We start from the raw sequence: 57,671 nt of genomic DNA on the forward strand, positions 1-57,671 counted from the left end.
CTCGTGCTGTTCATCGATCAGTTCGAGGAGCTCTTCACGCTCGGCGCCCCGGCCGTCGAGCGCGCGGCGTTCCTCGCGTGCCTCGCGGGGGTCGCCGACGACGCCTCGTCACGGCTCCGGGTGGTCCTGGCGGTGCGAGCCGATTTCCTCGAGCGGATGGCCGAGCACGAGCATTTCATGGCGGCGATGATCCGCGGCCTCGTGTTCCTCCGGCCGATGGGGCGCGAGGGGCTGCGCGAAGCCTTGATGAGGCCGATCGAGGCGGCGCGGCACGAGATCGACGATCCCGCGATGATCGAGGGCATCCTCGACGCGCTGGCGACGACGCGCGGCGCGCTGCCGCTGCTGCAGTTCACCGCGGCCCGGCTGTGGGAGATGCGCGATCGGGGGCGCAAGCTGCTCACGCGGGCGAGCTACGAGGCGCTCGGGGGCGTGGCGGGCGCGCTGGCGAGCCACGCCGATACGGTGCTGGCCGGGATGAGCGAGCGCCGGGCGAAGCTCGCGCGGGCGGTGCTGGAGCGGCTGGTGACGCCGGAGCGGACGCGGGCGGTGGCGAGCCTGGGCGAGCTCTGCGAGCTGCCCGGGGATCGAGGCGAGATCGAGCGGGTGGTGGAGCTGCTCGCCGAGGCGCGGCTCCTGGCGATCGAGACGGGGAGCGACCGCGCGGGCAGCACGGTGGAGATCGTGCACGAGTCGCTGATCGAGCGGTGGCCGACGCTCCGGCGCTGGCTCGACGAGAACCAGGAAGACGCCGCGTTCCTGGACCGGCTGCGCGCGGCGGCGAGGCTCTGGGACGCGAGCGGCCGCGCCGCGGACACGCTCTGGCGCGGCAAGGTCGCCGAGGAGGCGCGCGGCTTTCGCGGGCGCTACCGCGGGGAGCTGCCGGAGCGGGAGAGGCTCTATCTGGAGGAGGTGCTCCGCTTCGCCGATCAGCAGCAACGCGGGAGGCGCCGCCTCGCGTCCGGGATCATCGCGGCGCTGTCGCTGCTGGCCTTCGCCGCGGGGGGCGGATACGTGAAGGTGACCCGCCAGTACCAGGTGATCATGAAACAGTTCGAGGAGATCCGGACCGCGGAGCTCACCTTGAAGGAGGCGCTCGCGCGCGAGGAGGCGGCCCGGAGCGCGGCGGAGAGGGCGCGACAGGAGAGCGAGGCGGCGCGGCAGGACAGCGAGGCGCAGCGGCGGCGGGCCGAGCGGCTGCAGCGCGACGCCGAGGAGGCCCGGGACCGGGCGGAGGCAGAGGCCGAGAGGGCCCGCGTCGCGGCCAACCAGGCGCGGATGGCGCGGGGGGAGACGCAGAAGGCCGAGGCCGAGGCGCGAAAGGCCGAGGTCAAGGCCACCGAGGAGGAGCAGAAGACCAGGGCCGTCGAGGCGGAGCTGCGGAGCAAGAGCGAGCTGGAGCTGCTCATCGAGCGCGCCGTGGGGAAGATCGACGCGACGTTGAAGTAGCCTGTCGCTACCACGGTGACACGGAGACGCTCTCGGAGATGGCCACGCCGTTGTCGCCGACGATATGGAATTTCAGGGCGTCGCCCCAGATGGCATTGAGCGAAGCGTCCGCTGGGAGGCGGCGACTCCAGCCGAGGCTGTCGTGCCGCAAGAGCATGCCATCGTCTCCGACGACGTAGACGACATATTGGCTAAGGTCCCACCTGGTCCCCCATACGAAATTCAACGTTTTCTGTGCTGTCGGCGCCGATGTGATGGCCGTCCAGCCTGTGCCGTCGAAGTGCAGGATGGTGCCGCCCTCGCCGACGACAAATACGTCCTGCGGCCCGCTCCCCCATACGGAATTCAATGATTTTGGCGGGATTGACTCGTGGTTCACGGCTTCCCAGCGCTCGCCCTCGAAGTGCAGGATGGTGCCGTTTTCGCCGACGGCGAATATGTCTTGCGGCCCGCTTCCCCACACGGCGTTCAATGATGCTCGCGGAGCCGACTCGTGTGTCGTGGCCTTCCACTGCCCGTCTTTGAAGCGCAGGATGGTGCCTTCGTCGCCGACGGCGAGCACGTCTCGCGGCCCGTTTCCCCACACTGAATTCAATGTTATTTGTGGGATCGACTCGTGTTTTATGATTTCCCAGCGTTCGCCGTCGAAGTGAAGGATGGTGCCTTCTTCGCCCACCACGAACACGTCTTTGGGCCCGCTCCCCCACACGGCGTTCAGCGAATTCCGTGGGATCGATCCGAGCGGTATGAATTTCCAGTTGCTGCCGTCGTAGTGGAGGATCGTGCCCCCCTTGCCAACGGCGAATATGTTGTTTGGCCCGCTCCCCCACACGCTCTTCAGGTCTTCCTGTAAGCAGGTATTGCCGTCTGGCGTAAGCGGGACGTCGCAGCGCTTGCCCGTGGCTCGCGCAAAGCACGTCGGGTTGCCTTCGCGGTCGGGGTCGCACACATAGCCGGCCGGGCAGAAGCTCGCGCCGCACGCGGCTCCGGTGTCGAAGCACGCGCCGAGGGTGGTCATCGGCGCGATCGCGGACGCCAGCGCAGCCGCGTAGCAAAGCGCTCTGCCGCCGTGCCGGCGACCCGCGGCGTCCTCGTTCCGCTCGACGCCCCATCTCCGGATGAATGCGCGCATCCTCTGCTCGTCCCTCAGCTCGTCGTACCAACCCACCGTTCGCCCAGGTCGCCGCGGCGCGCCGGGCGCCTGCGGCGCGAGCGTACGGCGGGGCGCCTCCTCTTGGGAAGGCCCCGCGCCGGGTCTCCGGTCCCGGAGGGAAGGCCGGGGCGAGGCACCGTCCGGCGGCGCGTCTCAGAGCACGAAGCGGGCCCACAGCATCGCAGCGTCGAGCGACGCGGCGGGGAGGATCTCGAGCTTCACGCCGCCGCGATCGTCGGTGCGGTACGATTGTGGCCTGTTCATGAGGAGCAGGACCGTGCCTGTGATCGCGCTCGCTCCGCCGGCGATGAGGGCGCCGATCGCGAGCCGGTCCTCGAGGACGCTGCCCTCGTACTCGTCGCCGGCGGATGGCATGCACGACGGCGTGCAGCTGGTCTGGAAGCGCTTATCCGCCTCGTCGTGAGCTGCTCCAGCGTGCCATTTCAGCAGGGCACCGGCCGAGCCCAGGGCGGCGCCGGCCCCGAGCGTGGCCCAGGGGATCCATGCGGGCCACCTCTGGCTGGTGACGACGGTATCGGGGCTCAACGCGAGCTGGCCCGAAACCTCTTTGCCGGCGAGCACGACGACGGGCTTGACGACCGTGAAGTAACCCGTCTTTCTCGCCGTGACGACGTGCTCTCCCGGCGTCACGATCCGGCGCCGGGTGCCGGGGCCGACGAACCAGGGCTTGCCGTCGACCAGCAGGGCGGCGCCCGGCTCGTCGCAGCGAACCTCGATGACCGCGAGCTCGTGCTCCACGAGCGCGCGCATCGCCGCGCGCGCCTCCTGCTCCGCCTCGGGATCGAGCGCCCCCGGACCCCATTGCAGCGACATGCGCAGGTTCTCATAGGCCAGCAGCGGCAGACCGATGCTCGCGAGCGCCCGCCCCAGGTAGAGACGGAGTTCGGGGTGCTCCCAGGAAGCCAGCGCCTGTTCGTACTTCGCCCGCGCTTCCGCGAGCATCATGCGCCGGTGCAGCTCCCGCGCCTCCTCGAACAGCGCCTGGGCCTTCTGCTTCCGATCCTCGGAGACTCCCCGGTGCCATGGTGGCGGCGCTGACGGCTCCGCCGCTGGCGAAGGCGCTGGCGCCGGCGGCGATGGGGGCAACTCCGCCGTTGGCGGCGCTGGAGCGCTCGGCGGCGGCGCTGACGACTCCACCGTTGGCGGCGCTGACGACTCCGCCGTTGGCGGCGCTGACGACTCCGCCGTTGGCGGCGCTGCCTGCGCTCCCGCAGGCGAGGCGTACAGGGCCACGAGAGCGATGGGCACGAGGCGCTTCACACAGGAGAGGCCGACCTGAGCGGGTCGCTTGCGGGTCGTCGTGATGACAGCCAAGTGCCTCTCCTCCGGAGCGCCGCGGAACCTCGAGCGCGCGCTGGCCGCCCTGGGCGCGACGAGCAGACGTCGTGGTTCAGGCTACACCCGTGCTGGTCCTCCTGTGAAGTGGCCGGGGCCAGGGGTGCTGTTGGAACTACCCGGGGCGCCCGGCGGCCACGAGGAGGTCGCGGTGCAGGGGGCGGGCCGGAGCCGCGGCGCGCAAACGCTGTGCTGGTGAACTCGGACACGGCTATGCTTTCACGGCGGTGCGGTGCCCCACGATCACGATGACGAGAAGCCTCCTGCGATGAGCGGCAGTTCGCCAGAGGATGCGGGCTACGCAATCACGGTGATCGCCGGCGCAGCGCCCCCCGCGGCCGCGCTGTCCGGCATGGAGACCGCCAGGGCCGACGGCGTGGTCGCGGGCGCCCGCGAGCCGCAGCGCCACGGGATGACCGCGCCGGCCGAACCGCCGCCCTCGCTGCTGGCGCAGGCCAGGTCGGCGCCTTCGGCCGGCGCCCGCATCGGCCATTACGAGCTCCTGCGCGAGCTCGGTCGGGGCGGCATGGGCGTGGTCTTCCTCGCGCGCGACACCCGCCTCGCTCGCCTCGTCGCGATCAAGCTCCTCACCATGCTGAGCAGCGCCGGGGTCCAGCGCTTCCTGGTCGAAGCGCAGGCCACCGCGCGCTGCAAGCACGAGCACATCGTGACGATCCACGAGGTGAACGAGCACGACGGATCCCCGTACATGGTGCTCGAGTACATCGAGGGGCAAAGCCTCCGCGCCTGGATGAACCAGCGCAGGCCCGCGGACGCGGGCGAGGCGGTGTCCACGGCGCCGGTGCCGCCCGGCCTGGCCGTCGACATGGTGGTCCCCATCGTGCGCGCGCTCGCGAGCGCGCACGCGTCCGGCATCGTCCACCGCGACCTCAAGCCGGAGAACGTCATGCTGGACGCGGCGGGCGCGATCAAGGTGGTCGATTTCGGCATCGCCAAGCTGCTCGAGGAAGAGGTGATCCTCTCGGGCGATCGCGCCGTCGCCGGGGACACGGGGCTCACGCGCGACGGCGCGATCATCGGCACGCTGGCGTACATGTCCCCCGAGCAGTGGAGAGGGATCGACATCGGCCCGTGGAGCGATGTCTGGGCCGTGGGCATCATGCTCCACGAGCTCCTGCTCGGCGCGCACCCGCTCGCCCCGTGCGGCCGGATGGACCTCCTCGCGGTGCCGGCGCTCGACGAGCCGATGCCCACCGTCGGCGCGCGCCGTCCGGAGATCGGCGCGCTCGGCGCGATCATCGATCGCTGCCTGCGCAAGCGGAAGTCCGAGCGGTTCGCCTCTGCGCAGGAGCTCCTTGTCGAGCTCCTGCCGCTGCTGCCCGGGCGCCGTGAGATCCTCCTCGGCGCCGACGAGAGCCCGTTCGCGGGGCTCTCCTCGTTCCAGGAGGCCGACGCCGACCGCTTCTTCGGCCGCGCGCAGGATCTCGCGGGCGTGGTCGCGCGCCTCCGGAGCCAGCCGCTGCTCGCGATCGCTGGGGCCTCTGGCGTGGGGAAGTCGTCGCTCGTGAGGGCGGGGGTGATCCCGGCGCTCAAGCGCTCCGGCGAGGGCTGGGAGGCGCTCGTCGTGCGGCCCGGGCGCGAGCCGATGGCGGTGCTGGCGGACCTGTTCGACCACCCCGGCGTGACCCTCAACACCGACGTGAGGGCGCTCTCCCCGCAGGGCGGCGCGGCGATGCGCGGGGCCCTGATCCAGCGGCTGCGCGCCGAGCCCGGCCTGCTCGGGGCCGCGCTGCGCGGGGGGGCGGGCCGCGCGCAGAAGCGCCTCGTGCTGTTCATCGATCAGTTCGAGGAGCTCTTCACGCTCGGCGCCCCGGCCGTCGAGCGGGAGGCGTTCCTCGCGTGCCTGGCGGGGATCGCCGACGACGCCTCCTCGCCGCTCCGGGTCGTCCTGTCCGTGCGGTCCGATTTCCTCGAGCGGATGGCCGAGCACGAGCATTTCATGGCGATCATGACGCGAGGCCTCGTGTTCCTCCGGCCGATGGGGCGCGAGGGGCTGCGCGAAGCCTTGATGAGCCCGGTCGAGGCGGCGCGGCACGAGATCGAGGATGCGGCGATGATCGAGGGCATCCTCGACGCGCTGCAGACGACGCGCGGCGCGCTGCCGCTGCTTCAGTTCACCGCGGCCCGGTTGTGGGAGATGCGCGATCGGGGGCGCAAGCTGCTCACGCGGGCGAGCTACGAGGCGCTCGGGGGCGTGGCGGGCGCGCTGGCGAGCCACGCCGACACGGTGCTGGCCGGGATGAGCGGGCACCGGGCGAAGCTCGCGCGGGCGGTGCTGGAGCGGCTGGTGACGCCGGAGCGGACGCGGGCGGTGGCCAGTCTGGGCGAGCTCTGCGAGCTGCCCGGGGATCGAGGCGAGATCGAGCGGGTGGTGGAGCTGCTCGCCGAGGCGCGGCTCCTGGCGATCGAGACGGGGAGCGACCGCGCGGGCAGCACGGTGGAGATCGTGCACGAGTCGCTGATCGAGCGGTGGCCGACGCTCCGGCGCTGGCTCGACGAGAACCAGGAAGACGCCGCATTCCTGGACCGGCTGCGCGCGGCGGCGAGGCTCTGGGACGCGAGCGGTCGCGCCGCGGACACGCTCTGGCGCGGCAAGGTCGCCGAGGAGGCGCGCGGCTTTCGCGAGCGCTACCGCGGGGAGCTGCCGGAGCGGGAGAGGCTCTATCTGGAGGAGGTGCTCCGCTTCGCCGATCAGCAGCAACGCGGGAGGCGCCGCCTCGTGTCCGGGATCATCGCGGCGCTGTCGCTGCTGGTGGTCGCGGCGGGGGCGGGGATCGTGAAGCTGACCCGCCAGAACACGGTGATCACGGAGCAGCTCGAGGAGATCCGGAGGACGGAGGACACGCTCAAGAAGGCGCTGGCGAGCGAGGAGGCGCAGCGGAGCGCGGCCGAGAGGGCGCAGCAGGAGAGCGAGGCGCAGCGGAGGCGGGCCGAGAAGATGCAGCGCGAGGCGGAGGAGGCCCGCGTGCGCGCGGAGGCCGAGGCCGGGCGGGCCCGCGTGGCGGCGGGCGAGGCGAGGACGGCGCGGGACACGGCGCAGCGGTCCGAGGCCGAGGTGCGCGATGCGCAGGTCAAGGCCACCGAGGAGGAGCGGAAGGCGAGGGAAGCGGCCGAGACGGCGCTGCGGAGCAAGCGCGAGCAGGAGCAGCTGATCGAGCGCACGGCGGGGAAGATCAAGCCGACGCTGAAGTAGCGGGCGCGCCGCGGGCGAGGCTGCGCTGCTACCGCGCTGGCGGCGGACCGATGTGACGGTAGATCGCGGCGTCCTGGCCGACGACGAAGGAGATCCGGCCCTGGCCCCACACGGCGTCGAGCGTGGAGTTCGTCGTGGAGTTGAGCGTCAGCCAGGAGATGCCGTCGTAGCGCAAGAGCGCGCCGCCCGTGCCGACCGCGAAGACATCGGTCGGCCCGCTCCCCCACACGCCGTAGAGCGATGCCAGCGTCGGCGCTTCCATCCTGCGCCAGCTCTCGCCGTCGTAGTGCAAGATCGCGCTCTCCAGCCCGACGGCGAAGACATCGGTCGGCCCGCTTCCCCAGACGGCCTGGAGATATTCCCCTGAGTCCGAGTGCGTCACCTGCCAGCTCTCGCCGTCGTAGTGCGCGATCGTGCCCTCGTCACCGATGGCGAAGACATCGTCTGGCCCGCTCCCCCAGACGGCATTGAGGTATTCCCCTGAGTCCAGGAGCGTCGCCTGCCAGCTGTCACCATCGTAGTGCGCGATCGTGCCGGCCTGACCGACGGCGAAGACATCGTCCGGACCGCTCCCCCACACGCCATCGAGATAATCCAGGGTGCCCGAATCCATCGTCTGCCATCTCTGGCCATCGTAGCGCAGGATGGTGCCGGCCTGGCCGACGGCGAAGGCATCGTCCGGTCCGCTCGCCCAGACGCCGCCGAGACGAGCCGACGTCGGCGAATCCATCGTCCGCCAGACCTGGCCATCGTGGTGCAGGATCGCGCCGGCCTGGGCGCCGGCCTGACCGACGGCGAAGACGTCGTCCGGACTGCTGCCCCACACGGCGTGCAGCTCCAGCTCGTCCGGCACCGGTGATTCCATCTTCTGCCAGCTCTGGCCGTCGTGGCGCGCGATCGTACCGAGCTGACCGACGGCAAAGACGTCGTCCGGACCGCTGCCCCACACGCCGATGAAGTCGGCCGTCGTTTGCGCATCGAGCTGGTGCCAGCGCTGGCCGTCGTAGTGGACGATCGTGCCGGCATCACCGACGGCGAAGACATCGCCCGGTCCGCTGCCCCAGACGCCAGCCAAGGAGAGCTCGGCCGACAGGTGGTGTTCCATCTCGTGCCAGCTCTCGCCGTCGTAATGCAGGATGACGCCTGCCAGGCCGACAGCAAAGACGTCGTCCGGTCCGCTTCCCCACACGCCGAGCAAGCTGGTCGTCGTCGGTGAATCCATCTCGTGCCAGCTCTCGCCGTCGTAGTGCATGATGGCGCCTGCCAGGCCGACAGCAAAGACGTCATCCGGTCCGCTCCCCCACACGCGACGCCAGTTCGCTGAGATCTCCGCATCGATCTTGTGCCAGCTCTGGCCGTCGTAGCGGACGATCGCGCCGTTGTCACCGACGGCAACGACATCGTTCGATTCGCTCCCCCACACGCAGAAGAGATTCTCCCCTGTTGGCGAGTCCATCATCTGCCAGCTCTGGCCATCGTAGTGCAGGATCGTGCCGTCCTGACCGGCGACGAAGACGTCATCCGGTCCAGTACCCCATATGCCAAAGACAAATTCTGTCGTCGGCGAGTCCATCATCTGCCAGCTCTGGCCGTCGTAGTGCGCGGTCGTGTTTCCCAGGACGGCGAACACGTCCTCCTTCCCGCTCCCCCACACGCTCATGAAGGACAACACCGTGCCGATGGATTCGAACCGCCAGTTCCAGTCGCCGCATGGAGCTGTGGAGAGAGCGTCGCAGGTGCTCGTGCACCCGGGGCGACCGAAATCATAGCGCAGGTTCACGCAGGAGCCGGCGACCGGCGCGCCGGTGTCGCACTGCTCGTGCTCTGCGACCGCGCCGTCGCCGCAATGTGCCTTGCAGTCCTTCCGGCAATAACCGTCGGAATCCGCGTTCTGTCGACCGCGACATCGAGCGTCCGTGGGACCGAACTCGCCAGCGCCGCAGTCGCACTCTTCCTCGCGTATCGTATCGACGATACCGTTGCCGCAGCGCTCGTCGGAGCTGCAGTCGAAGCTGCACCCGTCGCCGCTCTCGCCGTTGCCGTCATCGCAGGCCTCGCCGTCCTCGACGACGCGGTTGCCGCAGGTATTGACCTCGGTCGGGACGATGCATGCCGGGTTGCCGTCCCTGTCCACGGCGCATGTATGGCCGATCGGGCACGAGCCCTCGCCGCAGCGGAGCCCTCCTTCGAGGCACGCGCCGGCGACGGCGAGCAGCGCCGTCACGAAGGCCATCGCCGTCGCAGTGTGAAGCGCGCCGCCCCGCCGGCGGCCCGCGGCGCTCCTGCTCGATTTCACGCCCGATCTCCGCGTCAATGCGTGCATCGTCCCCTCGCTTCGCCCTCGACCGACCGCCCCGCAGCTTGCCTGTCGCTCGAGCGTACGGCGGGGCCCGAAAGGTCTGAGAACGTTTACGTTTACGTAATCGTGGTCGTGGTCGTGGTCGTCAACGGCAGGTCGTGAACGACCACGACCACGACCACGACCACGTAAACGTAAACGTAAACGTAAACGTTTACGTTCGTGAGCGATGGTGGGGTGGGGGCGACGGCTTCGTGCCCTGAACGTGACCGAACGAGCTTCGGTTAGCGCTGCTGCGCCCCGAACCGCGCCTTCGCCGCGTCCACCGCGGCCTTCGTCCACTTGTCGACCTCGTCGTCCGTCAGCGTCCGCTCGGCCGACCGGAACCACAGCGCGAACCCCAGCGAGTGCGTCCCCGCCGGCAGCTCTTCGCCGCGGTACCGATCGAACATCTCGACCTTCTCGCAGCGCTCCCCCGCGGTCGTCCGCAGCACCTCGAGCACCTCTCCCGCCGGCACGTCGAGCGGCAAGAGCAGCGCCACGTCGTGCCGCATCGCCGGGAACCGGCTCGGCTTCGCGGCCACCGGCGCGCGGTACGCCGCCGCGACCGCCGCGAGATCCAGCTCCGCCACGACGGCCCCGCTCGTGATCTCCAGCGCCTCGCGCACGTCCGGGTGCAGCTCCGCCACGTACCCGACCTCGCGGCCGTCGAGCAGGACGCGGGCGCCCTTCTTCGGGTGCGCCCACGGCGGCGCCTCGCCCGAGAGGTCGAACGCCGGCGTCACGTTGCCCGCGAGCTCCGCGACCACCGCCTCGACCGCGCCCTTGCCGTCGTAGAAATCGACGTCCTCGGGCCGCGTCAGGTAACTGTCGCGCGGACCCGCCAGGAAGATCGTGAGCCGCGTCGGCTCGTTCACCGGCGGCCGCTCGACCCGCGCCAGCTGGCTCGCGCCGCTCGCCTCGTCCTGCCACGGCAGGAACACCTGGCTCACCTCGAACAGCCGCACCCGCGGCACGTTGTACCGCTGCGAGCGCTGCACCACCGTGAGCAGCCCAGGGACCAGCGACGGCCGCATCACCGACTTCTCCTCGGAGAGCGGGTTGAGCAGCCGCAGGAGCGACCCGTCGTCGTAGCGCGCCGCCTTCAGCTCCTGGGGCGACAGGAACGAGTACGTCACCGCCTCGTGCAGCCCGATCCCCGTGCAGATCTGCCGCACCCTGCGCCGCAGACGGTAATCGCCCCTGGCGCCCGCGGGCGCGGCCCCCACGCGCGGCAGCCGGCTCGGGATCTGGTCGTAACCAGCGATGCGCGCGACCTCCTCGATGAGGTCGATCTCCTCCGCGATGTCGGGCCGGTGCTCCGGCACCTCGACGAGGAGCCGGTCCGCCTTCTGCTCCAGCACCGAGAGCCCCAGCGTCTCCAGGATCTCGCGCGCCCGCGCCGGGGCCTCGGCCCCGATGATCCGCTGGTACCGCGGGAGCCGGAGCGTCAGGCGGCGCGGCGCGCGCGGCGCCACGTACACGTCGATCGGCTCGCCCGCCGCCTCGCCGCCCGCGAGCTCGCAGATGAGCGCGCTCCCGCGGTCGCGCGACAGGGGGACCCCCGAGAGGTCCACCTCCCGCTCGAAGCGGTGCGACGCCTCCGTGTGGAAGCCGTACCGGCGCGCCGACCTGCGGATCCCGCGCGGCTCGAAGTACGCCGACTCCAGGAACACCCGCCGCGTCGTCGCGGTGACGCCGCTGTCCGCGCCGCCGATGACGCCCGCCAGGGCCACCACGCGGTCCGCGTCGGCGATGACGAGGTCGTCCTCGTCGAGGGACAGCTTCTGCCCGTCGAGCGCAACGAACGCCTCGCCCGGCTGAGCCCGCCGGATCTCGATCGGCAGCCGCAGCGTGTCGAGATCGAACGCGTGGAGCGGCTGCCCCCGCTCGAGCATCACCAGGTTGGTCGCGTCGACGACATTGGCGATCGGCCGCACGCCGAGGCGGCCGAGCCGCACCCGCGCCCAGAGCGGCGAGGGGCCCACGCCGACGCCCTCGATCACCTGCCCGTCATACCGGGGGCAGCGGTCCCCGTCGCGCACCTCCACGGCGGCGCGTGTCTGCACGGCCGCGGGCGCTCCGGCGCCGTTCGCCCGCGGCGCGGCGACGGCGGGCGGCCGGAACGGTAGGCCGAGCACCGCGGCCACGTCCCGCGCCACGCCCAGGTGCCCCAGCGCGTCGGGCCGGTTCGGGGTGACGCTGAGCTCGATGATCCAGTCCTCGAGGCGAGGCTCCCAGTCGAGCAGCGATTGCCCCGGACGCCCGCCCTCCACGGTCAGGAGCCCCTCGTGGCTCGACCCGAGCCCGAGCTCGTCCTCGGCGCAGAGCATACCGGGCGACGCGAAGCCGGCGACCGCCTTCTCGGTCAACGTCACGAGCGCGCCGTTGCGGTCGAGCACCTGCGCCCCGACGGGCGCATAACAGACGAGCGCCGGAGCCGCCGGGATGACCGGCGCGCCGCACGCGACCTCCACGCCTTCTCCGCCTCCGCCCGCGTCCACGCGGACCACCGTGAGGCCCTTCTTGCCCGCCGGGTGCGGCCGCGTCGCGACGACGCTCGCGAGGACCACGGAGCGCAGCGCGGCGCCGACGTGCGTCACGCGGTCGACCTCGAGCCCGCCGCGGCCGAGCGCCGAGGTCACCGCGTCGATGCCGGGATCGGCGCCGAGGATCTCTTGAAGCCACTTGTAGGATATCAACATGGGGAATCGGGGCTGCGGGCGAGGGGCAGTGGCCTAGAGGCTTCCGAGGAAGCGGACGTCGTTCTCGTAGAAGGCGCGGATATCGTCGACGGCGAACTTCATGTTGGCCGTGCGATCCACGCCGATGCCGAACGCCAGCCCCGTGTATTCCTCCGGGTCGATCCCGACGTTCCGGAGCACCGTCGGGTGGACCATGCCGCACCCGAGGACCTCCAGCCAGCCGGTCCCCTTGCACTGCGGACAGGCGCGGTTCTCGCCGAAACAGACGAGGCAGGACACGTCGAGCTCGGCGCTGGGCTCGGTGAAGGGGAAATAGCTCGGCCGGAAGCGCGTCCTCGTGGCCTCGCCGAACATCCGGCGGCTGTAGACCTCGAGCAGGCCCTTCAGATCGGCGAGGGACACGTCGCGGTCGACCACGAGCCCCTCGATCTGCACGAACATGGGGCTGTGGCTCGCGTCGTCGTCGCGGCGATACACGACCCCGGGCGCGACGATCATCACCGGCGGAGGGTGGGAGAGCATCTCGCGCACCTGGACCGGGCTCGTGTGCGTGCGGAGGAGCACGTTCTGGCCGGGATCGCCGGCCATGTAGAACGTGTCGTGCATGTCCATGGCCGGGTGATCCGCCGGGAACCCGAGGAGATCGAAGTTGTAGCGCGCGAGCTCGATCTGCGGCCCTTCGGCCACGTCGAACCCGAGCCCGACGAAGATATCGACGATCTCGTCGAGGGTCCTCATGATCGGGTGCGACCGCCCGGGCGCGCGCCAGCGGCCGGGCAGGGTGATATCGAGGGGCGGCGCGGAGAGCTCGCGATCGCGCGCAGCGCGCTTGATCCTCGCCGTCGCCTCCTCGCGGGCGCGCTCCACGCGGCCCTTGACGGCGTTGAGGCGCTGGCCGAGCGCCTTGCGCTCCTCGGGCGCCGCGCCGGGCAGCTGCTTCATCAGCGCATTGAGCGACCCGCGGCGCCCGAGCAAGCTGGCATACAGGCGGTTCAGCTCATCGAGATCGCCGGCTGCGGCGAACTGGACGTCCACCGTGCGATCGACCTCGTCGATGAGGCGGCCGAGTTCGGGACCACTCATTGCCGCCCCCTTACCGCGAAGGCCATGGCAACGCAAGACGTTGACCTCCCGCGCCGCCCCCAGCTGCTCGCGCCAGCCAGCGCGCGGCCCGCACGCATGATCCGGAGGCTCGACGACCACGACCGCGGCGGACGCGCCTCGCCGCTCCCGCTGCGCGGCCCCGCCCTGCGCGCGGCGCGCGCAACAGCGCCGTGCGCGCAACAGCCGATGTCCACGCGGTCAACGTCGGGTTGACAGCCTCCGCTCGCGACGGCGCGATCCGCCCGGAGACGACGTCCGCGCCCGGGTGGCGGGGTACTTTGGCCGAACGCGGGAGCTTTTGAACCGCCAAGCGCGCCAAGGACGCCAAGAAAACCACAAAATCTTGGCGTCTTATGGCGACTTGGCGGTTCCATCATTCCGGCAGGGTGGGGGGACCCAGCTCGCGCGAGCGCCGCGCGGGACACGGGACACGGGACACGGGAGTTGCGCGTCCACCGCCGGTGTCGGTCGCGTCAACCGTGTCAACCCGAGGTTTACGGGCTCTCCACGGCGGCTGCCCATCTGAATCGGGATTCGCATTCTGGCCGCGGCGAGGACGCCTGGATCGTGGCGCTGCGACCGAGCCGGTCGCCTCTGGCCCATCGCTTGCTTTGAACGTTGAGGAACGTTGAGGAACGTTGAGGAACGTTGAGGAACGTTGAGGAACGTTGACGAGCGTTGTGAACGTTGACGGACGCGGGCGAGCGCGCCTGAGCGTCACCGCTGCGAGCATTCCAATCGATGAGCGAGCCACGCGAAGCGTGCTCGTCGGGGCCTTTTCGCCTGACGACAACCCCGCCGCTTGCGCTGCTGCCGCTCCAACACACCACGAGATCGGCACACCTTGAATCCCATCCTCCATCTCTCTTGCGACCCTGCGCACGACGCCCGCTGCGCTCCGCGGCGCGGCACAGTCTCCGCCCTGCTCGGCGCGGCGCTCTGGGTGTCTCCAGCGGTCGTGAACGGGCAGCCGACGACGACTCCGACTCCGGCGCCCGAGGCGCCTCCAGCGGTCGTGAACGCGCAGCCGCCGCCCCCTCCGACTCCCAGTCCTGCGCCGGTGCCGGAGAGCGGCTTCTTCTTCGGCGGCGTCGGCCGCGTCGTCGCGGCCACGGACGCCGAGATGGGGCCGGGGCGGGACGCCGATATCGTCTGGAGAGGCTCGCGCCTCGACGAGTCCACGTACATCCAGATGGACCTGGAGCGGCAGGATCACTGGGAGTCCACAGGCGCCACCACGCGCGTCGCCGTCCGCCTGGTCGTGGACGCCCCCGTCCTCCACTACAACAACGCGCGGCCGTGGAACATCAACATGTCGGTGCGCAACGCCTTCGTCGAGGAGCGAGACCTCGGCGTCAAGGGCCTGTCCGTGTGGGTCGGCTCGCGCCTCTACCGCGGTGACAACGCCGAGCTGCTCGATTTCTGGCCGCTCGATTGGCTGAACACGCTGGGCGGAGGCGTCCGCTACGACCTGCCCTCGAAGCGCACGTACTTCGCGGCGCACGCAGGCGTCAACCGGCCGCTCTCGCCCTATTACCTCCAGACGGTGGAGCGCCCGCCGGCGCTCAACCAGCCTGGCGCGGCGAACGTCAACCTCCTCGATCGCCAGCGGCTCATCTCGAGCGTCAAGGCGAGCCACACCGTCCCGGTCGGGGAGAAGGGCGGCGTCAAGGGCGTCCTGTACGGCGAGCTGCACCAGCTGCCGTCGGGCACGCGCGAGACGGCGGAGGCCGGCGTGGTCGAGCGCCTGCCGCGCGACTCCGGGTACGTCGTCGGCGCGCAGATCAGCCCGTTCACCGGCGTGAACAACGGGCACCTGCACCTGTTCCTCCGCTATGCGGGCGACCTCGCGGCCTACGGCGAGTTCGGCGCGCCCACCCAGCCCGCGCCGGACGGCACCGCGACCGGCGCGCACGAGCTCCTCTTCACCTTGAGCGGCAACTACGAGACGGGGCCGCTCGGCCTCATGGCCGCGGGATACGTGCGCTCCTTCCGCAACGCCAGCGAGCCGTTCGACTTCGCCGACCTCGACGAGGGCATCTTGCTCGTGCGGCCGCACCTCTACCTGCGCGACTGGGGAGGCGTCGCCGTCGAGGCCTCGTATCAGGCGCAGCGGAGGGGGAGGGTCCCTCCTCCGGCCGACCCCGCGGCGGCGGGCGCGCACCCCGCGGCGAGCCACCACAGCGCGAGCCTCGTGCGCCTCGGGCTCGTGCCGTTCCTGAACGCGGCGGGCAAGGGTGATTTCAAGCGCCCTCAATTCCGGTTCATCTGGCTCGTGACCCGGCGCGACGACGGCGCGAAGGCGCTCTATCCGCAGGACGACGTCTTCAGCCAGCGCACGTGGGAGCATTTCATCGGCCTGAACGTCGAGTGGAACATCAAGGCCAGCCCGGCGTTCTGACGCAGCCGCGGGGCTCCGGGGGTTCACCGCGTCGATTTGTAAATCACGTTAACTAAGCGAGGGAAGGGTTCTATCCATGAAGCCAGTGAACGCTGGGCAGGTCGTGGTCCGCGCGACGGCGTCGCACAGGGGGCGAAAGCTCTCCGTGACGCCGGCGGACAGCCCCATGAAGCGCCTCCATTACGGTCGGATCCTGCTCGACGGGACCACGCCGGAGGCGCGGTTCGAGACCTCCGGACGCGAGGTAGGGCTCCTCTGCATGGCCGGCGAGTGCGCCGTGAAGGTGAACGGCGGGGAGGTGATCGCGCTCGGGCAGTACGACGCCCTCTACGTGCCTCGCGGCTCGGCCGTCGAGGTGCGCACGAGCTCGGCGGTCGATCTCGTCGAGTGCGGCGCCGAGGTGGAGGGCGACTATCCCCTCCAGGTCGTCCGCTACAAGGACGTCGAGCAGAACCCGTCGCTCAAGTTCAAGGCGGGCGGCGACGCCACGACGCGCGAGCTCAGCATCCTGCTCGGCAAGAACGTGCAGGCCGGCCGCATCGTCGCGGGCTTCACGCGCTCCGCGCCGGGGCACTGGACCAGCTGGCCCCCGCACGAGCACACGGACCTGCTCGAGGAGATGTACGTCTATTTCGATATGCCGCCGCCGGCGTTCGGCGTGCAGCTCGTCTACACGGCTCCCGAGGCGCCCGAGGTCGTCACGGTGGTGCGGGACGGCGACGCCGTGCTGATGCCGGCGGGGTATCACCCGAACGTCGCCGCGCCGGGGCACTCCATCAACTTCGTCTGGCTGATGGCCGCGCACCGCGAGCGCGAAGATCGGGTGTTCGGGGTGGTCAACGTCCAGCCGGAGTTCGCCCAGCGCGGCTCCGGGCTCGAGGCGAGCCTCAAGTAGCGAGCAGGGGAGCGGGCCAGCGTCAGGCGGCTCGAACTCAGGAGGATAGCTTCATGGTGATGAACACGGAGTCCACGACGGCCATCGCCGACGCGCCCGCGGAGGTGCCGCGCGACGCGGGCGCCGCGCCGCTCTCGGCCGGCATCGGGCGTTATCGGTGGGTGATCTGCGCCCTCTTGTTCACGGCCGCGACGATCAACTACGTCGATCGACAGGTCCTCGGCGTCCTCAAGACGACGCTGCAGAAGGACCTCGGCTACAACGATATCGATTACGGCAACATCGTCACGTCGTTCCAGGCCGCTTACGCCATCGGCATGCTGACGATGGGCCGCCTCATGGATCGCATCGGGACGCGGCGCGGGTTCTCGTTCGCCGTCGGGTTCTGGAGCCTCGCGGCGGCGGCGCACGCGCTCGTCGGCAGCGCCGGGGGGCTCTCCGCGGCGCGGTTCGCCCTCGGCATCGGCGAGGCGGGTATGTTCCCGGGCGCCCTCAAGACGATCGCGGAGTGGTTCCCGAAGAAGGAGCGCGCGCTCGCGACCGGCCTGTTCAACTCCGGCACGAACATCGGCGCGATCGTGTGCCCCCTCGCCGTCCCGTGGATCGCGGTGGCCTGGGGGTGGCGCGCGGCGTTCGCGCTGACCGGCGCGATCGGCGCGCTGTGGATCGTCGCCTGGATGATCCTGTATCGCCCCCTCGCGGAGAACCCGCGCGTCACGCCGGAGGAGCGCGCCTACATCACGAGCGAGCCGTCGCCGGCGCCCAGCAAGGTCGGCTGGCTCAGCCTGATCCCGCACCGCCAGACGTGGGCGTTCGCGATCGGCAAGTTCATGACCGATCCGTTCTGGTGGCTTTACCTGTTCTGGGTCCCCGACTTCCTGAACCGCAAGCATGGTTTGAACCTCCTCCAGATCGGCCCGCCGCTCGTCACGATCTACCTGCTCTCCGACGTGGGCAGCATCGCCGGCGGCTGGTTCTCCTCGATGCTGATGCGCCGCGGCTGGACGGCGAACGCGGCGCGCAAGACAGCGATGCTCGTCTGCGCGCTCGGCGTGGCGCCCGTCTTCCTCGCGACGCGCACCGACTCGCTGTGGGTCGCCGTGCTGCTCCTGGGCCTCGCCACGGCCGCGCACCAGGGCTTCTCGGCGAACCTGTTCACGCTCACAACGGACATGTTCCCGTCGCAAGCGGTGGGGTCGGCCGTCGGGTTCGGGGGCATGGCCGGGGCCATCGGCGGGATGCTCATCGCGCAGATCGCGGGCCGCGTCCTCCAGCTCACCGGGAGCTACTCGACGCTGTTCATCATGGCGGCGTCCGCCTACGTGCTCGCGCTCGCCATCATTCACGCGCTCGTGCCGCGGCTCGAGGCCGCGCGGCTGAAGCAGGGATAAGACAATGACGAATGATCCGTTTCGTTTGGACGGCAAGGTCGCGCTCGTGACGGGCTCGGCCACCGGGATCGGCGCCGCGATCGCGACGGCGCTCGCGGCGGCGGGCGCGGACATCGCCTGTCACGGCAAGGACGAGCCGGGCGAGGCCACCATGGCGGCGGTGCAAAAGCTCGGGCGGCGCGCCGCCGGCATGGCCGCGGATCTCGCGGATCGCGCCGCGCACGCGGAGCTCGTCCGGAGGACGAAGGCCGAGCTCGGGCGCATTGACATCCTCGTGAACAACGCAGGTCTCATCCGGAGATCGCCGGCCGTCGAGTACTCCGAGGAGGACTGGGATCTCCTGATCGAGGTCAACCTGACGTCCGCGTTCCGCCTCTCGCAGCTCGCCGGGAAGCAGATGCTGGAGCAAGGGTCGGGCAGGATCGTCAACATCGCGTCGCTGCTCTCGTTCCAGGGCGGGATCCTGGTGCCGGCCTACGCGGCGTCCAAGGGCGGGATCGCGCAGCTGACCAAGGCGCTCGCGAACGAGTGGGCCGGGAGGGGCGTCAACGTGAACGCGATCGCCCCGGGCTACATCACGACGGACAACACGGCGGCGCTCAGGTCCGACGAGGCGCGCAGCCGACAGATCCTCGATCGTATCCCGGCGGGGCGCTGGGGGGAGCCGAGCGACATCGCCGGAGCGGCGCTGTTCCTGTGCTCGGAGGCGAGCAGGTACGTCCACGGCCACGTGCTGGTCGTGGACGGCGGATGAGCCGTTGAGGAGCGCGAAGATGAAGATCCGAAGTGCAAAGAGCTGTGCGTGGGACCAGGTGAGCCTCGGGGAGGTCATGCTGCGCCTCGACCCGGGAGAGCGGCGGATTCACACCGCGCGGGCGTTCGACATCGGGGAGGGCGGGGGAGAGTACAACGTGGCGCGGGGGCTCCGGCGCTGCTTCGGGCTCCGGACATCCATCGTCACGGCGCTCGCGGACAACCCGGTCGGGCGGCTGATCGAGGACCTGATGCTCCAGGGCGGGGTCGACACCTCCCACGTGCGCTGGGTCGATTACGACGGCGTGGGCCGCGAGGCGCGCAATGGCCTCAACTTCACCGAGCGCGGCTTCGGGCCGCGCGCCGCCGTGGGGTGCTCGGATCGCGGCCACAGCGCGGCCTCCAGGCTGAAGACCGGCGACCTCCCGTGGAAGGCCCTCTTCGGGGAGCGCGGCGCCCGCTGGTTCCACACGGGCGGCATCTTCTGCGCGCTCTCGGAGACCACGGCCGGCGTGGCGCGCGAGGCCATGGAGGCCGCGCGCGAGCACGACGTGCGGATCTCCTACGATCTCAACTACCGGCCCTCGCTCTGGAAGAACTTCGGCGGCCAGGCGAGGGCGCGCGAGGTCAACCGCGCCCTCATGCCGTACGTCGACTGCCTCTTCGGCAACGAGGAGGACTTCGTCGCGGCGCTCGGCTTCGAGGTGCCCGGCGTCGATGAGGGCTATCGCGATCTCGACACGGCCGGGTTCCGCCGGATGATCTCGGAGGTCGTCGCGACGTACCCCAACATCTCGGTCGTGGCCACGAGCCTCAGGACGGCCAGGAGCGCGAGCGTCAACGGCTGGGGCGGCATCCTGTACTGCAAGGGTGAGTTCCACGAGGTCGCCCAGCGGGACATCGAGATCCTCGACCGCGTCGGAGGGGGCGACTCGTTCGCCTCGGGGATCATCTACGGGCTCCTCTCGGAGCAGAGCCCGGAGTGGGCGCTCCAGTGCGGCGTCGCGCACGGAGCGCTCGCGATGTCGACCCCAGGCGACACGTCGATGGCGTCGCTCGCCGAGGTGCGGCGGGCGATGAGCGGGGCCAGCGCGAGGATCGAGCGATGAATCATGCGATGGACCGCGAGCACGTCGTCCGCCGCATCGAGGAGATCGGCGTCGTCCCCGTGGTGCGCGCGTCGAGCGGCGCGCTCGCCGTGCGGGCCGGTCGCGCGCTGTGCGCCGGAGGGATCGAGGTCCTCGAGATCACGATGACGGTCCCGGACGCCCTCGCCGTCATGCACGAGATCACCTCGCGGATGGGGAGCCGCGTCCTCGTCGGCGCGGGCACGGTGCTCACCGCGGACGCAGCCCGCGGGTGCATCGAGGCCGGCGCGCAGTTCATCGTGAGCCCGGGGCTCAACCTCGAGGTCATCCATGCGGCGCGCGAGCTCGGGAAGGCGGTCTTCCCCGGGGCGCTCACCCCGACCGAGGTGATCGCCGCGTGGAGCGCCGGCGCCGACGCGGTGAAGGTGTTCCCGTGCTCCGCGATGGGCGGCGCGAAGTACCTGCGCGCGCTGCGCGGACCGCTCCCGCACGTGAAGCTGCTGCCGACCGGCGGGGTCAACCTCGCGACCGCGCGCGAGTTCATCGAGGCCGGCGCGGTGGCGCTCGGCGTCGGCGGCGAGCTCGTCGACGCCGCGGCGCTCGAGGCCGGCTGCGACGAGGTCCTCACGGAGCGCGCGCGGGAGTTCCTGGCTGTGGTCCGGTCCGCGCGGGCCGGGATGGAGAAGCGCGCTGAGCGGAGCCGCCGCGAGGCGCCGGAGGAAGCATGATTCATCTGAAGAGAAGCGATGTCCCGAGCCTGGCCCGCGTGTCGGGCGATGCGGTGGAGTTCTTCACGCCCGAGCCGGGGCTCAAGCGCCGGGTGCTGGCCCACAACCCCAACATGATGCTCGTCGAGCACCACATGGAGGTCGGCTGGACCGGAGCGCGCCACAGCCACCCGCACGATCAGCTTGTCTATGTCATCTCCGGACACCTCAAGTTCTCGTGCGGAGACGAGGAGTTCGAGGCGCGGGCCGGGGACAGCTTCGTGGTCCGCGGGGGCGTCGAGCACCAGGCCTGGGCGTTCGAGCCGTCCGTCGTGCTCGACGTGTTTACCCCCGCGCGTGAAGAGTACATGCCCTGAGCGCGGGGATCCGGTCAGCCACTCCAGATCACCAAGATCATCATGTCGTTTCGACGGGCCCTGCGACCGACGCAGCGGCCCTGTGCGATTGAGGAGCCTATGAAACGCAGAACGTTCGCGATGTCGATCCTCTTGCCCTTCGCGCTGGCCGCCTGCGGGGGGGACAGCGAGCCGGGGCCTGGTCCCGGCCAGGAAGTGCCGCCCGAGATGGTCCCGTATCTGGACGCGATGAAGCGCGCGGCCACCTTCATGAGCGAGGAGGTCGCGTACAAGGGCGGTTACGTGTGGAGCTACCTCCCGGATCTCTCGAGGAGCTGGGGCGAGATGGAGGCGAAGCGCACCATGCTGTGGGTGCAGCCGCCCGGCACGCCGTCGATGGGACACCTCTACCTGGACGCCTACCACGCCACCGGCGACGAGCTCTACTACAAGGCCGCCGAGCAGGTCGCGCTCGCCCTGATCGAGGCGCAGCACGAGGCCGGCGGCTGGAACTACATCTATGACTTCGCGGGCGAGGAGTCGCTCAAGGACTGGTACGACACCATCGGCAAGAACGGCTGGCGGCTCGAGGAGTTCCAGCATTACTACGGCAACGCGACGTTCGACGACGCGGGCACCGCCGTGGCCTCGCAGCTCCTCCTGCGCATGTACCTCGAGAAGAAGGACGAGCGGTTCCGCGGGCCCCTCTACAAGGCGATCGGCTTCGTCACCGAGAGCCAGTACGAGGGGGGCGGCTGGCCGCAGCGCTTCCCGCTGATGGGCAAGGGCGGCGAGCCCGACTACACGAGCCACATCACCTTCAACGACGACGTGGCCGGAGAGAACATCAAGTTCCTGATCATGTGCCACCTCGCGCTGGGCGAGTCGCAGCTGCTCGGGAACATCGAGCGCGCCATGGACAACTTCGTCGCGTTGCAGCAGCCCGCGCCGCAGCCCGCGTGGGGCCTTCAATTCACGCAGGACGGCAAGCCGGCCGGGGCGCGCACCTACGAGCCGGAGGCGCTGACCACACACACGACGGCCAACAACATCCAGCAGCTCCTCAATTTCTACAACATGACCGGGGACGAGAAGTACATCGCCCGCGTGCCCGAGGCGCTGGACTGGCTGGACAAGGTCAGGCTGCCCTCGGAGCTGCTGGAGATCTTCCCCGACCGGACGCATCCCACGTACATCGAGATCGGGACCGACATTCCGCTCTACGTCCACCGGCGCGGCTCGAACGTCGTCAACGGCGAGTATTACTTCGACAAGGACCCTGCGAAGCCCATCGGCCACTACGGGCAGGCGCGTAAGCTCGACGTCGACGCCATGCGCGCCCGCTACGAGGAGCTCGCGGCGATGTCGCCCGAGGCGCTGACGGCGGGCTCGCCCCTCAAGATCACGGGGCCGGCGGCGCTGCCGCGGTACTTCTCGCTGCGCGAGGTGAAGCTCGAGGACCTGTACGCCGGCGCCACGATGACGACAGCGCCGGTGACGGCGGAGGACGCGCAGAGGCTCGTCGGCGAGCTCAACGCGGAGGGCTACTGGTCGACCAAGATCACGATGATCACGAACCCTTACAAAGGTCCTGGCGCCGCCGAGCCGTTCGTGGAGGACACCTACGCCACCACGCACGTGGGCGATCGCAACGATACCTCGCCCTACGACCCGGCCAAGGCGCCGGCGACGTACCCGGCCGAGGAGTCGCCGATGGGCATCTCGGTGGAGTCGTTCATCAAGAACATGGGCGTGCTGATCTCCTACGTTGCGCCCGTGCAGTGAGCGGCCTCCGAGCCCCCGCGCCCTGGCATCTCGTGTGCTTGGAGAGCCGACGCCTGGGGGCCACACGCAATCCAGGTGGCTTGATGCCGGCGGCGCGGTGCCGGCGCGCGGTGGTGCAAGGAGTCGAGGCATGAGATTGCTTAGAGTTGCCATGGCGGTGCTGACCGTGGCTGCGGTCGGGCTCGGGTGCGGCAGCAGCCCGAGCGACGGGGGAGAAGGAGAAGGTGAAGGGGCGAGCTCCGGCGGAAGCGTCGGCTCCGGCTCCGGCGAGGGGGGCTCGCTCGATATTGGCGGCGAGATCGGGCCCGGATCGAGCGGTGTGGGAGGCGCCAGCCCCACGGGCGGAGGCGGAGCGTGCGCCACCCAGACGGCGGCGGCATCCCTTCAGCCGGTGTACCTGGCGTTCGCGTTCGACGTGTCGGGCAGCATGGGCAAGGGCGACAAGGACTGGCACGACAAGTCGCTCAAGTGGGATCCTGTCGTCGCTGCGACAAAGCAGTTCTTCTCGGATCCCGGGTCCGAAGGGCTGACGGCCTCGCTCTCGTTCTTCCCGGCCGACGACGACAAGTGTTCGGCCGAGATCTACGCGACGCCGGACGTGCCGCTGACGCCGCTCCCGTCGGGGGCCTTCACCGAGGCGATCGACGCGATCGAGCCGGCGAGCTCGGATGACTGGCGCGGCGGTACGCCGACCGCGTGGGTGATGCGGGGCACGAGCGCGTTCATCGGGGCGCAGCGGCAGAAGAACCCCGGGAAATACGCGATCGTGCTCGTGACGGACGGCTACCCGCAGGGCTGCGACGAGGCCTCCGACACGATCGACGCTGTCGTGGCCGACGCCCAGGCGGCGCTGGCGGAGGGCATCCCGACCTACGTCATCGGGGTCGAGAACCCGCGGATCGAGGGCGCGCCGGACACCCTCGACGACCTGCACGAGATCGCCGCGGCCGGCGGTACGGAGCGCGCCGTGCTCATCGACACCGGCGATCCCTCGCAGACCACGGCCGCTTTCAAGGCGGCGGTCGACCGGATCCGCGGCGCCTCGGTCTCGTGCACCATGGCGATCCCGCTCCCGCCGGACGGGAGCACCTTCGACAAGGAGAAGGTCCGCGTGCTCTACGCGAGCGGATCGAGCGCGACGACGGAGCTCGTGTACGACCAGAGCTGCTCGACCGAGGGCGCCTGGCGCTACGACGACCCCGCGAGTCCGACGCAGATCGTGCTGTGTGTCGACGCTTGCACCACGGTCCAGGCGGACGTGGTGGCGAAGCTGAGCGTCGATTTCACCTGCGAGAGCGTGATCGAGGTTCCCCTGTAGCCGCAGGCCCCCGCGCCCCGCCGCGCGGCGCGCTCGGCCTCGCCTACCGGCGCGCGCGCCGCCTGGCTGATCCATGTCAACCGTGAGTTGACACTGTGGACACACGCAGTTGCATCTCCACCGGTCCCACCTCGGCAGGGGCGGTCAGACACCCATCTGCCGCGTCGAGCGCCCTCCGCTGCCCGGCGTCATTGGCCGCCTGACGCAAGCGCGGCGCGCAGGTTACCGTCCAGCAACGCTGCCGAGATGTTGTAGAACAGAGCCACCATGGCACCTGCTCAGGAGCGCGAGCGGCGGACCCTCGATCGGTACACGCTCCATGGCGTGATCGCCTCCGGGGGGATGGCCTCCGTCCATTTCGGGCGGCTCGTGGGCGCGCATGGCTTTGCCCGCACCGTCGCGATCAAGCGCCTGCACCCGCAGTTCGCCAGGGACCCCGAGTTCTCGTCGATGCTCCTCGACGAGGCGCGGCTCGCCGTGCGCATCCGCCACCCGAACGTCGTCACCACGCTCGACAGCGTGCAGGCCGACGACGAGCTCTTCGTGGTCATGGAGTACATCGCGGGTGAATCGCTCTCGAGCCTGCTGCGCGAGGCCGGCCGGCGAGGGGCTCAGGTGCCGCAGCCGATCGGCTCGGCCATCATCGCCGGCGCGCTCGCGGGCCTGCACGCGGCGCACGAGGCGACCGACGAGGAGGGCGCCGCGCTCCAGATCGTCCACCGCGACGTGTCGCCGCAGAACATCCTCGTCGGCGAGGACGGCATCGCGCGCGTGCTCGATTTCGGTATCGCGCGGGCGGCGGTGCGGAGCCAGGTGAGCCGCGTTGGGCAGCTCAAGGGCAAGCTCAGCTACATGGCGCCGGAGCAGCTGCGCGGGGCCCCGTTGACCCGCCGCGCCGACATCTACGCCGCTTCCGTGGTCCTCTGGGAGGTGCTCACCGGACGGCGGCTGTTCACGGGGGAGTGCGACGCGGAGATCTTCGGGCGGATCCTCGAGGGCGTCGTCCAGCCGCCGAGCGTGTACGGCGACGTGCCGAAGGCGCTCGACGAGGTGGTGCTCCGCGGCCTCGACAGGGATCCATCCCGGCGTTACGCGACCGCGCTGGAGATGGCCGCTGCGCTGGAGGAGGCGCTGCCGCCGGCGAGCCCGCGCGCGGTCGGGGCGTGGGTCGAGGCGACGGCGGGCACGCTCCTCGAGGCGCGGGCGAAGAGCCTCGCCGCGATCGAGACGTCGCAGCGGAGCGCGGCCCCGACGCCGCCGACGCCGAGACCCGCCGTGGACGACGCGCCGTCGCGGGACGTCGAGGCGCGCCTCGCGCAGCCGTCCGGCAGCCGCGGGCGCGCGCTGCGGACCTCGGTGACGGTTCCGACCATGACGAGGACGGTCGAGGACATGGCGCGGCCCGCGGCGTCGGCGCTCGCGACGCCGGTCGCCGCTGCGGCGCCGCCGCGGCTGGCGAGCGCGCAGCTCGTCCGCGCCTCCACGCTCGCGCTCGGGGCCAGCGCGCTGGTGCTCGCGGTCGCCCTCGGCAGGAGCTGTAGCGTGCGTCCAGGGCCCGATGCGCCGCAGGACGCGCGCGCCGGCGAGTCCTCGCTGCCCGCCGCCTCGCCGCCGGCGGTGGCGGCGCCCGCCGCGAGCGTCGGGGCGCCGGAGGTCCTTGCGGAGGCGCCAGCGGCGTTGTCGGCGGCGCCCGAGGCATCGGCGGCCTCGCCAGCGCCGGCGCCGGACGCGACCGCGCCGGGGGCCTCCGCGAGCGCCGCCGCGGCGCCGGAGCCGGCCGCGCGCGCCGCCGCGCCGGATCGCGCCGCGGGCGTGCGCGCCGCGTCCCCTGCGCGCAGCGCGCGGCCGCGGTCGCGCTGCGTGCCGCCCTACTATCTCGACGCCAACGGCATCCGGCGGATCAAGCGAGAGTGCCTGTGAACGACGGATGCGTGTAGCCTGCGCCGCGATGAACGGGCGCCTCCTCGCGGCCTTCGCCGCGGCCGTCACGCTCCTCGCGGGCTCACGCGCCCGCGCTCAGGGCGTGGGAGAGACGTGCGCGGCCTCGTACGAGCAGGCGCAGCAGCTCCTCCGCGACAGGGCGCTGCTGCGCGCCCGCGCCGAGCTCCGCGTCTGCGTGAGCTCGTGCCCGGCGACGCTCGCCCGCGACTGCCAGAGCTGGAGCGAGCAGGTCGAGCGCGACATGCCCAGCGTCGCGCTGTCGGCCACGTCCGCGGACGGCCACGCTCCGGGCCGGGTCCGGGTGCTCCTCGACGGCGCGCCGCTCGTCGACGCGCTCCCGAACGACCCGATAGAGCTCGATCCCGGGCGCCATACGCTGACCTTCGAGGACGCGGCGGGGACGCGGGTCGTCACCGTGGTCACGGTGCCGCCGGGCGACAAGGCGCTGCCGATCGCGGTGCGCTTCCCTGCGCCGGCGCCGTCGCGCCCCGCGGCCAGCGCCGACGCGCCGCCGGTGCGGCAGCGCTGGCCGCTCGTGCTCGTCGGCGTCGGCGCGGCGGGGCTCGGCGTGGGCGCGGTCCTCGGCGTCAAGGGGCACCTCGACCGGAGCGAGCTCCGCACGCGGTGCGCGCCCGGATGCCCGGCGGAGGACGTCGAGGCGATCGATCTCACGTGGAAGGCCGGCGCGATCTCCGCGGGCGTGGGGTTCCTCGCGGCCGGCCTGGGCGCGGTGCTCTATCTCCAGCTCGATCCCGTCGCGCCCGCGGCGCCGGTCGCGAGCTTCTCCTTCTCGCCGGGCGGCCCCGGGCTCTCGCTCCGCGGCGCGTTCTGAGCGTCGCGCCGCGCGTCCCGAGCACCGCGCAGCGCCGCGCGGCCCGTCAGCCCTTGCTGCGGATCCCGTAGCGCTCCATCAGCCGGTGGACGAGCTGCCGGGAGACGCCCATCGACGCGGCGGCCCGCGCCACGTTGCCGCCGCTCTCCCGGAGCTTCATCGCGATGTACGTGCGCTCGAACTGCTCGACGACCATGTCGCGCGCCTCGCGGAGCGGCAGCGCCGCGAACTGGCCGACGCTCATGTCGGCGGGCCGCGGCGCCACCTTGACGATCGCCTCCTCGGCGAGGTGCGGGAACAGCATGAGCCGCGCGACGGTGTTGCGGAGCTCGCGCACGTTGCCCGGCCAGTGGTGCCCGCGGAGCAGCTCCAGCGCGTTCGGCGGCAGGTCGGCGAGCGAGCGCGGCGGCACCTGCGCCGCGAGGAAGCGCTCGACGAGCAGCGGGATGTCCTCCTTGCGCTCGCGCAGCGGCGGCACGACGGTCTCGACGACGGCGAGCCGGTAGTAGAGGTCCTCGCGGAACGAGCCCGACGCCACGCGGCCCTGGAGATCGCGGTGCGTGGCGGCGATGACGCGGGCGTCGAAGGACGTGTACGCGGCGGCGCCGATGCGGCGCACCTGGCGGGCCTCGAGCGCGCGCAGGAGCTTCGGCTGGAGATCGAGCGGGAGCTCGCCGATCTCGTCGAGGAAGAGCGTGCCGCCGCTCGCCTCCTCGAGCAGGCCGGCGCGCGCGCTCTGGGCGCCCGTGAACGCGCCCTTCGTGTAGCCGAAGAGCTCGGCCTCGATGAGGTTCGGGGCGACGGCGCTGCAGTCGAACACGACGAAGGGGCCGCCGCTGCGCGGGCTCGCCTCGTGGATGGCGCGGGCGAGGACCTCCTTGCCGGTGCCGGACTCGCCGAGCAGCAGGATCGTCTCCGAGGTGGCCGCGGCGCGCTCGAGGCGGGCGAAGAGCGCGCGCATGGGGACGCTGCTGCCGAGGGCCTCGCCGAAGCTGGCCGATGTGGAGAGCGGGACGACGACCGGGGCGCCGCCGACGCGCATGGTGAGGGGCACGCCGCCCAGGGAGGCCACGGCGCTCGGGGTGAGGAAGCCCTCGACGATGAGGACGTCGTTGATGAACGTGCCGTTCTTGCTGCCGAGGTCGGTGAGGACGACCCCGCGCGGCGAGAACCGGAGCTGGCAGTGGCGGCGCGAGACGCGGGAGTCGGGGATGATGACGTCGCACTCGCCGCTCGTGCCGAGCACGAGCGGCGCGACGCCGAGGGTGGCCTCGATCGGCGGGCTCTTCTGCGGGGTGACGAGGATGCGCAGGTCCGGGAGCTCGACCGCGTCGCTTCGGAGGGTCGTGATCGTCCGGGTGGGGTCGTGCATTGATCGCGCGGGAGGGAGACGTGGCAGCATCTCCGAATTTCCGGCGGATTTCCAGCGCGCGGTGCGCCCGGGGCGCTGGACGCACACCGCCGGGTTATCCTCGTGAGGTGCTCGAGTTCACGCAGTCCGAGGCCAAGGTCCTGTTCCAGTGCGTCACCCGCTTCACGGACGCGTTCCGCCGCGACGTGGCGGACGTGATCCGGCAGGAGTTCCGCGGCTACGAGCCGCCGGAGGTGACGGAGCTGATCGGACAGCTGAGCCTCCTCGGGCGGCAGCTCGATCTGCGCCCGCCGCACGCGCAGATCCACGACACGCAGGGCCCGCTGCTCAAGCGCATCCTGATCGACCTCCGGCGCGACAGCGCCACGGCGATCGAGGAGCCGCTGCAGAAGGCCGTGAACGCCGAGACGATCCGGCACCTCCGGCGCGAGGTCCACGGGCTGGAGCAGCTGATGGCCGCGCCCTGGTTCGCGGCCACGCGCGCGCTCAAGGTGCCGCAGCTCACCGACTACATGTCGATCCGGCACGCCGAGGCCGTGACGCCGGAGGCGCCGCCGCTCCGGCCGCGCGAGTACGACGAGAAGTTCCACATCCTCGAGGCGCCCGGGCTCTTCCTCCCCGATCTGGCGCACTACCGGGCGCGCTGCGCGCTGCGCGGCGCCTCGATCGCCGTGGCGTTCATCGACATCGACGACTTCAAGGCGTTCAACGTCCAGCACACCGAGACCGCTGTCGATCTCCACGTGCTCCCGCCGTTCATGGAGAGCATCGAGGCGCACGTCTTCGCGCACGGGCACGCGTACCGGTTCGGAGGCGACGAGTACATGATCACGCTGCCCAACGCGACGCGCGCGTGGGCGGTGGACTTCCTGCGCGCGCTCCAGGAGCGGCTCGCCCGCCGCCGCTACCGCCGCGTCGAGCGGTCGCCGACGATCTCGGCCGGGCTGTGCGTCGCCGACGTCGACTGCTTCCTGACCGATCGCGAGATCCAGGGGCGCGCCAACCTCGCGAAGAACCACGCGAAGGCCACGGAGAAGGGCCGCGTCGCCACGTACGACGGGGAGCTGTTCCGCCCCGAGGATCTGGTGCTCGCGTGAGGCCGGACGGCGGGATCGCGGCGGGCGAGGCGCGCGCGGGCGGCGACGCGCCGCCGGAGGCCCCGGACGGCCTGGTTTTGCCCGAGCCGCTGTGGGGCGCGGTGCGCGCGGCCTACGGCGAGCCTGGGCGCGCGTACCACGACCTGGCGCACGTGAGCGAGGTGCTCCGCCGGGTGGGCGAGGTCGCCCGCGACCTGGGCTGGCAGAGGCCGCGGGAGGTGTTCCTGGCCGCGCTCTTCCACGACGCCGTGTACGTGCCCGGCCGCCACGACAACGAGGCGCGCAGCGCGGAGCTCGCGCGCGAGGCGGTGGCGCGCTGGCTGCCCGGCGAAGGGCTCGACGAGGGCTTCATCGAGCGGCTCATCCTGCTCACGGCGCGCCACGGGGCCCTCGGGCCGGGGGACGTCGGCGACGAGGAGGCCCTCTTCCTCGATTGCGACATGGCCATCCTGGGCAGCGACGCGGCGGCGTTCGACGCGTACGACCGGGCGATCGCCGCGGAGTACAGCGCCGTGCCGCCCGAGCTCTACGCTGCAGGCCGGCGGCGCTTCTTCGAGAAGCTGCTCGCGGCGGAGCGGATCTTCCTCTCGCCGTACTTCCACGCCCGCCTCGAGGCGAGCGCGCGCGACAACCTGCGCCGGAAGCTCGACGCGGGCGCGTAGCGGCGCTGCGCGGGGGTCGTCAGCGGCGGGGGTCGTCGGTGGACGGCGCGGTCGTCACGGGCGCGGCGGTCCGCGCCGGCGGGTTGCGCCGGGGGGCCCGGGGCAGCGACGCCGGCGCGCGCTGCCCCTCGCACGATCACCAGCTCTTCACGTCGCTCTTGCTCACGCGGCACGTTGCGGTGCCCCACTGGCTCGCGCCGCCGTGGAGCTTCTCGGACTCACCCATGTGATCGGTGACGGCCTTGTACTCCTGGCAGATCTTCGGCTTGTCGTCGCCCGCGTCGTAGCCCCCCTTGACGTAGAGGTTCGTGATCGTGACCGTGTCGCCGTAGTTCTGGTTCGCGCCCGCGACCGTCGTCTTCACGCGGTCCACCCTGACGTTGTCGAGGATCAGGTGCCGCGGGCCGCCGTTCGCGGTGCAGTCGCCGCACGAGCGCCAGAGCTTCCCGAAGTCGGCGATGTACGAGTTCGTGACGATGGTCGTGGAGCCGCCCTTGGCGTTGTGCTGGAAGATCTTGTCGGCCGAGTGCAGCGCGATGGAGCTGTTGATGCGCATCGTCGCCCCGTCGGCGCTGTTGGTCGCGGCGTCCTCGCAGACATCCTCCCAGTAGACGTGATCGAGCGTGCAGTCACCCTTGCAGACGATGCCGTTGCCGCCGGGGAGGCCGCCGGCGATGATGAGGTTCTTCACGGTGACGCCGTCCTCGACCTCGAACACGGTCTTCTGGCCCTCGCCGTCGTCGCAGTCCTCCGTGTTGTTCACGCCGATCTTCTGGTTGTTGAAGTCGTAGACGTCCTGCCCGCCGTGGGCGGCGTTCTTGAGCACCGTCGTCTGCGTCCTGATCTCGCCGTTGCCGTTCGTGGGCGTCGGGATCTCCATCGGGAGCTCGTCGCCGAGCGGCTCCTCTCCACCCGCGCCGCTGCTCGTGGTGCTCGCGGCCGTGGTGCTGGAGCTCGTGGTCGCGCCGCTCGTGGTGCTGGAGCTGCTCGTGGTGCTGGAGCTGCTCGTGGTCGCGCCGCTCGTGGTGCTGGAGCTGCTCGTGGTCGCGGCGGTGCTGCTGCCGCCGCCGACGCCCGTGCTGCTGGTGCTCCCGCCGGTCGCGGCGGCGCTGCTGCTGCTCGAGCTGCTGCCTCCCTGGCCGTCGTCCGGCGTCGCGGCGTCGTCTGAACAGCCGAGCTGCATGGCTCCGACGGTGCCGAGCACGAACAGCAAAGTGAAAGCTGACTTCATTCCAGATCTCATCTCGTTACCTCTCGTTCCGGCATCATGATGGGCGACCCGCGGCCCGGGAGCGCTTGTACGGCGCTGTCGACTCCTCGACGCAACCCGTCGAGGTGGCAACCAGGAACTCGCGCTTCGCGCCGCTCAGCTGGCTTCTGCGTCGAGCTCGTCGAGGTGAATGCAAGCGGCGATCCAGGGTGCGCGGCAGGACATCGAGCATCGCGCGGAGGCGCGCTGGGGTGGGCGTGTCAACAGGCGGTCGACACCGGTTGACGATTGGGTTGACGCGCGGGTGCTCCGCGCCGCTGAGCTCCGGGGGAGGGCGCGCATTGGGCGGGGGCGAGCCCACGATCGGCGTCCAGAGCCCGCCGAGCGCAGCGCCCGGCAGGCTGCGCCCTCCAGCTCAGAAGATCGGGTCGTCCTTGCAGCCGAAGATGACCTTGACCGAGCCGGCGCCGCTGCTCGCCACCTGCTCCCCACGCGGCGCCGTACAGCTTGATCGTCATCGTGTCTGGCCCCGTGTAGTTCCATCCACCCGTGCCTGTTGTGTCTTGCATGATCGATTGTTCCCCGACGAACACCCTGATGCTCTCAACATGATGCCTCCTGTAATCTGAATCCTGGCGACGTCATCGCGAGCCCCGCTCCCGGACCTGCGCTCGATCCACGAACGGCGGCCACGAGCTGCGGGGCTCGGCGACGGCGCGGGCGACGGTTGCTATTCGAGCGCGTCGGCGAGGCGATCGAGCCAGCCCTCGATGTCCTCGGTCGGCGCGTCGAGCGGTCGCGAGGTCGGCGCTGCCGCCGGGTAGCCCCCTACCTCGTCTTGGCTGTTCACGAACATTCCGTCGCCGGACAGGACGTCTTCGACGATGCGCAGATCGACCTCGTCGCGGTCTCTGGGCCTCGCGCCCGCGTGCGCGAGCACCGCGTCGAGGACCGACGCTGCGGGGAGCGCCACGAGGCCGTCGGGCCACGCGGGCTTCTCGGTGAGGACGATGATGTCCGGGGAGGCGATGGGCGCCGCTGCGCCGAGGGCGTCCACGGCGATGTTGTCCTCGAGGTAGGCGGATCCCAGCGAGTTGGTGCCGATCATGGGGAGGCCCGGCAAGGTGTTGGCGCCGTGCCGCATGTAGTTGCCGACGATGCTGACGCTCGGCGGCTCCGGCGTGACGCCCGAGCTCTCCCACTCCTTGAGGACGGGGCCGAGGCGCATCGCCCATTTGCCGGGGTTGTAGACGACGTTGTTCACGATCGCCCCGGTCGCGAACCCCTTGTACCAGGGGTTTCGTTCGTTGTTGTTGGCGTAGAGGTTGCCGACGACGGTGACGTCGGTGCAGTGGTCGTGCACGAGGGTGCCCATGGAATGAGAGCCCTTCTCGTGGATGGATTCGAGGAGCCCTTCGGCGATGATGTTGTTGCTGAGGGTGACGCGGCGCGAAGTGCCGTCGGGACCGTCGAAGCGGGGGCCCGAGACGGACAGGTTCTCGTCGACGCCCCACGCCACGGAGCAATGGTCGATCACGATGTTGTACGCCGAGGCGCCGTCCGTCGTGACGTCGGGCTCGAACCCCGACGCAGGCGCAGCCCCGGCGTCGCCCATCCGGAAGCGGAGGTGCTGGATCCGCACGTCGTGCGTGCGGATCTTCATCCCGCCGCGGATCAGCGTGACGCCCGGCGAGGGCGCTGTCTGGCCGGCGATCGTGACGAACGGCTCGGTGATGTCGAGGCGCGTCTTGTTCAGGTCGATGATCCCGCCGACCTCGAACACGATCGTGCGCGGCCCCCGCGTCTCGATCGCCTCGCGCAACGATCCCGGGCCGTCGGCGTCGAGGTTCGTCACCTTGAGGATCGTACCCACGCCATCGACGGGTCCCGAGCCGCCGGCGCCGCCCGCCGAGCCGGTGGTGGCGGAGCCGCTGGTGCCGCCCGCGGAGCCGGTGGTGGCGGAGCCGCCGGTGCCGCCCGCGGAGCCGGTGGTGGCGGAGCCGCCTCCCGGCGCGCCGCCGGCTCCGGTCTGGGCGCCTGCAGTCGCGCCGCCGTGGCCGCCCGCGCCCGGAGTGTTACCTCCGGCGCCGCCCTGTCCGGCCGCTTCATCGCCTGGGCCAGGCGAGCTCGCTGCGCGGGAGCAACCGGCCAGGAACGTGCAACCCGTGCAACCGAGGAGGACGAACGAGAGGACGGCGGCCTTCATGAGATGATTCCTTTCGAATCGAGAGAACTCGCGTGGGCGCTGAAGGCGCCGCGCTCCCGCGGGCGACAACGGCGCATGGCGCGGCTCACCGTCGTTGCGCTGGATGCACGCACGAGGCGACTCGAGCCCAGCCCGTCGCGCAGTCCGGGTCGCGCGTGAGGTGGCGGCCGCCGAACCAGGCCGGCGCCGCGCCTCCTCCGCGCGCCGCGAGACCAGCAACGACAATGCCATTTGCCCGGACCCGCCTGCCGACGGCTCACGTGTGTGGCTGGGGGCTGCGCAGCGCTCGTGGCGTGGACATCCTCATCGCGGCGCGTCGTGGCGCCGCGACGTCAACCCCGGGTTGACGTGCTTGACAGCAAGGACGGCTCCCGTGTCAACCGCGTGTTGACCGGCAGCCGTCTGCCGCGAGCTTCGCCGGCGCTCAGCCCTTCCAGCCGGGCGGCGGCTTGGCGAAGCCGGTCTCGGCGGGGAAGGGGCTGGCGGTCTCGCGCTGGTGCAGCCCGTCCACGTCGATGCCGAGCGCCCTCAGCCCGTCGCGCTGCTCGTAGCGGATCACCAGCACGGCGGCGGGCTTGGGTGTCGCCCGGGTGAACTGCGTCGACGTGATGCGCGACTCGCGCCGCTCGCCGAACGTCGTGCCGAGTCCCTTCGGCGCCGCGGGGGCCGGCGCGGCGCCCGGCGCGGGGGCTGGCGGCGGAGCAGCAGGCGCGGGCGCGGGCGGTCCAAACCCCGGAGCCGGCGGCGGCAGTCCACCGCCCTGCGGCCCGCCGAACGCCGGCGGGGGCGGCGCGAAGGGCGGCGGGGGTGGCGGCGGCGGGGGCGCGAATTCCTCGAACACCGCCAGGCCGATGACACCCACGTTGCGGGGCTTGCCGATCTGCGCGGCGTACGACTGCTCGATGCTCCCGAACCGGAACGTCGCGACCTCGGTGTGGCTGATGCGAAACCCGGTGAAATCGAACGACTCGTGCGCCCTGATCACCAGGCCGCGGGCGTCGAATGACGCGTCCTTGCCGCTCTGCACGTCGAGGCCGTCGACCGTGGGCACCACCTCGACGCGCGCGCCCGTCAGGTTCCGCACGCGCAGCGCATAGCGCTGGCCCGACCGCCCCTCGACATAGGTCGTCTCTCGATGGACAAACTCCCGCGTCGGCGTGAGCGCGCCGCCCTCCTCGACGAGCAGCTCCACCTCGACGATCCCCTTCAGGTCTCGCATCTCGATGCCCCTCTTCCTGAGCCGTCGCGCGCCCTCGCGCGGCGGCGAGCGTCCAGACACTACGTGAACCCGCTGGGCGCCAGCGTGTCAAGGCGCCGGGCGGGCGCGGGCCTCGCTGCCCGCTCGCTTCCCCATACCGCCCGCCCGCGGCTCGCGCTATCAACGCACCTGCGCGAGGCGCGGACGACGCCCGCCGCTCGCAGTCCTCGCATGTTTCGCATGGTCGCCGCATGATCGCCGTGGTCGCAGAGAAGCCCGCCGTTGCCCGCGACATCGCCGCGGTGCTCGGGGCCTCGAAGCGCGCCGAGGGCTTCCTCGAGGGCGGCGGCTACGTCGTCACGTGGGCGATCGGGCACCTCGTCGCCATCGCCGAGCCGCACCAGATCGACCCCGCCTGGAAGCGCTGGCGCCTCGACCTCCTCCCGATGCTTCCCGGCCAGTTCCCGCTCGTCGTCCTCCCCGGGACGCGAGCCCAGTTCGAGATCGTCCGGAAGGTCCTGGGCCGGCGCGACGTCGACCGCGTCGTCTGCGCCACGGACGCCGGCCGCGAGGGCGAGCTCATCTTCCGGTACCTCTACGAGGCGGCCGGGTGCAAGAAGCCGGTCGAGCGGCTCTGGATCTCGTCCCTCACGCCCGACGCCATCCGGGACGGGCTCCGGCGGCTGCGGGACGCGCGCGGCTACGACGGCCTCGCCGACGCGGCGCGCGGGCGTAGCCGGGCCGACTGGCTCGTCGGCATGAACCTCTCGCGCGCCTACAGCCTGGTCTTCGACCAGGATCTCTCGGTCGGCCGTGTGCAGACGCCGACGCTGTCCATGGTCGTCGAGCGCGAGCTCGCGATCCGGCGGTTCGTCCCCGAGCCGTACCTCGAGGTCGTCGCGACCTTCTGCCCGCTCCGGGAGGACGGCTCGGGCGCGGCCGACGAGTCCTACAAGGGCACGTATTTCAACGACAAACCGCTCCCCGGCGAGCCGCCGGCCGCCGGCGGGCCGCCGAGCGCCGGCGAGCGGCCCGAGACGGCGCCGTCGCGGAGGCGCCTGCCGCCGGACGGCGAGGAGGCGCGGCGCATCATCGAGCGGGCCCGGCGCGGCGAGGCGCGCATCGAGGCGGTCCGATCGGAGTCTCGCCGCCTCCCGCCGCCGCTGCTCTACGACCTGACCGAGCTCCAGCGGCACGCCAACCGCCTTTACGGCTTCTCTGCGCAGAAGACGCTGGAGGTGGCCCAGGCGCTGTACGAGCGCAGGAAGCTCATCAGCTATCCGCGCACCGACAGCCGGCACCTCTCGACGGACGTCGCGGCCACGCTCGGCGCGGTGGTGCAGGCGATCGAGGGCTCGTATCGGGGGATGCTCGCCCCGGGGACGGGGGCTCGGCCGCTCGGCAAGCGCTTCGTCGACGACGGCAAGGTCGGGGATCACCACGCCATCATCCCCACGGGGGCTCGTTCCTCGCGCGCGGAGCTCTCGACCGACGAGCAGAAGATCTTCGATCTCATCTGCCGGCGCCTCCTCTCGGCGTGGCACGAGGATCACGTCACCTCGATCACCACCGTCATCACCGCGATCACCACGCGCGGCGGCGCGGGCGCGCGCGGCGGCGAGCCGATCGTGGACCGCTACCACAGCGCGGGCAGCGTCGTGGAGAAGGTCGGGTGGAAGGTGCTCGACATCGGCTTCGGCAAGCCGCCTGCGAGGCCTGGCAAGAAGGCGGAACCGGACGGTGATGGGCCCGACGCGCGCGACGGGGGAGCGGGCGAGGGCGAGCGCGAGACCGCGGATCAGCGGCTCCCGCCTGGGCTCGCGAAAGGGCAGGTGCAGCTCGTGCTGGACGCGGAGGCGCAGGCCAAGAAGACGCGCCCGCCGCCGCGCTTCACCGAGGCCACGCTGCTCACCGCCATGGAGACCGCGGGCAGCAGCCTCGAAGAGAAGGAGCTCTCCGAGGCGATGAAGGACTCGGGCCTCGGCACGCCGGCCACGCGGGCCGCGATCATCGAGACGCTCCTCCGGCGCGAGTACATCGTGCGCAAGGGCAAGCTGCTGCACGCGACCGACAAGGGCGTCGGGCTGATCGAGGTCGTCCACGCGGACGTGAAGAGCCCCGCGATGACGGGCGCCTGGGAGGCGAAGCTCGCCCGCATGGCCCGGGGCAAGGGCGATCTGCCGTCGTTCATGGCGGACATCGAGTCGTACGTGCGCCACGTGGTCGCGGAGGTGAGCGGGGCGCGGCGCGCAGCAGGGGACGGTGCGCTTTCCCCGGAGGTCGGGGCATCGCCGTTCCAGGAGCGCGGCGAGGCGCGGTCGCGCGAGAAGAGGGGCGGCGCCGCGGCCGCTGCGCCGGGGACCGGTCGAGGCCGCGAGGCGACGCCTCGCCGTGCTCCGGGCAGCAGCGCAGGGGTCGGGCCGGGCGATGCATCGCCTGGCGCGCTGCAGGCGGTCGCGGCGGCTGCAGCATCGGCGCCGGCTCGGGCGCAGGCGCGGTCGCGCGCGGCGGCGGCGCCGTCGCCAGCGCGACCTGCGGCGGCCGGGGCGACGGCGCGCCGTGTGGCGGTAGCGCCGTCGCTCGCGCGACCTGCGGCAGCGACGTCGCCGCCGGCGCGACATGCGGCGGTAGCATCGATGCCCGCGCGACCTGTGGCAGCGACGTCGCCGCCGGCGCGCCCCGCCGCGGTAGCGCCGTCGCCTGCGCGACCGGTGGCAGCGACGTCGCCGCCGGCGCGCCCCGCCGCGGTAGCGCCGTCGCCCGCGCGCGCGGCGGCCGTCGGGTCCTCCCCGGCGCGTGGGGTGGGCGCCGCGTCCTCGCCGGCGGTCACCTCGTCGCCAGCGCGCCGGCCGGAGGATCTCGTCGAGCTGCTCCACCAATGCTTCGGCTTCAGCGCCTTCCGCCCCTACCAGGAGGCCGTCTGCCGGACGGCGGCCGCGGGGAGCGACGTGCTGCTCGTCATGCCCACGGGCGCCGGCAAATCGCTCTGTTACCAGCTCCCCGGCATCGCCCGCGGCGGCACGACGCTCGTCGTGAGCCCGCTCATCGCGCTCATGGAGGATCAGGCCTCGAAGCTCCGGGCGTGCGGCTTCGCCGCCGAGCGGATCCACTCCGGCCGGAGCCGGGCCGAGTCCCGGAAGGCCTGCATCGATTACCTCGAAGGCGCGCTCGACTTCCTCTTCATCGCCCCCGAGCGGCTCCGCGTGCCCGGGTTTCCCGAGATGCTCGCACGCCGGAAGCCCGTGCTGGTCGCCGTCGACGAGGCCCATTGCATCTCGAAATGGGGCCACGACTTCCGCCCTGATTACCGGATGCTCGGGCAGCGGCTCCCGGCGCTCCGTCCGGCGCCGGTCATCGCGCTGACCGCCACCGCCACGCCGGTCGTGCAGGACGACATCGTCGAGCAGCTCGGCCTCGCGTCCGCGGCGCGGTTCATCCATGGCTTCAGGCGGAGCAACCTGGGTATCGAGATCCTCGAGGTCAGCCCGGGAGAGCGCCTGAACCGGGTGCGCGCGCTGCTCCGCCAGGAGGGCCGGACGCCGGCCATCGTCTATGCGCCGACGCGGAAGGAGGCCGAGGCGCTCGCCGCCGGCCTCTCGGAGGATCTCCCGGCCGAGGCGTACCATGCGGGCCTCGCCGCCCCGGTGCGGGACCGGATCCAGGCGGCCTTTCTGGACGGCAGCACCGAGATCATCGTCGCCACGATCGCCTTCGGCATGGGCATCGACAAGCCCGATGTCCGCACGGTCGTCCACGCCGGGCTGCCCGGGAGCGTCGAGGGCTATTACCAGGAGATCGGCCGCGCTGGCCGCGACGGGCTCCCCTCGCGGGCCGTGCTGATGCACTCGTATGTCGACCGGCGAATGCACGAGTTCTTCCACGAGCGCGACTACCCAGATCCGGCGATGCTCCAGCGGATCGAAGAGGTCCTGTCGGACGAGCCCCGCCCGAAGGAGGCGATCCTGGGTGATCTCGGAGTGGATCCCGACGTGGCGGACAAGGCGCTCGAGAAGCTCTGGATCCACGGCGGCGCGCGCGTGGATCCGGACGGGGGCGTCGCCCTGGGCGAGCCGGGTTGGCGCGGGCCTTACGAGGCGCAGCGGCGCCACAAGCTCGCCGAGCTCGTGCAGATGGCGCGGTTCACCGAGGGCCACGGCTGCCGCATGCTCCACCTGGTCCGCCATTTCGGCGACCAGGAGGACACGGGCGAGCCCTGCGGCCTCTGCGACGTCTGCGCGCCTGCCGCCTGCGCCGCGCGGGAGTTCCGGGCGCCGAGCCGCGACGAGGCGCAGGCGATCGCGAAGATCATGGCGGCGCTTCGCGAGAGCGAGCAGCCGACAGGCCGGCTCTACCGCGAGGCGTTTGCCGACGGCTCGCTCGAGCGGCGCGACTTCGAGCACCTCCTCGGCGGGCTCGTGCGGGCGGGCCTCGTCTGCGTGCGCGAGGACTCGTTCGAGAAGGCGGGCGAGCTCATCACGTACCAGCGCGCGTCGCTCACGTCGCGCGGCCTCCTCGGTGGGCCGCGCGGCGCGAGCGATGTCGTGAGCGACGTCCCGCTCGCGAAGCTCCCGCCGAAGGTGAAGAAGCGGCAGAGCGCGAAGTCCTCGGACGCGCGGAGGGCGTTCTTCGCCCGCAAGGCGCAGCGGAAGAAGGGGCGGGCGCGCTGAGTGGCGCGCGGGCGGCGCTCAGCGGAAGACGCCGAAGTGGCCGAGCACCCACCAGAGCAGGACGAAGATGAGGATGGTGCTGAAGCACCCGCCGCCGAGCTTCTTCGCGCCGTAGCCTGCCGCGATCCCACGCAGAATCTTGCTCATCGAATGACCTCCGGCCCCGTGTCGGGGTGCTCGATGAGCGAAGCAACGTGGGTGCCACACCCTGCGGGCTCCGGCGGGGCGAGATGTTCCCGTGGAGAGGCGATGACTTGGCTTGCAGGGCGGCAAGCACAGCGGCGTACGCGCCACAGTGGGGCGTTTCGCGACGACCTAACCGCGCGAGCTGCGCGAAGCGTTACGGTTGCTGCGGCGCGAGGTACCGAGCGCTGCCCGTTCCCGGAGCAACATCACCGGCCCAGCTTCGCGATGACGAGGCGCGTCCGGTCCCCGTCGCTGGTGCCGGGTAGCGGTCCCGTGCCGAAGTCGGCGTGCGGAGCGGTGGTCGTGCCCGCGATGAGCGTCTCGCCGTCCGGTGAGGTGGCGACCACGCGCAGCATGTCTTCGCCCGTGTTCTCCGTGAGGTGATTCCATAGGAGCTCTGCATCGGGCGTGAACTTGGCGACGAAGGCGTTCTGACGTCCCTGTGCTTTCAATGGGCCGTTGCCGAAGTCGATCTCGCCCTCGGCAGTGCCGACAACAACGAGATTACCATAAGGATCCCGAGTGACTCCAAATGCGTGCTGTTCGCTGGCAGCCTCTCCGAACCCGCGCAACCATCGGGGCATCCCGGTCGCCTCTAGCTGCAGCACGAAGACGTTGCTGTCGGTTCCGGCTCCTCCGGTTACTGTGTGCTCGCCAATCTGCATCTTCTGAGAAAACGAGCCCACTATCACAGGACGGCTTGACAGATCCACCGTGATGCCCATCGGATGTGCGGGGCCTGAGCCAGGCCCGTTGAACGCTCTGGCCCACACGGGCTTCCCGGCCGATGTCAGCTTGACGACAAATTGGGTGCCATTGACTCGGAGCGGCACATTGTCAGTGCCGAAATTGATCGTCTCCTCCGACCAGCCGAGGAAGAAGATGTTCTTCGAGCTATCGACCGCAACAGCAGTGGCAGCTTCATACCATGACGAGCCATTGAACGTGCGCACCCAGTAGCCCGGTCCGCTCACGCGCCCGTTGGCACCGTCGAGCTTCGCCACGAGGATGTCCTCGCCGTCGGGCGTGATCGGTCCCTCACCAAGATCGATGGGCAGGCTGAATCTCCCCGTGACGATGATGTCGTCGCTCGAGTCAATGGCGATTCCGGTGAGTGTGCCGCGGCCTCCCAAGCCTTTGCTCCAAACATGCTCGCCCGATGCGTCAAGTCGGACGATGAACGGACCCTCCGGAAGCGGTCCACCGCCGAAGTCAACTCCCCCCTGAGGGCTCTCGCCGATCAGAACTGGGTTTCCCTTGGAGTCGATGGCAAGGTCCGTGACACCGTCCACGCCGAAATCGCCGAACTTCTTCGCCCAGAGAGGGACGCCGGCCGGGCTCAGCTTGAGGATCAGCACATCGCTCACCTCACTCGCAGAGGAGAAGGATTCCTCTGCGATCGTGATCGTCCCTGAAAGGCCTGCGCTGACGAACACGTTTCCCTCAGCGTCACTCTCAACGGCCAAAGGCCAGGCGCTGCCATGTTGCTCGAACCCGGTTGCCCAGACGATGCATTCGAATCCATCGCAGTTCTCGTCGTCCGCGGCATCGCAGCGCTCCACCGCGGGGACGACCTCGCCCTCACAGGCGGCCCAGGTCCCGTCGGCGCCGCAGGTACGCGTTCCCTCCCGGCACGCGCCCCTGTTCCTGGTGCCCAGTGGGCCGGCGTAGCACACCTCCGAAGCGTCCGGCGTGCACGTGGGCGCCTCCTCCTCAGCGCCTCCCGCGCCGCCGGCGCCCATGGGGTGAGCACCCCCCAGACCGCCGGCACCCGTGCCGCCCGGCGCCTGGTCGGAGAACTCGTCGAGACCGAGGAACTGCGCGCACCCGCTGGCGCACAGGCCCAGACCGAGGAGGGAAGCGAGCGCGGAAGGTCGTACTTGTCGTTGCATGGGCTTGTGCGCGCCCGGAAGCCGCAAGGCGAGGTTCCCGACGCTAGCGCGGAGGATATCACACTGACGGAGCGCGCAGGAGCCTGGTTTCGATCATCGCCGGGACGAGCCGGGCTCTCGTCCTAGCCTCGGACGCCTCGCGCCCGAGCGCCATAGCCGAGGACCGAGAGCCCTATTCGTGCCGAGAGCCGGCGTAGCGCCGCGCGAGGGAGGATGCGCGAGAGCTGGGCCGTGGCCTTGCTCAATGCGGTCGGGATGGCGACCACGTTGCCGCGCTCGGCCGCCGCGATGGCGTAGGCCGCGCAGCCCTCGGCCGTGAGCTCGAACGGCAGCTTTCTGCGCGGCACGCCGGGCGCGCCTACGTCGAAGATCTCCGTGGTCACCGGCCCTGGGCACAGCGCTGTCACCGTGACGCCGGTTCCCTCGAGCTCCACGGCCAGGCTCTCCGAGAGCGAAAGTACGAACGCCTTGGTCGCTCCATACACCGCATGTCCCGGGGTCGGTTGGAACGCGGCGAGCGACGCGACGTTGAGCACGCGCCCTCCGCCGCGGGCCACCAGGTCGGGGACGATCGCCGCGCAGAGCGCGACGACGCTCTCGCAGTTGAGTCGCACCAGCATCGCCAGCGCCGCCGGGTCGCCCTCCAGAAAGGGTCCGAGCCGCGTCGTTCCCGCGTTGTTGACCAGCCAGGCCGCGCCGCCCAGCTCGCGCGCCCGATCCCGCACGCGGAGGGCTGCGCCCTCGGTGGTGACGTCGAGCTCGAGCGGGTGAATGGGCGCGTGCCCGGCGGCGCCCGCCTGCGCGGAGAGCTCCTCCAGCCGGTGCGCCCGCCGGCCGATGGCGAGCACCGGCTGCCCGCGCGCCGAGAGCTGCCGTGCGATCTCCGCGCCGATGCCGGACGAGGCGCCTGTGACGATGGCGAGGCCCGAGGTCATGATCATGGACGCTATCCTTTACGCCGCGCCGCCCTTGATCGCGAGCGGGCTGTTGGCCCTGGCGTACGGGCGCGCCACGGCCGTTACCGCCGGACTGCTCGCCGCACCGCGCCACGACGATCAGAACGCCATGGGTGCGTCATCCAGCACGGGCGGCCCCCCGACGCCGCGCGAGAGGTCGATTTCGTGGCGTTCTTGTCACAGTGGCTCATGCCGCCCACCGCGGCGCGGTCGATCGCCCGCGCGGTTCGCCGGCCGTCCCACACGCAGGGGACGTCGGAGCATCGGGTGGTAGAGGACCGTCCCCTACATCAGGAGCGGGCGTTTTGCCGCCTTCTTCTTGCAGAACGCTGCGCGCAGCGGCTAGCCTGTGAAGCGTGCTTTCGACTTCGGGTGCTGAGGACCCGCGGGCAGCGCAGCGGACCCGCGAGCGAGTCATGCGCATTCGATGCGTCGAGCTGGCCACGGCCGCCCTGTGTGCGCTGTTGCCGTTGCCCGTGCATGCGCAGGTGGAGAAGCCGACGCCGCAGCCGGTCGTCGTTTCGGCGCCCGCTCTTGAGGAGCTGCCGGAGGTCGAGGGCACCGGGCTCTGCGCCGCGTCGGTCATCCCGAGCGGGCCGCAAGAGACGCCGGCAAACCTCTTTATGAACGACTTCATAGGAGGAACCAATAAACTCATCGACGATCACAAGGAAGATCGCCTCGAGTACACCATTCGAACGCTCCTTGATCTGAGCAACAACAACGCCGCCGACGAGGACCCCGGCGACGAGGACGCCCCGCGGAGTTTCGGCGACTTCAGGCCGATGTCGCCGGATTGCGGGATCGGCGGCTGCAGCTTCCCGTGGGACGATCGCCCTGACCGTACGAAAATCGTCTATGGCTCCCGTATTCGCGGGTTTCTGGCCGTCACGGAGGAGCTCGTCCGCAAGCCGGTCCATTTCGGCCTGTACGCCGACGATGCCGTGAGCCTCGCGTTTTACGATGCCGTCACGAGCGAGAAGGTGGTCCTTCTCCAGCCGGCGGAGCTCGGCCTGCCGGTCTGGCGCCTCACGAACACCGTCACCTTCGACAAGCCAGGCCTGTACCCGCTCGAGATCAACTACGCGGAGATCGCCGAGCACGCGGCGCTCGAGATGTCCTATCTCGTCGGGGAGTTCGATGACTTCCACCGCGCTGCTGAAGTGGATCCCGTGAAGCTGAACGAGAACGGCTTCACCGTCTTCCGGCCGGCGCAGTTCTTCCAGACGCTGGCCGGCTCGCCGTCGTTCCCGGATCTGGACCAGTGCCAGCAGTGCGAGCGCAGGTTCGTCGGCCTGCCCAACAACAACGGCTGTCCTGGGAGCTACTACTGCAACGAGGCCGCCCTCTGCGCCCCGTGCGACACGGCGCTCCACTGCGGCGAGTCGTGCTCGCGCTGCCTGAACGACACGCCGTTCTGCATCGATCTCAACGGCAGCCGCGCGTGCGCCGAGTGCCGCACCAGCGAGGACTGCCGCGACGGCTTCGTCTGCGACCCCGAGTCGCACGAATGCAAGGAGGAGTACGAGTGCAACATCGACCCGGACTGCCCGCGGGGCGAGATCTGCGTCGAGCACTCCTGCGTCCCGTGCGACACGGCCGATCGGTGCGCCGGCAACTCCTGCAACTGCTGTCCGAACGGCATCAGCGGCGCCCAGATGAACTGCGCCGCGGTCGAGCCGGGCGGCGTCGCGATGTGCGTCGAGTGCCTCGTCGACGACGAGTGCCCCGACGGCAAGAAGTGCCACACCCCGACGGGCCACTGCGTCGACGAGATTCCGAGCAACGCGCAGCCGAACTGCTGCGGTGAGGGCTGCGTCGACTGCATGCACCCCGAGGACCCGAACGACCCGCAGTCGCCCCCGGTGCCGTTCTGCCTCCCCGGGCCCGTCGGGACGGCGTGCGCCGCGTGCCGCAACGACATGGATTGCGCCGACGGCCAGTACTGCCTGAGCGGCGAGTGCAAGGAGTGCGTCAAGGATCGGCGCTGCGGGCCGCGCTGCGAGAGCTGCGGCGGCGACACGCCGTTCTGCTTCGGACAGTTCTCCGAGGTCGCGGTCTGCGTGCGCTGCACGTCGGACGAGCAGTGCGCCGGCACGACCTGCAACCGCGAGACCCACGAGTGCGACCCGGGGTGCATGGCGACCTGCGCCGAGGACACGCCGCACTGCGACGGCGAAAAGTGCGTCGAGTGCTACGCCGACACGCAGTGTCCGTGCGGCAACACCTGCGACCTCGCGACGAACACCTGCGACGTCTCCTGCAAGTCGAACCTGGACTGCCTCGGCAACGAGCACTGCCGCTGGACCGACGAGGCGGACGCCAAGGAGTGCGCGCTCGGCCCGATGCCCGACAACGTCGCGTGCGGCGGCACCCTCGCCGAGATCTGCAGCGTATCGGTCGTCGGCCAGAAGGGCGCCGATCCGCGGGCCGCCGGGCTCGTCGCCCTCGCAGCGCTGGCGCTGCTCGAGCGAAAGCGCCGCCGGCGCAGCGGAGGTGCCTCGTGAGAACGCGTCCGCTGCTCGCCCCGCTCCTCGCGCTGTCGGCGCTCCTCGCCGGGGGCCCCGCGCTCGCCGAGGAGGGGCGCTTCGATGCCCAGGTCTTCCGCCCGGCTGCGGCCCCGCGCGATCTCGTGATGGTCCAGAAGTCCGAGGTCATCGGGAACCTCTCGCCGACCGTCGGCCTCTACAGCGACATCGCGGCCGACCCGCTCGTGCTGCTCGTCGCGGGCGACGACACGAGGCAGGCCGTCGACGCCATCTCGGGGCGGCTCGAGCTCGCCTTGCTCGCGGGCATCGGCTTCTTCGACGTGTTCGACGTCACGATGACCATGCCGCTCGTCCTCTTCCAGGAGGGCGGCAACCTCCGCCGCTTCGGCACCGAGGGGTCGGTCAAGAGCTCCTCGGTCGGCGATCTCCGCCTGTCCACGAAGATCTCGCTCCCGTACCTGAACCGGAAGGAGCAGGTCAAGGAGGGGTTCGGGATGGCCATCGCGGGCAACCTCAACTTCCCCACGGGCGACCAGAACGCGTTCACCAGCGACGGCGCGCTGAGCGGCGGCGCGACGCTCATCGGCGACTACCGGTTCAACTTCGGGCTGCTCCTCGCCGCGAACGCTGGCATCTGGCTGCGGCCCGACAACCAGTTCGCGGGCGTGCGCGTCGGCGACATGGCGCAGTTCGGCGTGGCGGCCGAGCAGTACGTCGTTCAGAGCTGGGGCCTGTCGGTCATCGGCGAGGTGTACGGCTACCCCTCGCTCACGAGCTACCCCGACGACCCGGGGCAGATCCCCGCGGAGGCGCTCCTCGGGCTGCGCTGGCAGACCAAGCACGGCATCACGATCACCTTCGGCGGGAGCTTCGGCGCGGCGTGCGGCTTCGGCGCGCCCTCCATCCGCTTCTTCAACGTCATCACGTGGCAGCCGAAGACGTCCCAGGAGCAGGAGGAGATCAACCGCCTGCAGCAGCGCGACAACGACGATCCGGATCGCGACGGCCTCATCGGCGCCGCGGACCGCTGCCCCGACGTGCCCGGGAGCCCCGAGAATTTCGGCTGTCCGGACCTGGACACCGACGGCGACGGCATCTTCGATCGCGACGACAAGTGCCCCGACAAGCCCGCCGGTCCGCACGGGAAGGACGGCTGTCCGCTCGCCTTCATCCGGGGCGACGAGATCGTGATCACCGAGCAGGTCCACTTCGCGACCGACAAGGACATCATCCTCGAGGACTCGAACTCGACCCTCGAAGCGGTCGCGCAGGTGCTGATCGACAACCCCGACATCCGCGAGGTGCGGATCGAGGGCCACACCGACGTGCGCGCGACCGACCTGTACAACATGGCCCTGTCCCAGCGCCGCGTGGCGAGCGTCATGGCGTACCTGATCGCGAAGGGCGTCGATCCCTCGCGGCTCCAGGCGGTCGGCTACGGGCACACGCAGCCGATCTACGACGACACCGGCTGCCAGGGGCACGACGATCAGCTGTCGCCCGATTGCCAGTTCATGACGTCGAAGAACCGGCGCGTCGTCTTCCGCATCCTGCGCTACGGCGCCGCGGGGGCGAAGCCGCTCACCGGCGCGCCCGAGGGGGGCGAGCAGCTCCTGCCGTCCGGCGGGGTGCTGCCGCAGAAGACCCAGGGCACGCTGCCGAACCAGGGCACGCTGCCAGGGCAGGGGGTCCTCAAGTCGAACGTGCTGCCGAGCGGCGGATCCGCTCTTCCGCCTGCAGGCGGGGCGCCCGGCGGTGCGGCGCCGCTGCCGAACCGCGGCAACGCGGGCGGTCTTCCGAGCAATACGGGCGTGCTGCCGCGATCCGGTACCCCTGCGCCGGCACCCGCGCCCGCGCCGTCCTCGTCGAGCCAGCCGCCTGCTCCTGGAGGCGGGGGGAGTCGCTAGGAGGCGTCGATCCTCGGGCCTACGGAGATTGATGGAAGGGGGCTCGATGGCGGTCGAGCGCGCATGCGAGAAGAGCAGGCGTAGCTCGATCCCGAGCGCCTCGGGGAGGAGAGGGGAGCTGGACGTCAGGTAGGAGGCCGCGCGCGGCGCTGACGTCTTCTGGTGCGCTTACTTCTTCGGCGCGGGCTTCACGGGCGCCGATGACGTGGCGGGCTTGGCCGACGACGGCGGGGCGGGCGTCGGCAGCGCGGCAGAGGAGGCAGGCTTGGCCGATGACGGCGGGGTGGACGACAGGGGCTTCGCCCCCGGCTTGCCGGGCTTGGCCGAGGTCGCAGGCGCGGGCGCGTCATCGTACGGCTCGTCGGATGCAGCAGGAGGAGCAGCAGGCTGCTCTGCCGGCGGCGCCTCCGGCTCGGCAGGCGCGGCCGAGTCGGCGGGCGGCGTCGCCGGGTGCAACGTCAACGGCTTCGCCTCTCCCTCGGTGCGGCGGACCCAGATCACCGCCGTCCCGCTCGCGACGCTGGCATAGCGGCCGTCCTCGGTGCGGATCTCCTCGTTGACCGCCTCGATGACCGCGTCGCCGCCGACGCCGCACGCGGCCTTGCGGAGCGACTCGAGGCGCTCCGCCTCCGTGCGGGCCGTCGGATCGCTCGCGATCGGCTGAAGGCGATGGTATTCGCGATCGGGCAGCTGGCCCGCCGGCACGACGTGCATGTCGCTGCAGAACTCGCCGGAAGGCGTGCGTTTGTCTCGGAAAGCGGTGCTGCAACCGGCGATGAGCGCGGCACCCAGGGCCGCCGAGAGGAGGAGGCGCTGCATGCTGCCTTCTTACCAGCGATGCGACGCGCGATGCAAACCCCGTGCATCATGGACGCAGCCGACGTGCGCCGGGGACGCCAGCCGACCCGGCGGCACGCCGCCTTTCGCAGGTTGCTCGGGGGGTGCATCCGCGCCTGACGCCGTGCGCGTCACCGGGCCGCCACGCCACGTCGCCGCCGCCGCCATCGCCCCATCCAAGGTTCCGATCTCGTGAACGCCTGGCTATGCTTCGCGGCGCGATGCGCCAGCTCGAGCGATCCGCTCCTCTCGGCTTCCTCACCTTCCTCGGCGCGGCGCTCGCCGCCGCGTGCGGCGCCCCTCAGGCGGCGACGCACGCCGCTCCGGACAGCGCCGCCCGTGCCGAGGAGAGCGCCTCGAGCGCCGCAGCGTGCCTCGCAGCCGCCAGCGCGCCGCGGCAGGCCCGCCCCGGCGAGCCGCCGCGGATCGGCGTGAAGCACATCCTCGTCCGCTATGCCGGCGCCGATCGCGCCGAGGGCACGACGCGCACACGCGAGGAGGCGTGCCTGCGCGCGATGGAGGCGCGCGACAGGATCCGTGGGGGCGCCGACTTCGGCGAGGTGGTGGCGCAGTACAGCGACGAGGCCGGCGCAGCGTCGCGCGGCGGCTCGCTCGGCACCGTGGAGCGCGCCGACGTCCTGCCGCCGTTCGCCGACGCGGCGTTCGAGCTCGACATCCAGCAGCTCAGCGACGTCGTGGAGACCCGCTATGGCTTCCACGTGATCTTCAGGACGGAATAGCCCTCCTGCCGAGAGCGAGCCTCCCGCCGGAGACCTCGCTGCCTGCCCGCGCGAGGCCTCGCCTCGCGGGCCACGCCTCGCCACGGCGCCTCGCGAGACGGCGCCTCGCGAGCCACGCCTCGCGGGCCGAGCGCGCAAGGGTTGCGTTCCCGGCGGAGGCGCAGCATGAAGCACCCATGCGCGCTCACAAGCTCCTCGCCGCCTTCGCCGTGATGATCGCCTCGCCAGCGCTGCTGATCGCGGCGTGCAAGTCCAGCGACGAGCCGGAGGAGGTCACCCCGGCGCCAGGCGCCGTCACGGCGCCGACCGCGACGGCGCCGCCGCCCGCAGCGACCGGGACCGCGCCGGCCGCGACGCCGACCCCGGCCGCGCCTCCAGCGACCACGACGGCCGCCCCGACCCCTGCCGCCCCGGCGGCCCCGAAGCCTGACGCGGGCGCGCCGAAGGACGCGGGCGCGCCGACGGACGGCGGCACCGCCACCACGGCCGACGCGGGGGCGCTCTCGGCCAAGCTCGCGGCGTGCGCCGCGAAGTGCCAGTCGATCCTCCAGACCTGCCTCACGCCGAAGTTCCCCGCGGACGGCGGCCTGCCCGCGCTCGCCGATCCGGCGGCGTGCCAGAGCTCGTTCGACTCCTGCCGCACCGCCTGCGCGCCGTAGCTCCCGCCCCGCCTCGACGAGGCCGGCTCCAGCGCCGCCGCCGGCCTACTTCTTCTGGGCGGCGCCAGCTGACGCGCTCGGCAGCGTCATCCGGAAGAGCGCCCCGCCGGCCGCGCCGGTGGTCACCGTGATGTCGCCGCTCATCGCCTCGACGAGGTGCTTCGCGATGGACAGGCCGAGCCCGGTGCCGCCCGACGCGCGAGAGCGGCCCGGATCCACCCGGTAGAACCGATCGAAGACGCGGGCCTGGTGCACCGGGGGGATGCCCGGACCGTCGTCCTCGACCTCCAGGACGACGCGCCCGTTCGCGGCCCGCGCGCGCACCACCACGTGCGAGCCGTTCGGCGTGTGGTGGATCGCGTTGTCGACGAGGTTGGTCAAGATCTGGTCGAGCGCGCGCGGATCCGCCGCGACGAGCGTGCCGGGCGCCACGTCGATCTTCACGTCGGTGTCCCTCTCCATGGCGCGCCCGCGCAGGAGCGCCACCGCCGCCTCCGCCTGCACCGAGAGGTCGAGGGTGCCCGGCGAGAGCGGCCGCTCGCCGCCCTCGATGCGCGACAGGTCGAGCAGATCGTCCACCAGCCGGTGCAGCCGGGTCGCGTTCCGCTCGATCACCTCGACGAAATCGCGCGCGGCCTCCGGGTCGTCGAGCGCGCCGCCGAGCAGCGTCTCGCTGCTCGCGCGGATCGACGCGACCGGCGTGCGGAGCTCGTGCGACGCGTTGGCGATGAAGTTGCGCTGCAGGCCCTCGATGCGCCGCAGCTCCGTCACGTCGAAGAAGACGGCGACGACCCCCGCCGCCCCGCGGCTCTGCGCCGGCAGCGCGAGCGGCGCGGCGTTCACGAGCAGGATCCTGCGCCCAGGGGGCCCGGCCGCGCCTGGCGCCGCGGGCGCGATCTCGATCTCGCGCGTCGCCGCCGCGCGCGCGAGCGCGACCTCCTCAAGGAGCTCGTGCAGGCTCGACGAGCGCAGCACCTCGAGCGGCGGGCGGCCGACCGGGTCCCTGCGGATGCCGAGCAGCTGCGAGAGCGCCGGGTTGACCAGCGTGATGTCGCCCTTCTCGTCCGTGACGAGCACGCCCTCGCGCATCGACTCGAGCACCGCGCCGAAGCGCTCGCCCTCGCCCCCGAGCTCGCGCCGCGACAGCTCCAGGCTCTCGGCGAGGTCGTCGAGCGCGCCGCCGAGCGTGGCGATCTCGTCGCGCCCCTGCATGCGCGCGCGCCGGCCCAGGTCGGCCCGCATCTCCCGCGCGACGCCCGTCAGGTAGACGAGCCGCCCGGAGAGGGCGCGCGCCCCCGCGAGCGCCGCGGCGACGGCGAGCGCCAGGGCCAGGATCGTGCCCTCCACCACGCGCGTGCGGGCGGCGGACAGGCTGCGATCGATCGCGACCGGCTCGAACGCGACCCGCACCACCCACGGCCCGTCCGGGCGATCGAGCCGCTGCGCGGCGTAGAGCATCCGCATCTGCGTCGTCTTGCTCACGCGCTCGCTGCGCCCCGTGCCCAGGTGCCGCGCCTCGGCGACCTCGTCGCGCGTCGCGTGCGTCTCGAGCTGGCCGAGCCCCTCCGGCGCGACCGACGAGTCGCCCCGCACCGCGCCTCGCGGATCGATCAACGTGACGCGCGCTCCGGCGACCTTCGACAGCGCCGCCGCGAGGGCGGGCGCCTCGGCCGCGAGATCGCCTGATCTCGCGGCGACCTCGGTGACGAGCGCCGTCCGCGTCGTCAGGTTGGCCTCCGTGTGCGCCGAGAGCTCTGCTCCGAGCGTCTTCAGGACATAGCCGTCGAACACCAACGCCGCGAGGATCGCGATCCCCACCGCGAACGCGATGAGCTTGCTTCTTATACCCATGTCACCCGCGCGCCGGACCCACGCCGCGCGCGACGTGGGCGAAGATCCTTAGGTTACCTGCTTTTGTCCGTTCCATGACGACTCGTTGACGTGATGCGGGGAGACGGGTAAACGCCCGGCCCCATGGGATTAACCCGTGACGCCGTCTTCTTCGACGCGCTGGCCAACCACGCACGGCAGAGCGTCGCAGCGAGCGAGCTCCTCCTGGAGATGCTCGACAGGCTCGACGAAGCCCCGGCCCTGGTGCAGCGGATCTCCGACCTCGAGGACGAGGCCGACAAGATCACCCACGAGTGTCTGGCCGCCCTCCACCAGACGTGGATCACGCCGCTCGATCGCGAGGAGATCCACGCGCTCATCACCCGCCTCGACGACGTGCTCGACTGCATCGAGGCGGCGAGCGTGAGGCTCGTGCTCTTCGAGATCACGAGCGCCCTGCCGGACGCGCGGCTGCTCGCGCAGGATGTCGTCGACGCGTGCACCGTCATGAGCTCCGCCATCCAGTCCCTCAGGGATCTGAAGAAACAGCCGACCCTCCTCGAGCTCTGCGTCGAGATCAACAAGATCGAGAACGCAGCGGATAGGCACTACCGCAACGGGTTGGCGGCGCTCTTCAAGAAGGGGAACGACCCGCTCTTCGTGATGAAGTGGCGCGACATCTATGACCTCTTGGAGCACGCGACCGACCGCTGCGAGGACGTCGCGAACATCATCGAGGGCATCGTGCTCGAGCACGCATGACGACCTACATCCTCGCCATCCTCATCATCGCGCTGGTGTTTGATTACATCAACGGCTTTCACGACGCCGCGAACTCGATCGCCACGGTCGTCTCGACGCGCGTCCTGTCGCCGCGCACCGCGGTGCTCTGGGCAGCCGCCTTCAACTTCATCGCGTTCGCGCTGTTCGAGCCCACGGTGGCGCGGAACATCGCGAAGGGCGTCGAGCCGGGGTTCATCACGCCGAACGTCATCCTCGGCGGCCTGCTCGGCGCGATCATCTGGAACCTGCTCACGTGGTGGTGGGGGCTGCCGTCGTCGTCGTCGCACGCGCTCATGGGCGCGTTCGCCGGGGCGGCGGTGAAGAGCGCGGGGCGGCTGTCGGTGCTCGACGCGACGGTCTTCGGCAAAACCGCGGCGTTCATCCTCGTCTCGCCCTTGCTCGGCGCTGTCATCGGGTTCTCGCTCATGCACGCCATCCGGCGGCTCGCGCGGGGCTGGACCGCCGGCAAAGTGAGCTCCCGGTTCCGGCGGCTACAGCTGCTCTCCGCCGCCGCTTACTCGCTCGGGCACGGCGGCAACGACGCCCAGAAGACGATGGGCATCATCACGGCGCTCCTCATCTCCGCGGGCCTCCAGGAGGGCGGCAAGGACCCGAAGCCGATGCTCTGGGTCGTGCTCGTCTGCCACGCGGCCATGGGCCTCGGCACGCTCTCCGGCGGCTGGCGCATCGTGAAGACCATGGGGATGAAGATCACGAAGCTGAAGCCGGTGGGCGGCTTCGCGGCCGAGACGGCCGGCGCGGCGACGCTGTTCAGCGCCACCGCGCTCGGCATCCCCGTGAGCACGACCCACACGATCACGGGCGCGATCGTCGGGGTCGGCGCCACGAGCGGGCGCATCTCCGCGGTCCGCTGGGGCGTCGCCGGGCGCATCGTCTGGGCCTGGATCTTCACGATCCCCGCCTCGGCCGCCCTCGCCGCGGTCGCCTACACCGTCGCGAACGTCATCAGCGGCCAGCCCTGACCGCGCAGGCGAGCGCGGCGCCGCGCGGCGTGACGCCACGCAGGCGAGCCGGCGCCTCGCTCGCGCTCCAGACGGCGGCGCTCGCGGCGCGCCCCGGGACTTACGAAGCGCGCCGCGGATCTCCATAGCGCGACCATGCGGGCGCTCGTGATGGGGGCGACGGGGGCGCCGGGAGGGGCGGTCGCGCGGGCGCTGCTCGCCCGCGGGCACCGCGTCCGCGCGTTCTCCGCCAGGCCTGGCGATCCGACAGCGGCGCGGCTCATCGAGCTCGGCGTCGAGATCGTTCAGGGCAGCGCAGACGAGCCCCGCTCGATCGCGCGCGCGGCGGCCGGCGTCGACGCGGTCTTCGCCATGGGCTCGCCGCTCGAGGGCGGGCTCGCGGCCGCCGAGGCGGAGCTGCGGCTCGGCCTCGCCGCCGCCGAGGCCGCGAGGGCGGCGGGCGGCGCGCACCTCGTCTACACGTCGGTCGCGAGCGCCGACCGGGGCACGGGCGTCCCCCACTTCGAGGGCAAGGCGACCGTCGAGCGGTACATCACGGCGCTCGGCGTGCCCTGCACGATCCTCGCCCCGGTCTGCCTGATGGAGAGCCTGCTCGCGCCCGCGGCGCTCCTCGGCCTCCGGCGCGGCGTGTACGCGGCCCCGCTCCCGGCGGGCTGCCCGCTGCAGCAGATCGCGGCGGACGATGTGGGTCGGTTCGCGGCGCTCGTGCTCGAGCGCCGGGGCGATTTCCTCGGGCGCCGCATCGAGCTCGCGTCCGACGAGCTCACCGGCGCCGAGGCCGTCTCGGTGCTGTCCCGCGTGGCCGGCCGCGAGATCCGCTACGCCGAGGTGCCGCTCGCCGAGGTGCGCGCGCGCAGCGAGGACCTCACGGCCATGCTCCGCTGGCTCACGCGCGTCGGCCACGGCGTGGACCTCGGGGCGCTCCACGCCGCCTACCCGGAGGTCGGGTGGCGGCGGTTCGAGGACTGGGCGCGCGAGCACCTCGCCGGCGCGCTGACCCGAGCGGTCGCGTGAAGCTGCGAGGGCGTCGCGTCGGTCCGGCGCGTGGTCCACCCGGCCCGCGCGGGGCTCACCCGGCCCGCGCGGGCGCGGAGCTCATCCGACGTGCGACGGAGCGCGGCTCGGTCGGGCCGCCCCGAGGCTGATGAAGTGGTCGAGGATCCAGGTCTTGAAGCGGTTCAGGTCGAGCCGGTCGAGCAGCGGCAGGAACGCCCGCTCCACCCCGTCCTCGCGACGTATGGAGGCGAAGTCGAGCACGCCGACGTCGTTCGCGGCGAGCACGTACGGCATCACCTCGGTGCGCCCCTCGTCGAAGGCCGCGAGCAGCAGCGACCCCTTGAGGAAGGCGGCCGAGACGTCGAGGAAGGCGGGGCGGATGCCGCGGATGTACCGGCTGAACGGCTCCGCGATCACGCGTTTGTCCGGCGAGTCGCGGAGGCCCGCGCCCTCGAGCTGCATCTTCAGGTAGTCGCTCGCCGACACGCCGGGGTGCTCCTTGCGGCGGCGCTCGGCCTCGTAGCCCTCGGCGACGATCACGAGCGCGTAGTCGGCGCGCTTGAGGCCGTCGGCGAGCTCGCTCAGCACGTCCTGGGGGAAGCGGAAGAAGGGGAGCACGATGAGGTGCGCCCGGGCAGCCACCGCGCAGTGCAGCGCGTGCCGCCCGCTGCGGTTGCCCATCATCTCGAGGATGTAGATGCGCTTGTGCGTGTAGGCGTCCTCGTAGAGCCCGCGCGCGATGGTCGCGCCCGTCTCCACGCCGGACAGGAAGCCGATCGCGCGATCGCCCTCCAGATCGTTGTCGATGGAGACGTTCACGAAGCCGGCCTGCGGGCGCACCTCGAACTCGTCGAGCCACGCCTTGATGCCCTCGAACGTGCCGTTGCCGCCGACGCAGATGAGGTGCGTGAACCCCTGCGCCTTGAAGGTCGCGGCGGCCTGCTTGCGCTTCTCGCGATCGAGGAAGCCGGAGTAGCGCTCGCTGCGGAAATCGCTGCCCGCGTCGAGCACGCGCCGCCCCATCGAGCGCGCGGGGATGCCCTGCGCGAGCAGGTCGTAGCGCTGGCGGCGGCTCATGATGAGGCGCTCGAACTGGGGCTGGGCGCGCGCGTCCGCGGTCAGGGAGCGGAAGCCCTCGGTCGCGGCCCACACCTCGTAACCTCGCCGCGCCGCCTCTTCCGTCAGCGCGACGGCGACCGAGGAGTAGCCAGGGGCGTTGCCGCCGTCGAAGACGAGCAGCAGGCGCTTGTCCGATGCCGGGAGGGTGTCGGGACGTCCGAACTCGACGATGCTGGTCATGGCGCCGGCCTTCTACCACGCGACGACGAGGTTGGCTGAGCGATTGTCACGCGATCGAACTCGTTGTTTGACGACGCCGGGCGTTGGACGACAGCGCCGCGCGGCGTCGAGCGAGCGCGCCGCGCCGCGTGGCGCTCCGCGCGTGCGCCGTTCACCCCGTGTTGCGCATGCCGGCGGCGATGCCGTTCAGCGTGAGCAGGAGCGAGCGATCGCGCCCCGAGTCCCCGCCGCGGCTCGCCCGCAGGAGCTCGACTTGCAGGAATGAAAGGGGGTCGACGTAAGGATTGCGCAGCGAGATGGATCGCTGGAGCGTCGGGTTGCCCTCGAGCAGCCGCCGGTTGCCCGTGAGCCGCTTGAGCCACGACCGCGTCCGCTTGTATTCCGCGATGATCCTCGGCGCGACCGCCTTGCGCGCGGCGGCCGGCGCGAGCTCCGCGTAGCCCGCGAAGATCGTCATGTCGGCCTTCGCGAGCACCATCTCGACGTTGTCGATGACCGCCCGGAAGAACGGCCACGACGCCATCATCTCCTTCAGCAGCTCCGCGCCCTCGGGGCGCTGCCCCATCGCCTCCAGGCCGCTGCCGACGCCGTACCACCCCGGGAGGATGGCCCGGTTCTGCGTCCACGCGAAGACCCACGGGATCGCGCGCAGCGACTCCAGGCCGCCCGCGCGCCGCTTGCTCGGGCGCGAGCCGAGCGGCAGGCGCGCGATCTCGTCGATCGGGGTCACGGCCGTGAAGAACTCCACGAACTTGGGCTCCTCCCAGACGAGCCCGCGGTAGGCGCGCCGGCCCGTCTCGGCGAGCTCGTCGAACGCCGCGGCGTAGCGCAGCTCGGACGCCGTGGGCGGCCGCGGCTGCGCGCCCAGCGTGTGCAGGAGGACGCCGCTCAGCATGATCTCCAGCGTGCGCATCGCGAGCTCGGGGCGGGCGTACTTGTGGTCGAGCGCCTCTCCCTGCTCGGTCGCCTTGTAGCGGCCGCCGACGCTGCCGGCCGGCAGGGCGAGCAGCGCCTGGTGGGCCGGTCCGCCGCCGCGCGCCACCGACTCGCCGCGGCCGTGGAAGACGCGGAGCGGCAGCTCCGCCTCCGCGGCGATCTTCGGCAGCGTCTCCTGCACGCGCCGCAGCGCCGCGCTCGCCGCGAGCAGGCCGACCTCCTTGCCCGAGTCGCTGTAGCCGATCATCACCTCCTGCACGCCGCGCGCGAGGACGTGCGGCCGGTACTCCGGGTGCGCGAGCAGCGCCCGCAGGATCCTCGCGCTGTCGTTCAACGCGGCGAGCGACTCGAACAGCGGGACGACGTCGATCCGCGCGCACGAGCGCGCCTCGTCCCACAGCCCGGCGGCCTTCGCGGACGCGAGGGCGGCGAGGACGTCGTCCTCGCTGTGGGTCATCGACAGCACGAGCGTGCGGCAGGACGACTCGCCGCCGTCGCGCTGCGCCGCGGCGATGCGCTGCAGCGCCTCGAACACGCGGCGCGCCTCGGGCGTCATCTGCGCCGGCTCGACGCGGCCCTCCGCGATGCTGGCCGCCGCGGCGCGCGCGTCCTCGGCCGGCGCGCGCATCTCGAGCTCCGCGAGCGCGAACCCGAGCGCGTGCACCTGCGTGAGCAGCGCCCGCGCGCGCCGCTCGCCCGAGCTCGCGCAGCGCGCTGCGCGCAGGCTGTCGGCGACGACCGTGAGGTCGCGCTCGAGCTCCGCGGGCTCGCGGTAGGGGGCCCCGACCGTCGGCTCCTCGGGCCGCACGAACGCGCGCCCCTCGCGCGCGGGGCCCTGCCCGGAGCGCGCGCGCGCCTCGGCGCGGCCGTGCTCCGCGTGCTCGAGCGTGGCGGTGAGTCGCGCCTCGATGAAGTGCAGCTTGCGGCGCCACGGCTCGCCCTCGGTGCGCGGGCCGAAGTGCGCGGCCACCTCGGGCATCGCGGCGGCGTCCTCCTCGATCGACGCGAGCAGCCAGGGCGGCGGCGTGACGTGCCGGACCGACTGCGACAGCGCGCCGCCGAGGTCGCGCACCGCCCGGATGAGCCGGCGCAGCCCGCGGATGCGGTAGGCGAACAGCGCGTCCTCGAGCACGGCGGGCACGACGAGCGGGTTGCCGTCCATGTCGGCGCCGACCCACGAGTGGATCCGGAGCGGCGCGATCTCCGCGTCGAGCGGCTCGCCGTAAGCGGCCTCGAACGCGCGCCCGATCACGGTGGGCAGATCGGGGATCAGATCCCAGAGGATCTCCTCGATGTACCAGGCGACGTTCTTCACCTCGTCGCCGACGGTGGGGCGATCGCGGCGCACCTCGTCGGTCTGCCAGAGCGCGGTGATCTCCTCGCGGATCTCGGCGAGCTTGCGCGCAGACTCGTCGGGCGTCAGCTGGCAGCGGTCGCGCTCCTCGAGGTTCTTCGCGATGCGGTAGAGCTTCTCGAGCACCGTGCGCCGCGCGGCCTCGGTCGGGTGCGCGGTGAGCGTGAGCGTCACGTCGAGCGTCCTGAGCGCGGCGCGCACGCGCTCCGCGGGCACGCCGGCCTTCTTGAGCGTGTGCATCGCGGCCTCGATCGAGCCGCGCTGCGGCCGCGCGCCGGGATCCGTCGCGTACGCGCGCGCGCGGCGGATGCGGTGGTGCTGCTCCGCGAGGTTCACGAGCCGGAAGTAGACGGTGAACGCGCGGATGACGGGCTCGAGGCGATCGTGGGGCAGCTCTGCGAGCAGCTTGCTGAGCTCCGCGGCCGCGTGCGCGCGGCCGTCGCTGGGGCCGCGGCGCCGACGGATGGCGAGCGTGCGAATGCGCTCCTCGATGGCGAAGAGCTCTTCTCCCTCCTGCTCGATCAACACTTCCCCGAGCAGGCGTCCAAGCAGGCGAACTTCTTTGCGAAGAGGTCGATCGACCTCACGACGGCGGGGCGGCATGGCGGCCAGCCTAGCGCGATGCG

The 57,671-nt window shown here is 71.5% G+C and carries 40 protein-coding genes (1 of these 40 only partly in view); 24 read left to right on the top strand and 16 right to left on the bottom strand.

Features of this window, described 5'->3' with window-relative positions:
• Window positions 1–1,449: the 3' end of a serine/threonine-protein kinase gene (locus POL72_RS27950; protein WP_373372259.1), read on the top strand. Its footprint begins 1,515 nt before the window's first position; the window shows 1,449 of its 2,964 coding nt (coding positions 1,516–2,964); the start codon falls outside the window, past its left edge; the stop codon is at window positions 1,447–1,449.
• Window positions 1,450–1,456: 7 nt separating this feature from the next.
• Here the strand turns inward: POL72_RS27950 and POL72_RS27955 are convergent, their stop codons facing one another.
• Both POL72_RS27955 and POL72_RS27960 read right to left on the bottom strand, forming a co-directional pair.
• Complete coding sequence (locus POL72_RS27955) at window positions 1,457–2,581, bottom strand: WD40/YVTN/BNR-like repeat-containing protein (protein ID WP_272098825.1); 1,125 nt, start codon at window positions 2,579–2,581, stop codon at window positions 1,457–1,459.
• A gap of 174 nt (window positions 2,582–2,755) precedes the next feature.
• Window positions 2,756–3,568: a hypothetical protein gene (locus POL72_RS27960; protein ID WP_272098827.1), complete on the bottom strand. Its 813-nt coding sequence runs from the start codon at window positions 3,566–3,568 to the stop codon at window positions 2,756–2,758.
• A gap of 658 nt (window positions 3,569–4,226) precedes the next feature.
• Between POL72_RS27960 and POL72_RS27965 the strand changes: the two genes are divergently transcribed.
• A complete protein-coding gene (locus POL72_RS27965) occupies window positions 4,227–7,172 on the top strand; it encodes a serine/threonine-protein kinase (RefSeq protein ID WP_272098828.1) in 2,946 nt (981 codons plus the stop codon).
• Between the two features lie 28 nt (window positions 7,173–7,200).
• Here POL72_RS27965 and POL72_RS27970 read toward each other — a convergent pair whose 3' ends face one another.
• From POL72_RS27970 to pheS, 3 genes are read right to left on the bottom strand one after another with little or no spacing between them, the layout of a single operon-like run.
• The gene (locus POL72_RS27970) at window positions 7,201–9,813 is read right to left on the bottom strand and encodes a glucosyltransferase-I (protein ID WP_272098830.1); all 2,613 of its coding nucleotides are present in this window, start codon (window positions 9,811–9,813) and stop codon (window positions 7,201–7,203) included.
• Window positions 9,756–12,215, bottom strand: a complete 2,460-nt coding sequence (gene pheT / locus POL72_RS27975; RefSeq protein ID WP_272098832.1) for a phenylalanine--tRNA ligase subunit beta — start codon at window positions 12,213–12,215, stop codon at window positions 9,756–9,758. The genes POL72_RS27970 and pheT overlap by 58 nt, the downstream gene beginning before the upstream one ends.
• A gap of 33 nt (window positions 12,216–12,248) precedes the next feature.
• Window positions 12,249–13,298 carry a phenylalanine--tRNA ligase subunit alpha gene (pheS, locus tag POL72_RS27980; RefSeq protein ID WP_272098834.1) on the bottom strand — a complete coding sequence of 350 codons (1,050 nt, stop codon included), beginning with the start codon at window positions 13,296–13,298 and terminating at the stop codon, window positions 12,249–12,251.
• 865 nt (window positions 13,299–14,163) lie between these two features.
• Here pheS and POL72_RS27985 point away from each other — a divergent pair.
• The 11 genes from POL72_RS27985 to POL72_RS28035 all read left to right on the top strand — a co-directional run bounded on the left by POL72_RS27985 (window position 14,164) and on the right by POL72_RS28035 (window position 26,786).
• A complete protein-coding gene (locus POL72_RS27985; RefSeq protein ID WP_272098836.1) occupies window positions 14,164–15,720 on the top strand; it encodes a carbohydrate porin in 1,557 nt (518 codons plus the stop codon).
• A 76-nt stretch (window positions 15,721–15,796) separates the two neighbouring features.
• Window positions 15,797–16,615: a 5-deoxy-glucuronate isomerase gene (locus POL72_RS27990; RefSeq protein ID WP_272098838.1), complete on the top strand. Its 819-nt coding sequence runs from the start codon at window positions 15,797–15,799 to the stop codon at window positions 16,613–16,615.
• Window positions 16,616–16,668: 53 nt separating this feature from the next.
• Complete coding sequence (locus tag POL72_RS27995) at window positions 16,669–18,006, top strand: MFS transporter (protein WP_272098840.1); 1,338 nt, start codon at window positions 16,669–16,671, stop codon at window positions 18,004–18,006.
• 4 nt (window positions 18,007–18,010) lie between these two features.
• Window positions 18,011–18,760, top strand: coding sequence for a 2-dehydro-3-deoxy-D-gluconate 5-dehydrogenase KduD (gene kduD, locus POL72_RS28000; RefSeq protein ID WP_272098842.1), 750 nt, complete (start codon window positions 18,011–18,013; stop codon window positions 18,758–18,760).
• Window positions 18,761–18,779: 19 nt separating this feature from the next.
• Window positions 18,780–19,868 (top strand): sugar kinase, encoded by a 1,089-nt coding sequence (locus POL72_RS28005; protein ID WP_272098844.1) that lies wholly within the window; start codon window positions 18,780–18,782, stop codon window positions 19,866–19,868.
• Window positions 19,865–20,575 carry a bifunctional 4-hydroxy-2-oxoglutarate aldolase/2-dehydro-3-deoxy-phosphogluconate aldolase gene (locus POL72_RS28010; protein WP_272098846.1) on the top strand — a complete coding sequence of 237 codons (711 nt, stop codon included), beginning with the start codon at window positions 19,865–19,867 and terminating at the stop codon, window positions 20,573–20,575. The genes POL72_RS28005 and POL72_RS28010 overlap by 4 nt, the downstream gene beginning before the upstream one ends.
• Window positions 20,572–20,931: a cupin domain-containing protein gene (locus tag POL72_RS28015; RefSeq protein WP_272098847.1), complete on the top strand. Its 360-nt coding sequence runs from the start codon at window positions 20,572–20,574 to the stop codon at window positions 20,929–20,931. The genes POL72_RS28010 and POL72_RS28015 overlap by 4 nt, the downstream gene beginning before the upstream one ends.
• 99 nt (window positions 20,932–21,030) lie before the next feature.
• On the top strand, window positions 21,031–22,695 hold the full coding sequence (locus POL72_RS28020) for a pectate lyase (protein ID WP_272098849.1): 1,665 nt from the start codon (window positions 21,031–21,033) through the stop codon (window positions 22,693–22,695).
• A gap of 130 nt (window positions 22,696–22,825) precedes the next feature.
• A complete protein-coding gene (locus tag POL72_RS28025; RefSeq protein ID WP_272098851.1) occupies window positions 22,826–24,013 on the top strand; it encodes a vWA domain-containing protein in 1,188 nt (395 codons plus the stop codon).
• Window positions 24,014–24,280: 267 nt separating this feature from the next.
• Complete coding sequence (locus tag POL72_RS28030) at window positions 24,281–25,933, top strand: serine/threonine-protein kinase (protein WP_272098853.1); 1,653 nt, start codon at window positions 24,281–24,283, stop codon at window positions 25,931–25,933.
• A 7-nt stretch (window positions 25,934–25,940) separates the two neighbouring features.
• On the top strand, window positions 25,941–26,786 hold the full coding sequence (locus tag POL72_RS28035) for a hypothetical protein (protein ID WP_272098855.1): 846 nt from the start codon (window positions 25,941–25,943) through the stop codon (window positions 26,784–26,786).
• 46 nt (window positions 26,787–26,832) lie between these two features.
• Here POL72_RS28035 and POL72_RS28040 read toward each other — a convergent pair whose 3' ends face one another.
• Window positions 26,833–28,158: a sigma 54-interacting transcriptional regulator gene (locus tag POL72_RS28040; RefSeq protein ID WP_272098857.1), complete on the bottom strand. Its 1,326-nt coding sequence runs from the start codon at window positions 28,156–28,158 to the stop codon at window positions 26,833–26,835.
• 20 nt (window positions 28,159–28,178) lie between these two features.
• Between POL72_RS28040 and POL72_RS28045 the strand changes: the two genes are divergently transcribed.
• Window positions 28,179–29,255 (top strand): diguanylate cyclase, encoded by a 1,077-nt coding sequence (locus POL72_RS28045; protein WP_272098859.1) that lies wholly within the window; start codon window positions 28,179–28,181, stop codon window positions 29,253–29,255.
• Window positions 29,252–29,917, top strand: coding sequence for an HD domain-containing protein (locus POL72_RS28050; protein ID WP_272098861.1), 666 nt, complete (start codon window positions 29,252–29,254; stop codon window positions 29,915–29,917). Before POL72_RS28045 ends, POL72_RS28050 begins: the two co-directional genes overlap by 4 nt.
• Before the next feature lie 136 nt (window positions 29,918–30,053).
• Here POL72_RS28050 and POL72_RS28055 read toward each other — a convergent pair whose 3' ends face one another.
• On the bottom strand, window positions 30,054–30,797 hold the full coding sequence (locus tag POL72_RS28055) for a pectate lyase (protein WP_272098863.1): 744 nt from the start codon (window positions 30,795–30,797) through the stop codon (window positions 30,054–30,056).
• Here POL72_RS28055 and POL72_RS28060 point away from each other — a divergent pair.
• On the top strand, window positions 30,778–31,188 hold the full coding sequence (locus tag POL72_RS28060; RefSeq protein ID WP_272098865.1) for a hypothetical protein: 411 nt from the start codon (window positions 30,778–30,780) through the stop codon (window positions 31,186–31,188). The two genes, POL72_RS28055 and POL72_RS28060, sit on opposite strands and share 20 nt — an antisense overlap.
• Window positions 31,189–31,857: 669 nt before the next feature.
• Here the strand turns inward: POL72_RS28060 and POL72_RS28065 are convergent.
• A complete protein-coding gene (locus POL72_RS28065; protein ID WP_272098866.1) occupies window positions 31,858–33,333 on the bottom strand; it encodes a pectate lyase family protein in 1,476 nt (491 codons plus the stop codon).
• Window positions 33,334–33,757: 424 nt separating this feature from the next.
• Window positions 33,758–34,552, bottom strand: a complete 795-nt coding sequence (locus POL72_RS28070; protein ID WP_272098868.1) for a hypothetical protein — start codon at window positions 34,550–34,552, stop codon at window positions 33,758–33,760.
• Between the two features lie 230 nt (window positions 34,553–34,782).
• On the opposite strand from POL72_RS28070, the gene POL72_RS28075 reads away from it, so the two are divergent.
• Entirely contained in the window at window positions 34,783–39,198 is a 4,416-nt protein-coding gene (locus tag POL72_RS28075; RefSeq protein ID WP_272098870.1) for a DNA topoisomerase 3, read from the top strand.
• 18 nt (window positions 39,199–39,216) lie between these two features.
• Here POL72_RS28075 and POL72_RS28080 read toward each other — a convergent pair whose 3' ends face one another.
• The 3 genes from POL72_RS28080 to POL72_RS28090 form a co-directional block, all read right to left on the bottom strand.
• Window positions 39,217–39,345 (bottom strand): hypothetical protein, encoded by a 129-nt coding sequence (locus POL72_RS28080; RefSeq protein ID WP_272098872.1) that lies wholly within the window; start codon window positions 39,343–39,345, stop codon window positions 39,217–39,219.
• Window positions 39,346–39,590: 245 nt separating this feature from the next.
• Window positions 39,591–40,946: a hypothetical protein gene (locus tag POL72_RS28085; RefSeq protein ID WP_272098874.1), complete on the bottom strand. Its 1,356-nt coding sequence runs from the start codon at window positions 40,944–40,946 to the stop codon at window positions 39,591–39,593.
• A gap of 452 nt (window positions 40,947–41,398) precedes the next feature.
• A complete protein-coding gene (locus POL72_RS28090) occupies window positions 41,399–42,217 on the bottom strand; it encodes an SDR family NAD(P)-dependent oxidoreductase (protein ID WP_272098876.1) in 819 nt (272 codons plus the stop codon).
• A gap of 431 nt (window positions 42,218–42,648) precedes the next feature.
• Between POL72_RS28090 and traA the strand changes: the two genes are divergently transcribed.
• On the top strand, window positions 42,649–44,739 hold the full coding sequence (traA, locus tag POL72_RS28095) for an outer membrane exchange protein TraA family protein (protein ID WP_272098878.1): 2,091 nt from the start codon (window positions 42,649–42,651) through the stop codon (window positions 44,737–44,739).
• Window positions 44,736–46,628, top strand: a complete 1,893-nt coding sequence (locus tag POL72_RS28100; protein WP_272098879.1) for an OmpA family protein — start codon at window positions 44,736–44,738, stop codon at window positions 46,626–46,628. The genes traA and POL72_RS28100 overlap by 4 nt, the downstream gene beginning before the upstream one ends.
• 168 nt (window positions 46,629–46,796) lie before the next feature.
• On the opposite strand, the gene POL72_RS28105 is transcribed toward POL72_RS28100, so the two are convergent.
• Window positions 46,797–47,447: a hypothetical protein gene (locus POL72_RS28105; RefSeq protein WP_272098880.1), complete on the bottom strand. Its 651-nt coding sequence runs from the start codon at window positions 47,445–47,447 to the stop codon at window positions 46,797–46,799.
• 239 nt (window positions 47,448–47,686) lie between these two features.
• On the opposite strand from POL72_RS28105, the gene POL72_RS28110 reads away from it, so the two are divergent.
• Together POL72_RS28110 and POL72_RS28115 are read left to right on the top strand one after the other, a co-directional pair.
• Window positions 47,687–48,205 (top strand): peptidylprolyl isomerase, encoded by a 519-nt coding sequence (locus POL72_RS28110; protein ID WP_272098881.1) that lies wholly within the window; start codon window positions 47,687–47,689, stop codon window positions 48,203–48,205.
• A 176-nt stretch (window positions 48,206–48,381) separates the two neighbouring features.
• The gene (locus tag POL72_RS28115) at window positions 48,382–48,864 is read left to right on the top strand and encodes a hypothetical protein (RefSeq protein ID WP_272098882.1); all 483 of its coding nucleotides are present in this window, start codon (window positions 48,382–48,384) and stop codon (window positions 48,862–48,864) included.
• A 45-nt stretch (window positions 48,865–48,909) separates the two neighbouring features.
• Here the strand turns inward: POL72_RS28115 and POL72_RS28120 are convergent, their stop codons facing one another.
• The gene (locus tag POL72_RS28120; protein ID WP_272098883.1) at window positions 48,910–50,715 is read right to left on the bottom strand and encodes an ATP-binding protein; all 1,806 of its coding nucleotides are present in this window, start codon (window positions 50,713–50,715) and stop codon (window positions 48,910–48,912) included.
• Window positions 50,716–50,838: 123 nt separating this feature from the next.
• Between POL72_RS28120 and POL72_RS28125 the strand changes: the two genes are divergently transcribed.
• The 3 genes from POL72_RS28125 (at window position 50,839) to POL72_RS28135 (ending at window position 53,474) form a co-directional block, all read left to right on the top strand.
• Complete coding sequence (locus tag POL72_RS28125; protein ID WP_272098885.1) at window positions 50,839–51,456, top strand: DUF47 domain-containing protein; 618 nt, start codon at window positions 50,839–50,841, stop codon at window positions 51,454–51,456.
• Window positions 51,453–52,460, top strand: coding sequence for an inorganic phosphate transporter (locus POL72_RS28130; RefSeq protein WP_272098887.1), 1,008 nt, complete (start codon window positions 51,453–51,455; stop codon window positions 52,458–52,460). Before POL72_RS28125 ends, POL72_RS28130 begins: the two co-directional genes overlap by 4 nt.
• Before the next feature lie 135 nt (window positions 52,461–52,595).
• Window positions 52,596–53,474, top strand: coding sequence for an NmrA family NAD(P)-binding protein (locus POL72_RS28135; RefSeq protein ID WP_272098889.1), 879 nt, complete (start codon window positions 52,596–52,598; stop codon window positions 53,472–53,474).
• 81 nt (window positions 53,475–53,555) lie between these two features.
• On the opposite strand, the gene POL72_RS28140 is transcribed toward POL72_RS28135, so the two are convergent.
• On the bottom strand, window positions 53,556–54,755 hold the full coding sequence (locus POL72_RS28140) for a 6-phosphofructokinase (RefSeq protein ID WP_272098891.1): 1,200 nt from the start codon (window positions 54,753–54,755) through the stop codon (window positions 53,556–53,558).
• A 151-nt stretch (window positions 54,756–54,906) separates the two neighbouring features.
• Window positions 54,907–57,648 carry a phosphoenolpyruvate carboxylase gene (locus POL72_RS28145; protein WP_272098893.1) on the bottom strand — a complete coding sequence of 914 codons (2,742 nt, stop codon included), beginning with the start codon at window positions 57,646–57,648 and terminating at the stop codon, window positions 54,907–54,909.
• Window positions 57,649–57,671: the final 23 nt, after the last annotated feature.

It is taken from the genome of Sorangium aterium, assembly GCF_028368935.1.
In the GTDB taxonomy this organism is placed as follows: Bacteria; Myxococcota_A; Polyangia; order Polyangiales; family Polyangiaceae; genus Sorangium; species Sorangium atrum.

Bases quoted from the DNA above. Each gene is read 5' to 3' on its own strand.
- POL72_RS27955 (WP_272098825.1), bottom strand. From the start codon at position 2,581: ATGCGCGCATTCATCCGGAGATGGGGCGTCGAGCGGAACGAGGACGCC.
- POL72_RS27960 (WP_272098827.1), bottom strand. From the start codon at position 3,568: ATGATGCTCGCGGAAGCGCGGGCGAAGTACGAACAGGCGCTGGCTTCC.
- POL72_RS27965 (WP_272098828.1), top strand. From the start codon at position 4,227: ATGAGCGGCAGTTCGCCAGAGGATGCGGGCTACGCAATCACGGTGATC.
- pheT (WP_272098832.1), bottom strand. From the start codon at position 12,215: ATGTTGATATCCTACAAGTGGCTTCAAGAGATCCTCGGCGCCGATCCC.
- pheS (WP_272098834.1), bottom strand. From the start codon at position 13,298: ATGAGTGGTCCCGAACTCGGCCGCCTCATCGACGAGGTCGATCGCACG.
- POL72_RS27990 (WP_272098838.1), top strand. From the start codon at position 15,797: ATGAAGCCAGTGAACGCTGGGCAGGTCGTGGTCCGCGCGACGGCGTCG.
- POL72_RS27995 (WP_272098840.1), top strand. From the start codon at position 16,669: ATGGTGATGAACACGGAGTCCACGACGGCCATCGCCGACGCGCCCGCG.
- kduD (WP_272098842.1), top strand. From the start codon at position 18,011: ATGACGAATGATCCGTTTCGTTTGGACGGCAAGGTCGCGCTCGTGACG.
- POL72_RS28005 (WP_272098844.1), top strand. From the start codon at position 18,780: ATGAAGATCCGAAGTGCAAAGAGCTGTGCGTGGGACCAGGTGAGCCTC.
- POL72_RS28010 (WP_272098846.1), top strand. From the start codon at position 19,865: ATGAATCATGCGATGGACCGCGAGCACGTCGTCCGCCGCATCGAGGAG.
- POL72_RS28015 (WP_272098847.1), top strand. From the start codon at position 20,572: ATGATTCATCTGAAGAGAAGCGATGTCCCGAGCCTGGCCCGCGTGTCG.
- POL72_RS28020 (WP_272098849.1), top strand. From the start codon at position 21,031: ATGAAACGCAGAACGTTCGCGATGTCGATCCTCTTGCCCTTCGCGCTG.
- POL72_RS28025 (WP_272098851.1), top strand. From the start codon at position 22,826: ATGAGATTGCTTAGAGTTGCCATGGCGGTGCTGACCGTGGCTGCGGTC.
- POL72_RS28030 (WP_272098853.1), top strand. From the start codon at position 24,281: ATGGCACCTGCTCAGGAGCGCGAGCGGCGGACCCTCGATCGGTACACG.
- POL72_RS28035 (WP_272098855.1), top strand. From the start codon at position 25,941: ATGCGTGTAGCCTGCGCCGCGATGAACGGGCGCCTCCTCGCGGCCTTC.
- POL72_RS28040 (WP_272098857.1), bottom strand. From the start codon at position 28,158: ATGCACGACCCCACCCGGACGATCACGACCCTCCGAAGCGACGCGGTC.
- POL72_RS28055 (WP_272098863.1), bottom strand. From the start codon at position 30,797: ATGGAGATCCCGACGCCCACGAACGGCAACGGCGAGATCAGGACGCAG.
- POL72_RS28065 (WP_272098866.1), bottom strand. From the start codon at position 33,333: ATGAAGGCCGCCGTCCTCTCGTTCGTCCTCCTCGGTTGCACGGGTTGC.
- POL72_RS28070 (WP_272098868.1), bottom strand. From the start codon at position 34,552: ATGCGAGACCTGAAGGGGATCGTCGAGGTGGAGCTGCTCGTCGAGGAG.
- POL72_RS28075 (WP_272098870.1), top strand. From the start codon at position 34,783: ATGATCGCCGTGGTCGCAGAGAAGCCCGCCGTTGCCCGCGACATCGCC.
- POL72_RS28080 (WP_272098872.1), bottom strand. From the start codon at position 39,345: ATGAGCAAGATTCTGCGTGGGATCGCGGCAGGCTACGGCGCGAAGAAG.
- POL72_RS28090 (WP_272098876.1), bottom strand. From the start codon at position 42,217: ATGATCATGACCTCGGGCCTCGCCATCGTCACAGGCGCCTCGTCCGGC.
- traA (WP_272098878.1), top strand. From the start codon at position 42,649: ATGCGCATTCGATGCGTCGAGCTGGCCACGGCCGCCCTGTGTGCGCTG.
- POL72_RS28105 (WP_272098880.1), bottom strand. From the start codon at position 47,447: ATGCAGCGCCTCCTCCTCTCGGCGGCCCTGGGTGCCGCGCTCATCGCC.
- POL72_RS28110 (WP_272098881.1), top strand. From the start codon at position 47,687: ATGCGCCAGCTCGAGCGATCCGCTCCTCTCGGCTTCCTCACCTTCCTC.
- POL72_RS28115 (WP_272098882.1), top strand. From the start codon at position 48,382: ATGCGCGCTCACAAGCTCCTCGCCGCCTTCGCCGTGATGATCGCCTCG.
- POL72_RS28120 (WP_272098883.1), bottom strand. From the start codon at position 50,715: ATGGGTATAAGAAGCAAGCTCATCGCGTTCGCGGTGGGGATCGCGATC.
- POL72_RS28125 (WP_272098885.1), top strand. From the start codon at position 50,839: ATGGGATTAACCCGTGACGCCGTCTTCTTCGACGCGCTGGCCAACCAC.
- POL72_RS28130 (WP_272098887.1), top strand. From the start codon at position 51,453: ATGACGACCTACATCCTCGCCATCCTCATCATCGCGCTGGTGTTTGAT.
- POL72_RS28135 (WP_272098889.1), top strand. From the start codon at position 52,596: ATGCGGGCGCTCGTGATGGGGGCGACGGGGGCGCCGGGAGGGGCGGTC.
- POL72_RS28140 (WP_272098891.1), bottom strand. From the start codon at position 54,755: ATGACCAGCATCGTCGAGTTCGGACGTCCCGACACCCTCCCGGCATCG.
- POL72_RS28145 (WP_272098893.1), bottom strand. From the start codon at position 57,648: ATGCCGCCCCGCCGTCGTGAGGTCGATCGACCTCTTCGCAAAGAAGTT.